We start from the raw sequence: 57671 nt of genomic DNA on the forward strand, positions 1-57671 counted from the left end.
GGGCGTCGACCGAGACGATGCGAGGGCACTCGCCTGGTTCACGCTCGCGCTCGAATCCGGTCTCAAGGGCATGGAGCGGCCGCATTCGCGTCTCCAGCGCCGCATGACGCCGGAGCAGCGACAGCGCGCCCAACGGCTCCTCACCCAGCTACGTGGCGAGCTCGCGGAGCAGGGTTGAACCAGCCCTAGGCGAGTTCTTCCGCCTCGTCCTCGTCGACTTCGCTGGCCCGCACCGGATGCGGTGCGTACTCGGTGCCGTCGTTCCAACCGTCGATGCTCGCGGCCTGCGCCATCCAGGACTTCGCGAGGTCGTCGTCCACCAGGACGCCACTGCCGTCGAACCCCTCGGTCACGGCATCCCAGAGGTCCTGTCCGCCGTTCTCCCACCAGGTGCGCGAGGCGAATTCGAAGTCGATGGCCAGCTTCTTCACGGGGCTCCTCAACCTGCGACGTAGCGGAGCGTGCCGTGGCCGTCTTCGGTGCGATCGGCTTCGCCCGCGATGCGCAGGTGCTCCAGGTGGGCGTAGGTCTCGCTGTCTGCCATCGGTCCCCAGCTCCGCTCCCTGAAGAGTCGGCGAGTGAACGCCTCCACGGTTTCGGGGATCCCGAAGTCCCGCGAAATCGAGCGCACCTTCTCGAGGCGCTCCTCGTGGTGGCGCTTGATCGCTTCGGTCCGGGCCGGAAGATCCTCGAAGGGGTGACCGTGGGCCGGCAGCACCTGCTCGATCCCGTGGATCTCGGCCACCCGGTCCAGGCTGTAGAAGAACGAAGCGAGCGGGTCGGGCGAGCTGCTGATTCCCGAGATGTGGGGCGTGATCGTGGGCAGGACATGGTCGCCCGCCAACAGGACGCCCGACTCGGGGTCGTGGAGACAGATGTGATCGCCGGTGTGGCCCGGCGTGTGGGTGACGAACCATTCGCGGTTGCCGAGCTGGAGGACGTCGCCGTGCTCGACGGGGGCGGTGATGGTCGGTACGAAGGATTTCCCCAACCAGCGGGCGAAGCGCCAGCGGACGCGGAACCAGAACGGCGGCGCAGGGCGTTCACCACCCCAGGGCGTACGGCCGCGTGTCCGCGAGCGTTCGAGGATGGCCTGAGCGTCTTCGATCGCGTTCTGCAGGGTCTCGGGGAGGGTCTCCTCGTCGTCGGGGTCGCCGTGTGCGTGGCGATGGTGAGCGGCGAGGTCGTCCACCGAGACCTCGGGCGCTTCGACGGTGGAGAGCGGGCCGAACTGGAAGCGATGGTGGCCGACGACGCGGGCTCCCGTCTCCTTTGCGAGTCGTGCGGCGCCGCCGAAGTGGTCGGGGTGGGAGTGGGTGACGATCACGGTGTGGACGTGGCGCGTCGCGAACCCGGCTTGTTTCAGCCGTTCGGTCAGCACTTTCGCGGTGCCCGGCCCGGGCAGGCCGGGGTCGACGACCGCGACCCCGTCGGCGTCGGGGATGGCGTAGCAGTTCACGTGGCCCAGACCCGGCAGCCGGATCGGGAGCTCGAGCCGCAGCACGCCGCCCGGCAGCTCGGTGATCGTGTCGCGCGCGGGCTCTTGCTCTTGCCGTTTCGCCATGACGTCCACACTAGACGATCCCCCGGGGTCGCGCCGAGGGCGGTCCGGGAAAGTGGGGCTGGAAAACCGAGTCTCAAGCGGGGCTTGCACCCACCCGATGCACACCAGAGCGCCTTCCTGCGCCGAGGACCCCGGTGTCGTCGCCCATCGAGATTCCCCACAGCCCCTGGACGACGGCGCTCGTACTGGCGATCGCGCCGATCCTCTATCTCGCCTGGCGGACGCTGCGTCGCGGGGAGTTCCCCTCCAGCGCGGTGGCGGTGGCCACACCCGGCCTCGCTCTCGCGTTCTGGCTCGTCGGATGTCACACGATCGGGTACGCGTCGGGCTCGTTCCGCTGGGGTCTCTGGCTCGGAACCACGCTTCCCGCGCTGCTCGGCTGCGCGCTCTACGCCGCGTCCTGGAGGGGCCGACGTCCGGAGCGGATTCTTCCGCGTCTGACCCTCGACGCGGACACGCGCTGGATGCTGCTCGGCGCCGGCGTCACCACCGCTCTGGTCTCGCCCTTCGCGTTCGGATGGATGTTTCACGACGAGGTGTACCTCCAAGGGCATCAGGCGATCGCGGCTCAGATCCAGAACGGGATCTACCCACCGCGCAATCTCTCCTTCGGTGAGGTCGAGCTCCGTTACCACTACGGCTTCAACACCTGGACGGCGGCGATCGGGGCGGTGCTGCGCGTACCGATTCCGCTCGCGATCGATCTCGCGACCCTCGTCAGCTGGTTTCTGTGCTGGTGCCTCGTCTGGCGGCTCGGCCAACGTCTGGCGGGTGTTCGCCTCGGCGCCGTCGCCGCTCCGCTCGTGCTCTTCTCGGGTGGCATCCCGGCGCTCTGCGACACGGCGGTTCCCGATTGCACCTACTGCCCGGGCGTCAGCTGGTGTGGGGTCGACGGTGCGCTGATCAATCCACCGGTGCTGTCCTACTTCTTTCAGCACCCGTGGACGCTGGGACTGCCTCTCGGTCTCACGGCCGTACTGCTCTACGGCTCGCGTCCTCGCGTGACGGCGGCGTACTTCGTGGCGACCGGCGGCCTGCTGCTCGCGTTGGCATGGTCCCAGTTCGTGTTCTTCCTGTGCACGCTGGGTGCCCTGTGGGCCGCAGAGGCGTGGACCCGGGCTCCCGATCGCGGTCGTGCCTGGTGGGGCGCGACGTCGACCGCAGGAATTGTCCTGGCCTTGGCTTCGGTGACGGGCGCCTGGTTCGCCCGCGGCGCCGGGGAGGGGCTCGGCGTCGTCTTCTCGCCGGGCGTCACCGAGACTGCGGGCGGCACGCTGCGCTGGCTCCTGGCCACCCACGGCGTCGTGCTGCTCGGTGGCTGGTCGGGCTTCCGGCACCACCCCGACCGATCGGCGCCCGTGGCCATCTGGGTCCTCGGCAGTCTCGCCGTGGTGATGCTCTTCGCGCACGCGCACACCTGGGACATCGTGAAGTTCTCGCTCGTCGCACAGCTGGGGCTGACACTCGGCCTCGGCGTGACGTTGGTGCACTGGGTGAATACGAGCCGGGAGCGCTGGCGCGTGATGGCGGCGGCGGCCGTGTGTCTCCTGTGTGTGGGGTCGTCCCTCAGCTTCGGCTGGGCCCTGTTCCAGGCGGGCGATACCGAGCTTCGCTTCCCACGACACGCGAAGGTGTTGTCGGAGCACGACGCGGCCGCGGTCAGCTGGTTGCGGCCCCGCGTGGCGCCGGGGGAGCTGGTCGTCCGCACGGCGCTCGATGCGGCGCTGGGCTACGCCCAATGGGGCGGGCTCCCGCAGGTCTGGATGGACGGACAGCTGGCGCGGGTGCGCGCCTTCGGAATCACGACGGATCGCATCGCGCAGCGGCAGCGCCTGCTGGTCTCCTGGCCGGCCCAGATGGCGCCCTATGCGGCGGAATCGGTGCGCTGGTTGGTGCTGGGCCCCAATGACGCGCGTCTTCTCGCCCACACGCGCGCTTGGGAAGCCGAGGGGCGGGCGCGGGAACGCGCCCGGTTCGGAGCGCTTCGGGTCTTCGAAATCGCGCCCGAAGCGTTCAGCGAGCCTGCGCCGCCGCTCCACGTCGCGGCTGGCGTCGCGCCTCCTGCTCGAGGCCGGTGATCACCGAAGCCGCGGCCGGCGGCGAGAGCGAGCGCGCGATCGAAGCGGCGCGTCGCGCAATGGCCGGTGCGGGACGTGCGCTCAGGAGTTGGGCCAGGGCATCGAGGGTCGCCGCGGCGACGTCGCGTCGATCCGTCTTCCACAGGAGTTCGGCGCGCAGCAGCAGGTGTCGCGGCAGGTAGTCGCGCGGCAGCATCTCGTTCACGAGGGTGAGGGCCTCCTCGAGTCGCGCCGGCTCGCCACTCGCGAAGCGCCAGCGCGCTCGCAGTTCGTTGGCTTCGCGGTAGAGGAGGTCGCCCGGACGCCAGGTCGCGAGATCGTCGTCGAGCGCGCGTAGCTCGTTCCAGCTGCCGGGCGGCAGGCGCCGACCCAATGCGACGCTTCGGGCGGCTGCCGGCAGACCGCCGAGGTCGGCCTCCGGATCGACCAGCGCGAGACCGGTCGCCGCGTCCCGGTTCGTCGGGTCGGCGGCGAGCGCCTGCCGAAACAGCGCGGCGGCGCGCTGGGGTTGCCGGTTCTCGAAGAGCAGCCAGCCCAACATCAGCGCCTGCGTTCCGGAATCCGCCACCTCGGCGAGCTGCTTCACGCGTTGGGTGGTTCCCATCCGCCACATGCGTCGGGTCAGGACCGCGAGGTCGAGGTCGTCGAGGTGGTGGACGAGCGAGGGCGGCGAGTCCACCAGTTCGGAGATCCAGGCCCGGGAGCCGTTGCGCACCGGGTGGTTCGACATGGCGAGTCGGTTGTGATCGTCGCTGTTGATCGGAGCGCCCGCCGCGAGTTCGCGCGTCTTGGCTTCGTCCGCGATCAGCGCGGCCAGCACGTCCTCGGTCCGGTGGATGCCCTCCTCGGCAAAGCTCTCGGGCGCGGCTGCGATCGCGCGCGGCACGGACGCCTTCCAGTCGAACGGGGCCTGGGACGAGACCATGACCAGGGCGCCCTGCACCCAGAAGGTCTGGACGTGGGTGAAGACGTCCTGGAGCGCGGCGAGCAGGCTCCCGATCCGCGGGGCGTCCACGAATGCGCTGCCGATCCACTGGACGAAGACGCCGTCCTCGGTGAGGCGCGAGTCCACGAGTTGGAAGAACTCACGCGTGTAGAGGTGAGACGCGCCCGAGGTCCAGGGGTGGCTGGGCTGCGAGACGATCGCGTCGTAGCGGCGGTCGGCCAGGATCAAGGCGCCGCGCGCGTCGCCGACCCGGAGCGAGATGCGCGGTTCGCCGAGCGGGTCGCCCCCCTCACGCCCGGGCAACGAGCGGTTCGCCACGACCACCTCGGGCTCGAGCTCGATGACCTCGACGTTCGACACCTGCGCACTCACCGCGTTGACGGTGATGCCCCCCCCGAGTCCGATGATCAGCATGTCGCTGGCGTTGGGACGCGCGAGGACCGGGAGCATCGAGAGCCAACGCGCGGCCGTCAGATTGCGGGGATAGCCGGTGGGAGCGACCAGCGACTCGGGGAGCCCGTTCGTGGCCAGGCGCCAGCGCTCCCCCGTCTGGACCACGGAGACGGTGGCCGAGCGTCCGACGCCCAGGTAGCTGAACTCGCCGTCGAAGTGGCTCCCGAAGGGCGAATGGCGCAAGAGCGAATCGGGACGCGGTGCGCCGATCAGGGTGAGAGCGACGGCGACGGCGACGGCCGCGCCGGCGAGCAACGGGCGACGGGGGGCGACGAAGAGGGCCGCGAGTCCGGCGAGCACGAGACTGGCGGTCGCGCCCGCCATCAACGTCCCCTCGAGGCCGAGCCAGGGGAGCAGCACGTAGCCCGTGCCGACCGCACCGAAGATCGATCCGACAGTGTTCCACGCGTAGACGCGGGCGCTCGATGCGGTGGCTTCCTCGGCGTTGCGGGCCAGCAGTCGAACGGCGAATGGGAAGGTCGTGCCGATGCACAGGGTGAGGGGCATCAGCGAGAGCAGCGAGACGAGCGCGCCCGGGCCGAGCGAGTTCACGTTGGCACCGAGTGCCGAGGCCAGCTCGGGGAGGCGGTCGGCCGCCAGGAAGCCGAGCCAGGCCAGGCTGGCGGTGAGGAGCTGGGCGAGCACGAAGCCGAGGCCGGCGGCGCGCTGGGTCTTGGCGAAGCGCGACGCGAAGGCGCTGCCGAGCGCGATGCCGGCCAGGAAACTCGCGAGCATCGTCGAGAAGGCGGCGGTGCTGGCGCCCAGGATGTGGCCGAGCATGCGGAACCAGAGCACTTCGTACGCGAAGGACACGGCACCCGAGACGGCGATCAGCGGCAGGATCCAGGGCAGGCCGCCCGTACGCACGGGGGCGGGCGCGTCGTGGGAGGGTGCCGCGCGCGAGAGCAGGGCGGCCGCCGCGAACACGAGCGCGTTGATGCCGGCACCGATCCAGACCGTGTGACGCAGGCCGAAGGCGGGCAGCAGCACGAAGGCCGCGGCCAGGGTGCCTCCGATCGCGCCCAGGGTGTTCGTCGCATAGAGGATGCCGACCCGAGGTCCGATCTGGTCGTCGCGCGTCACGGCATGCCGCGCCAGAAGAGGGAGGGTGGCTCCCATCAGTGCCGTGCACGGCACCAGGACGAGAAAGGTCCCGAAGAGATGGAAGGCGTGGGTGGCCCAGCCGAGCGTCTCGGGGAGGGCTTCCAGGCCGCCCAGCCAGCCGAGGTAGACGCCCCGGATCGCCCGAATCGCGGTCGGGACCGCCAGCGCCCACAGGGCGATCGCGAGCTCGAGTACCCCGTAGACCCAGATGGGCCGCCGAATGCGCGGAGCCCAGCGCGCAGCGAGCGCGGCGCCGAGGGCGAGGCCACCCATGTAGGCCGCGAGCACGGCCACCACGGCCAGCTCCGAGGTGCCGAAGACGAAGGCGAACTCCCGGCTCCAGACCGTCTCGTAGAGCAGCGCCGAGAATCCGGAGAGGAAGAAGCACGTCAGCAGAAGCGCGAACAACATGGGGGGGCGATTCTAACTGATCGGACTGCCTGGATTTTCCGGAATCCACGCGGTCCCGGAGCCACCCGGAATCGGGCCTCGCGAGCGGGTCGGATCCCCTAGGGGCATGGGCGCTGGGCGCGGGCGGACGGGCCTAGCGCGGGCGGTTCGCGGCGCGCAGTGCCTCGACGATCCCGGGGTCGGGAGGCGGACCGAGGAGCCGGGCCAGCCGCAACGCGGGCGTGGCCAACCGGGCGTTGGGGCGGCCGCCCAGCTTGTCGGCCAGGGCGTCCAAGGAGTACCAGCCCAGGCGCTGCCGGCCGAGCTCGTAGCCGAGCCGGGCCCGCATCAGCAGCGAGCGGCTCTCGTAGCGGCGCTGGAGGCGCCGATCCAGCAGCCGAAGCGCTTCCGCGTGGTCGTCCGCGTCCCCGATCTCGATGCGCCACCGGACGCGCAGCTCCGCCGCTTCGGGATACCAGACGTCTCCGGGCTTCCAGAGCGCGAGGCTGGTGTCGAGGTCGCGTACGGCCTCCCAGCTCTCGCGTTCCTGGCGCTTCGCCGAGATCAGGTCGCGCAGTTGCGGCGACAGCCCCTCGACGGTCGGGTCGCGACGCACGAAGGCGAGGGCATCGCGGGCCTCCGCGAGGGTGGCGTCGAACTGGGTGGCCGCCTCGAACTCGCGCATCGCCTCGGCGGGACGGCCGGCTTCGAGCGCGAACCAACCGCGTACCAGCGCCGCCGGACCCGGCGGGAGCGTGGCGGCGAGCCGTTTCAGACGCACGGGGGTCTGCCCGAACAGGCGCCGGGTCAGCGCGACCAGGTCGTAGTCGGTCGCGATGGCCGGGAGCGGATCGAGGGGCTGGAGGAGCGGGCGCAGGCGTTGACGGCCTCCGCCATAGACGAGGGTGCTCGCGGTGGCGAGCAGATTCCAGTCGTCGGTGGTGAGCTGGGCGCCCTCCGCAGCGGCGCGGCTGCCTTCGATGTCGAGCACCCGGGCCGGCAGCAGGTCTTCGATGCGATCGAGGCCTTCGCGTGAATAGTCGTCCGGGTTGGCCGCGATCACCTGGGGCGCGACCTCGGTGATGTCGAAGGGAGCGGGCGACGCCATCAGGACGACCGCGCCACCGGCGGGCATGTACACCTCGACGTGGCCGAACACGGCCACGAGCGACGCGACGAGCGAGCGCAGCTGGTTCGGGTCGACGAAGCTCCCCCCGATCCACTGCACGAACATGCCGTCGTCGGAGAGTCGGGCTCGGACCAGTTCGAAGAAGTCCTTCGTGTACAGATGGGACGCGCCGGACGTCCACGGGTGGCTCGGCTGGGAGACGATCGCGTCGAAGGTCTTGTCCGCGAGGATCAGAGCCCCCCGCGCGTCGGTGAGTCGCAGAGAGACCCGGGGATCCTCGAGCGGGTGGCCGTCGCTGCGCTCGGGTACCGAGCGATTCGCGGCCGCGACTTCGGGCTCGAGTTCGATGACGTCGACCGAACGGACCTGTTGGGGGACCGCGCCGACGGTCACGCCGCCGCCGAGCCCGATGATCAGCATGTCCTCGATGTCCGGCCGCGCGAGGGTCGGCAGCAGCGACAGCCAACGCGCCGCCAGCGCGCCGTTGGGATAGCCGGGCGGGGTGATGATCGACTCGGGCAGGCCGTTCGTGGAGAGACGCCAGCTGACACCCTGGTCGACCAGCGCGACGGTCGCGGAACGGCCGACCGCGAAGTAGTGGAAGTCGCCATCGGCGACGCCACCGCCCATCGGCGAAGAGCGGATCAGCGCTTCGGGGCGCGGCGGCGCGGCGAGGAGCAGGACGAGGAACGCCGCACCGGCGAGGTTGGCGAGGGGCACGCGTCGCGGCGTTTCCCAGAGCGCGGCGATCGCGGCGAGAGCCAGGTTCGTCGCGGCCCCGGCGACCAGCGTGCCTTCGAGACCCAGCCAGGGCAGGAGCCAGTATCCGGTGCCGACCGCGCCGATGATCGACCCCACCGTGTTCCACGCGTAGACCCGCGCACTCGACGCCGACGCATCCTCCGCATCCTTCGCGAGCAGCCGGACGGCGAAGGGGAAGGTGGCACCGACGCAGAGCGTGAGTGGCAGCAACGCCCCCATCGATACGACCGCACCGGCCCCGAGATTGTTGAGGCTCGCGCCGAGACCACGCGCGAGCTCCGGTAGCCACGCTGCGCCGTGGAAACCGAGCCAGGCGAGGGTGGCGGTGGCGAGCTGAGCCACGACGAAACCGTTGCGGGCCGCGGCGTGGGTGCGGGCCCAGCGCGAGGCGACGGCCGACCCGAGCGCGATACCGGCGAGGAAGCTGGCGAGCATGGTCGAGAACGCCGCGGTGCTGCCGCCCACCACGTGTCCCAGCAGGCGGAACCACAGGACTTCGTAGCCGAACGACACGGCGCCCGAGACGAGAATCAGCGGGAGGATCCACGGCAACCCGGTACTGCGTACGGCGACGGGGCCGCCCTCGTTCGGGGCCTGCCGTGCCAGGCCGGCGGCCGCGAGGAAGACCAGACCGTTGATGATGGCGCCGATGTACACCGTGTTGCGGAGGCCGACGGCGGGCAGCAGGACGAAGGCCGCCGTGAGCGTCCCGGCGATCGCGCCGAAGGTGTTGATCGCGTAGAGCAGGCCGATGCGAGGACCCACCTGCTCGTTCTTGGTGACGGCATGGCGCGCCAGGAGCGGCAACGTGGCGCCCATCAGTGCCGTGCACGGAACCAGCACCAGGAACGCACCGAAGAGGTGGAAGGCGTGGGTGGAGAGTCCCAGGGTTTCCGGCAGCACGTCGAGGCCGCCGAGCCATCCCAGATACAGCGTTCGCAGGCCCCTGATGAGCCAGGGAACGGCAAGCGCCCAGAGCGCGATGCCGAGCTCGATCACGCCGTAGGCCAGCACTGGGCGTCGCACGCGGTGGGCCCAGCGGCTGGCGACGGCGGCACCCAGGGCGAGGCCACCCATGTAGGCCGCGAGCACCGCGACCACGGCCAGCTCCGACGTGCCGAACACGAAGGCGAACTCTCGAGACCAGGCGGTCTCGTAGAGCAGGGCGGAGAACCCGGACAGGAAGAAGCAGACGAGGAGGTACGCGAAGATCATCTGGATCGCGGAGTCGCGGGGGCGTGGCGGATTCGCGCCGCTTTACGGGCCCCGGTGCGGGACGCTTCGCGCTCGGTCGCGGGCGAGCAATCTAGCATACGCAGACCCTCGACATGGGACGCGAGAAGGGCGTTTGGCACGGCTTCTGGAGCTGCACGTCTATGTTAGGGTCCCCGGCCCGGGAGACCGCGCGCGCAATGTGGCGAAGCTGGCTGATTCATGGGTTGTTCTTCGTCTCCGGGGCCAGCGGACTGATCTACGAGGTGGTTTGGGTCCGCGAGTTCGGCGTGCTCTTCGGCAGCACGGTGTACTCGGCAGCGTTGGTGACCGCGCTCTACATGTCCGGTCTCGGTGTCGGCGGGTACCTGGCAGGCCGCTGGGCGGATCGCCGCTTCCGCACGGCGCCCACGGCTCCGCTTCGCTCCTACGCGCATTTCGAGTTCGCCATCGCGGGCTGGGCGCTCCTGTTGATTCCTGCGCTGCCCTGGGTGGCCCAGTGGTCCGCCGGCGTCGCGAGCTACGAACCCGACGCCTCGGGTTGGTATGTGTTGGCCAGCTCCGGATCCCTGGCCCGGTACGGCGCGGCCGCGCTGCTGCTGGCGCCGATCAGCCTGCTGCTTGGCGGCACCCTGACCTTGTTGATTCGATTCCTGGTGGGCCAGGACGTTGCGGGGGTCGGGGGGCACGTCGGTCGGCTGTACGCGGTGAACACGGCCGGCGCGGCCTTGGGCTGCCTCTCGACCGACACCTGGCTCGTCCCGGTGCTCGGCTTGTCGTGGACCCAGGGCGTGGCCGTCGGGGGCAACCTGTTCGCGGCGTTCGGGGCATTGTGGTTGGCGCGGTCGCTCGCGGGGACGCCTCTCCCGAGGCCGGCGACCTCGTTGCCGGGAGATCCCCCGCGGCTCGGGGGACTGGCGGGGGTCGTCGCGCTGAGCGGCTTTCTCGCGATGGCGATGCAGATCGTCTGGTTTCGTCACCTGATCTCGATCTACGGCGCGAGTCGCGAGGTCTTCTCGATCCTGTTGACCGCGATCCTGTGCGGAATCTGGGTCGGATCCTGGCTCGGGGGCGAGGCGGCCCGGCGCTGGCGACGCCCCGGGGCGATCTACGCGATCTGCGTCGCGGGCTTCGTCGCCACCACCCTGGTCGCGCTCGGTTGGGCCAGCGTCGGGTCCGGGAGCGATTTCTCAGCAGAGGTCGCCGGTGCGAAGCCTTCGTGGTGGACGGTCTACGGCGTCATGATCACGGACGTCGGCTGGAGCGTCGTCATTCCCGCCGCCTTCTCGGGCGCGGTCTTTCCCGTGGCGAATGCGCTCGCGCAACGCGACGCGGGGCGGGTCGGCGCGCACGCTGGGCTTCTCTATCTGTGCAACACGCTCGGGGGCGTGGCGGGATCCCTGTTGGCGGGTTTCGTCCTGCTGCCCAGCTGGGGGGTGCAGGGCACGACGACCGTGGTCGTGGTGACGGCGCTCGCCGCGCTGGTGCTCCTCGGTGCGACCACCCGGCGCTCCGGTGGGCTGGGTGTGGTGGGTGCGGCCGGCGTTGGCGTCGGCATCGCGCTGGTGGCCTGGTCGACCTTGCCCGCGGACCACCTGCTGCTGCGCTCGCTCCCCGAGCGACTCCGGCAGGACGCCCAGCAGATCCTGGCGGCACGCGAGGGCGTCAACGAGACGATCGCGGTCACCGAGCGCGACGGCTATTGGCTCGAGCTCGTGACGAACGGGTACAACATGTCCGCGACGACGGTCGCGGCCCAGCGCTACATGCGTGCCTTCTCGCACCTGCCCGCGCTCGTCGGTGACGTGCGCACGGCGATGGTGATGTGCTTCGGCGTGGGCAACACGACCCACGCCCTCCTGCTCCACGAGGGCGTGGAGCGCGTCGATGTCGTCGATCTCTCGCGGGACGTGCTGGAACACGCGCGCTACTTCGCCCCGGTCAACGGAGAGCCCCTGGCGGATCCGCGGGTTCGGGTGCACGTCAACGATGCGCGTCATCACCTGCGCATGGCCGCGCCCGACACCTACGATCTCGTGACGGGTGAGCCGCCGCCGCTGCGACACGCCGGCATCGTCAACCTCTACACCCACGAGTTCTTCATCCTCGCGCGGCGCGCGCTGCGCGAGGGCGGGATGCTCAGCTACTGGCTGCCGATCGCCCAGCTCGACGAGGCCGTGGCGGTGGCGATCGCGGCTGCGTTCGTCGACGTGTTTCCCGAGTCGGTGCTCGTCGCAGGTCATGGGCAGCACCTGCTCCTGTTGGGGCGCAAGGACCAGCCGATCGTCCTCGACCCCGAGCGGGTCGCGACGGCGCTCGCCGAGCAACCGCGGGTGCGGGAGGACCTGCGCGCGATCTCCCTCGCGACGCCGGGGGAACTCTTCGGTGCTCTGCTGGCCGACGGGGAGGGGTTGCGCCGGGCCACCGACGGCGCGACGCCCCTGCGCGACGACCACCCGATCCTCGAGTACGGGCATCGCGAGTTCGGGGACGGTGTGGCCCGTGATCCGCTCTTCCCGGTGCCCGAGGTCGCGGCCTGGTGCCCAGGCTGCGCTTCCTTGCCCGAGCGGGATCAGCAGGAGATCCGCGGGCACCGCGAAATCCTGCGGCGCTTCTTCCTGCGCGGCGCCTTCCTGGGGAACCCGCGGCGCTTCGGCAACGATCCCCTCACGCCCGACGCGCTGCGCGCACTCACCCAGAGCTTCTACTTGCAGAACCTGCTGGCGCGGGCCCCGGCAGCCCAGCGGCGTGCGCGTACCGAGTTGCGCCACGGTCGGGCCGACGCCGCGCGCGCCGATCTCGAGGGTTTGTTGGTCTCCCAACCCGGGCGTCACCTCGCGCGGGTCGACCTGGCGGCGAGCTGGCTCGCCTTGGGCGAACCCGAGAAGGCACGCCGCGAGCTCGCGTGGGTGCTCGAGCGCGTGCCGGATCACACCGCCGCGCTGGGGCTCTGGCACCAGGCCGGCTTCGCGCCGATCTCGGCGGGGGCGTCGTCTATACTGCGCCCGTGATGCCCCGGTGGCAGCAGTTCTTCTTCGGCCTCGGCCTGGCGGTGTGGATCGGGGTCTGGGGGCTCGGCCTGACCACCGCCTGGCAGAGCGACCAGCGGCTGCCCGCGCTCTGGGTGGACGAGGGGCGCGACGTGGCCGCCGCCAGCGAACGCGGCGATTGGGGCGAAGCTTCCGAGCGTTCGCGGATCCGCTGGGTCCTGCATGGGCGCGCCGATGCGCTCCTGCAGGAGTCGAACGATCTCGCCGTGCGCGCGCGCGACCCCGAGCTGGGCGTCGCGGCACTGCGCCACGTACTCGCGCTCCGGCCCTACGCACACGGGGCGCGTCTCCAGCTCGCCGGGGCGCTGTCTCAACAGGGTCGACGCGAAGAGGCGATCGCCGAGCTGCGCTGGATCCTCGCGGTCGACCCCAACCACCCGGGCGCGCGCCGCATGCTGGCGGGCTTTCGGAGAGGCCGCGGATGAGCGCGCTCTCGACCCAGGAGCGCTGGCTCGGGCGCTCCTTCGTGCACCCCGCGTACGACCTGCTGCTGATCGGTGGCGGCGCCAGCCTGATCGCCCTGATCGCGCTGTGGGCGTCAGGGGTCGGCGTCGGAGCCGACAGCGGTGACGCCGAGACGCTCTCGCGGCTGGCAGTGGTGCTCTTCCTCGCGAACAGCGCCCACTTCGCCTCCTCGACGGTGCGGCTGTACACGAAGGAAGCGAGCTTCTCCCGCCATCCGCTGCTCACGATGGGGTTGCCCGCGGTCTTCGTCGGCATCCTGCTCCTTTGTCTGTGGCAGCCCGAATTGGTGGGCCGCCACTGGCAGGCGCTCTACCTGACCTGGTCGCCGTATCACTACGCAGCCCAGGCCTTCGGGATCGCTTCGCTCTACTGCACACGCGCTGGCCAACCGCTGGCATCGAACGAGCGACGCTGGCTGCGCATCGTCTGCCTGCTGCCGTTCTTCTACGCGTTCCTGGGAAGCCCCGTCACCGGTCTGGGGTGGTTGCTGTCGCCGGCGTGGATCACCTCGGTGCCCGGGCTTCCCCAGACGCTGGGCTGGCTGCAGTGGGTGCTCGCCGGTGCAAGCGTGGGGGGCCCAGCGGTGCTCTACCTATGGCTGCAGCGGCGCGCGGTGGGACCGATGCCGCTCGTGAGTCTGCTGGCGGTCCTGAGCAACGGGCTGTGGTTCGTCGTGTTCACCTACCTGGAAGCGTTCGTGTGGGCAACCGTGTTTCACGGGCTCCAGTACCTGGCCCTCGTGCTGGTCTTCCACGTCCGCGAGCGTTGCCCGGGGCCGGCGCCGCTGCGGGCGGTGGCTGGCCAGGCCCTGGGCTTCTATGCGGCGTGCGTGGTCCTGGCGTACCTGCTCTTCCAGGTCACTCCCTACGCCGGCTGGGCGCTCGGATTCGGCTGGGCCGAGAGTGCGATCCTGGTGGTGGCGACGATCAACATCCACCACTTCGTCGTGGACGCGTTCATCTGGCGCTTCCGTCCCTCGGACAGCAATCGGCGGACCCTCGATCCGGCACCGGCGTGAGCGCGCTCCGCGAGGCGTGCGCGCGCGTCTTCGCGCTCGATCTGCGCTCGCTCGGCGTGTTCCGGATCTTGCTCGGGGTGCTCGTCCTCGGCGACGCCTGGAGCCGCGGTCGCTTCGCCGCCGCGTTCTACAGCGACGCAGGCTTTCTGCCGCGCGCCCTGGCGCGGGAAGTGGCGCCCGAGTGGGTCGTGCCGATCCACTTCTGGTCCGGCGCGCCTTCCGTCGAGACGGCGCTGCTGGCCGTGAGCGGCGTGCTGGCGACCCTGCTGATTCTCGGGATTGCGCCGCGCTGGATGTGCCTCTCGCTGTGGGTGCTCGGGCGATCGCTCGTGCAGCGGAACCCGATGGCTTCCTACGGTGCCGACTCCCTGTTGCTCTGGCTCTTGTTCTGGGGGGCGTGGTTGCCACTCGGCGAGCGCTTCGCGTGGCGGCGGGGAGGCAGGGCGTCCGACGCATCGCCCACCGTGTGGTCGGCGGCCAGCGTCGGACTCTCGCTGCAGGTCCTTTGGCTCTACGTCTTCGCGGGCGTCGAGAAGACCGGTCCGATGTGGTTCGACGGGACGGCGCTCAACAACGCGCTCGGGCTCTCGTATTGGCAGCTGCCCGTCGGGCAGTTCCTCCGCAGTTTCCCGGCCCTGTGCGCTGCGTTGACACCGGCCGTGCTCGTCTTCGAAGTGGCGGGGCCGCTGCTGCTCTATTCGCCCTGCAAGACGGTTCCGATCCGGACCGTCGGGATTCTGGCGTTCCTCGGGTTCCAGCTGGGGCTGGGGCTCTCCCTCGATCTGGGTTGGTTCCCGCTGGTCTCGAGTCTGGCGCTGGTGCCCTTGATCCCGGGCGCACTCTGGGACCGCTGGGGAGCGGCCGAGCCGCGCTGGAGTGCCGCCCCTCGCTGGACGTCGGGAGTCGGCGCCAGTCTCGCCGTCGCAGGGCTACTCGTGGCGAGCGTGGGGGTCGGTGTCGGGTTTCGTCTCGACGTCGACCTCTGGCCGGCCTCCCTGAACCGCGCCCTCGAGACCGCGGGGCTTCAGCAGCGCTGGGAGATGTTCAAGAACGTCCCGCCCTTCGATACGCGTCTGGTGCCCCACGGCGTGTTGGAGGACGGGCGTCGCGTCGATCTCTCGCGCTTCGCCGATCCTGGCTGGGCGCCGGTACGTGAGGCGCTCGGGACCACGCGCGGTCGGCGCTACCAGGTATGGCTCGCGACCCATCCGGCGCCGCGGCACCACCAGCGGATGGCGCGCTGGCTGTGCCAGCAGTGGCGGGACGCGGAGGTTTCCGAAGGGGCGCTGCGCGAGGTTCGGCTGTTCCGCGTCCGGCGCGTGTTCACCCCTGACGGGGGCTACGGCGAGCCCGAGCCCGTGCTTCGCCAACGGGTGGCGTGCAACTGACCCCGGCTTGCGTCCGCGAGCGGCGCTAGAAGCGGTACTGGAGACCGCCCGATACGTCGACGAAGGGGAAGCTCTCGCCGAGCAGGCGTCGCTCCGAGTAGATCGTGCTCGCTTCGACGTTCAGCACCACGTTGCGGCTGAGGTAGACCTCGAAGCCACCGCCGACCCGCAGGTTCAGCTCCCAGTGATCGTCGCGGAAACCGACGCGAGTGGTGGGCGTACAGGCGTTCCCCGCTGCGTCGAAGTTGACCTGGCGCACCGAGGTCTTGTAACGACCGGCGCCCACGCCGCCGAGCAGGTAGGGGTGCACCGCATCGAAGGGCGCGAAGACCTTCACGTTGCCGGTGATGATCTGCGCGTTCGACTTCGAGCAGCGCTCGTTCCGCGTCTCCGAGTCCCACTCGCGGACCCACTGGTACTGGCCCTCGATCGCGATGTTCTTGTGCACCCGCACGCCAGCCCGTCCGCTGATCGCGAGGCTGGGCTGCTCTTCGACCCGGCTCTCGAAGGGCGGCGGCGTAAAGAACGTCTCGCCTTCGAAGTTGGGAAGCGCGGCCCCGAACAGCACGCCGATGTACGGACCGGTGCGGTGCGACTCGATCTCGTCGTCGGCCTGCGCCGTCGACGCGAAGAGGGCGGCCAGCAGGAGCGCCCCGGTCGTTGCAAGGATTCGCATGAGGTGCATCAGAACAGTCCCTTCCACACCACGCGGAAGCCTCCGCCTCCGCGGAACACGACCGGCCCGATCTCGGCCCTGGAAATGATCCCGATGGCGCCGCCGCCGGGATCGACGGGCGGGCAGAGGTCCGGCGGCGTGATCGTCAGCCCTTCCGGGTTCTCTTGAACGCAGCTTCCGGGGCCGCGAGTGCTGGTGCCCGCGTAGTCGATGCTGCGGTTGTGCATGATCCAGTAGATGCCGGACTGGGCAAAGAACTCGAAGACCATGTTCCCGACCTTCGCGACCTCGACGTCGATCTCGACGCGCGGCCCGAAGCCCTGGGCCCAGACCTCGCCGCTCTTCGCGCGAACCTCATTGGTCTGGCTGAAAGTGAACTGGTAGCGCTCGACGCCCAGTCGGGCTGGGTCGTTGCCGCCGTTGATCGCGTTGCCGGCCTGGTTCTGGCCGGCGGTCGTGACATTGAGCACGTTGGTCTCGCCCTTGTAGGACTGGGCGAACCAGTTCATCGAGGGGCGGAGGTGGAAGTTGTAGTTGCCGACGGGCAGGGTCAGATCGATGCCGAGGCCGGCGAAGACCGATCCGTTCACGATGACGTCCTGGCGTGCCCGGACTTCGCAGGTACCCGCGGTAAAACTCGGGAAGTTGAAGGGATTGGCCTGGGTGGGCAGCGTGGCGCAGCTGCGGTCGAAGGCCGCGTTCTCGGCGGCCGGGTTCACCGGGTTCCGGTTCAGGGTGTTCAGCGAGTTGGTCGCCAGGTGTTCGTTCGTGAAGGGAACCGACCCGCCGCCGTGGATGAAGAAACGCGGCTTCCAGGCGCTGTCGCCCATGGTGGGCGCGAACAGCATGGCCTGGGCTTCCGAGAAGGCGAAGCGAATGCTGTTGGGGCGGTTCTCACCGGTCTCGGCGAAACCCGGGAACACATCGCCGCGCACTTCCTGCGAGTGGACGCCGAACCCGATGGACAGGGCAGGCTCCCAGCCGCGCGGGGCGATGTTGACCGCTTCTTCTTCCTCGGCGAGGGCAGGCAACGCGAGGAGGCAGCCGACGGCGCACAGGCCGAGGGCCCGGCGCGCGAGGTGGCTGCGGTGATTTCGGGCAGGACCCATCATGAGGCGACCTCCGCGAGGGCGGCTTCGAGCTTCGTTCGGTCTGCGTCGCTCAGCTCGGTTTCGGTGAGCCAGCTCGCGGCCGACTCGGGCTCCGACGTGGCCCAGCGCTTCAGCACCGTGGTGAGTGCTTCGTCGCGGAGCGCCTCGTCTTCCAATTGCTGCGCCCAGCCGAGTGCCTGGGGCGGATCCACGTCTTGCAGACCGACGATGATCTCGGGAATGGCTTCCTGGATACGGGGTTGGGCCTTCTGGCCGTCCAGGAAGCGCTCGGCTCGATCGGGGTGGGTGCCGGCGAAGCGTTTGATCAGCCGCGCGACGGCGAAGCGACCGCGTTGACCCGGCTTCGTCACGCGCATCACCCAGGCGATGGCGCTCTCGGGGTCGACTTCGGTCCACTGCTCGCCGACGGCCGTCGGCACGATCATCCAATAGTCTTCGTCGGGGCGCGCCTCGAACCAGGCCGAGGCCTGTTCGGGGTCCGCCGTGGCGGTCCAGCGCGCCGTCAGGCCGGCGAAGTCGCGCTTCTGTTGCTTGTCGAGGGCGGGCAAGATCGTCTCGAACCAGGACAGGGCCTGGGGGACACCCCCTTCGATGAGCTGCGCACGGAGCAGGCTCTCGACCACGCGGTTGCGGCCATTCCCCTCCGGAAGTTCGAGGAGGTAGGCATTCGCCCCGGCCAGATCTCCCGCGCGGGTGCGCCCTTCGACGTAGAACGCGCGGGCCGGGTCGGCCACGCGTCCCTGGGTGAGCTCCCCGAGCAGGGACACCACCTCGTCGTGACGTGCCGCGAGACCCATCGCGTACGCGATCTGGCGCATGCCCCAGGAGCGGCGCTCGAGCTTCTCCCAGGTCTTCACGTAGGCGCTGGCTGCGCCGGGATCGAAGCGCGACCAGCCGGCGATGAACGGGGCGAGGTCGCACTCGATCGTGAACTCGTGCTCGCGCTCGTAGCCCGCGCGGATGGCCGGCAGCGTCTCCGGCGAGAGCTCCTCCAGCGCACCGAGGAGGAGCGCCTCGCGCTCCAGATAGTCGGCCGTGCGCAACGCGGTTGCGACCTGATCTTCGAGAGCGAGGGCTTTCGCGTCGCCCCCCGAGGCCGGATCGTGCCACGCGGCCGCGAGGCCGAACATGATGCCGGCCAGGACGGCGACGAGTGTGACCGCCGCGCTGCCGCGCTGCCGCCGCGCCTGCTGGGTTCCGACGCTTCGCATCAGAACGCCCTCCGGCCGCGTCCCTGGGGCGTCCAGAGCGTAACGATCTTCTTCGCCAGCTCGGGCTTCAGGTCGGCGTCACGCACCCAGGTCATGGCCGCGAGCTGATCGCGCGCCAGCCAGAGCTTCATGATCCGGAGCACCGCGAAGTCGCGTTCGTCGGTCTCGGGGAGCGCCATCACCCATTCGAGCGCCGCGTGGGGGTCGTTGCGCGACCAGCCGAGGGTGAGCGACTGGAGCGAGCCCTCGTGATAGGGCTTCCCCTCGTTCGCCTGATACCAGTCGATCGCCTTCTTCGGGTCGGCGTTCGAGAGCTGGCGGAGCGTGTTGTCGTAGACGGCCGCCTTGAAGTTGTTCGGTGCGTCATCCGGAACGTCCGCGGCCCACTCCATCAGATGGTCTGCACTGTGGTCGTAGAGCAGCGGCCCGGCGATGTACATGAGATACATGCGATTGCGAACCTGACCCGTGTCTTCCGGGAGTCGCGCGAGATAGGTGGTGACGCCGTCGATGTCGTCGGAGCGGGCCCAGCCTCGGATGGCTCCCGTCATGGCCGACTCGCGTGCCTCGAGGTTCGGGATCGATTCGGCCGAGGTCACCGCCTCGAGTCCCCCGCCGCCGATCGCCCAGCCGTAGGACGCCGCGTGCAATCCCACCCCGCGCTTGCGGGCGCCGGTCCAGGACAAGGACTGCTCGAAGGCGCCGCGCGGATCGAAGGAGGCGCGGGCGTGCATGAACTGCCCGACCTCGCAGCTGTGGGACGGGATCACCAGCTCGTCGACGGCTCGCGCGGCCTCTTCGACGTTGCTCTCGTCGAGCTGCGCGCCGACCGCGCGCATGGCGAGTGCGCGATCGAGGACGTCGGGCTCGAGCAGGGCCGCCCGCGTGGCGGCGTAGAGGTTGGTCGACACCTCGCTGCTGGACGCGCGCTCCGGGACGCCGGGCGGGCCCATCCAGTGGCCGATGCCGAACCCGGCGACGCCTCCGACGAGGATCGCGAGGAGGAGCTGGAACAATCGGGATCCGCTCATGATTACCAGCGCACCGTGGCGCTCACGCTGTAGGTGCGCGGCGGGCCAATGGCGTAGAGGACGGCCTGGCGGAAGCGCGTCAGCGAGATGGCGTCGGCCCGGAACACCGTGTCCTGGAGGTTGCGGACCGAAGCCGCGATCTCGATCGCTTCACTCGGGGAACGCCAGGCGAGTCGGATGTTGAAGAGCCAGAGCGCCTCCTGGCCGAGGAACTCCTGATTGTCGACGCTGAAGAACACCTCGTCCTTGAAGCTCCAGTCGAAGCGGGGCTGCAGGAAGCCCAGGCCTTCGAGGTCGAGGTCCCAGGCGACGAAGCCGACGAAGGAGAACTCGGGCGAGTTGATCAGGGTGTTGCCCGAGAAGTCGTCGGTGATGATCGGCTGCCCGGCCACCGCCGCGTTGACGCGCGTCTGCTGGAAGTCCTTGTAGGTCCCGACCGTCCACGAGAAGCTCGTGAAGATGGTCAGGCCCTCGGCCTGGAGCGGGGCCCAGCCGGCGAAGGGCTGCAGGGTCGTTTCGAGCTCGACGCCGTAGATCTCGGCGTCGTTCGCGTTGATCAGGGTCGGGACCGGAATGCCGGACTCGGCGTTTCGCAGCTGGAAGATCTGGATGTCGTCGTAGTCGTAGTAGAAGCCGGCGCCGTTGAACTGCAGGCGACGGTCGAACCACTGGGTCTTGAAACCGCCCTCGAGGACGTTCACGGTCTCGGGGTTCACAGGTTCGAGCGGATCGTTGCCACTCTCGAGGGTGGAGTTGTCGAGAACGAGGCCGTTGATGTGGGGGCCCTTCCAGCCGCGGCTCCACTTGCCGTAGATCGTGACGTCTTCGTAGGGCTTGTACTCGAGCAGGAACTCACCGGCCCAGTCCTGCTCGGTGATGTTCGTCGCGCCGCCGTCGCTCGAGATGCCGCCGAAGTTCACCCGGTCGAAGCGCGACGCGGTGATCGTGAAGTCGCGATCGTCCCAGTTCCAACGGAAGCCACCCGAGAGCGTGAACTCCTCGGAGACGGCCCACTCGGCCCAGCCGAAGAGGGACCAGTAGAGGGTCTCCTGGGTGTAGCGCTGTCGGGTGACGGCGGCGGGCGTGCCGAGCAGGAAGCGGTTGTCGACCGCGAGTCGCTCCCAGAGCAGGGAGCCGCCCGTCTTCGCCTTGAAGCTGCGGCCGGCGTCGTAGGTGAGGACCAGGTCCTCGTAGAACTGGTAGGCCTGGTTCTTGTTGGTGGTCTCGAGGCCGATGTTCGGGCTGCCGTCGAGGTCGAGCTCACTCTTGCGCTTGTTCCAGTCGAGGCTGGAAACGGTGCGCAGGGTCCAGTCGCCCATGTAGATGTCGCCGCCGAGGGTGGCACCGGTACGATCGACGCGGTCGACGCCGACGTTGTTGTAGTCGCCGGCGAAGGGATCACCGAGTTCGGGCGAGTCGATGTTCTGGAAGCCGATTCCCGGGCCCAGACCCTGGCCGGGACTGTTCAAGCAGGGACCGTTGCCCGCGCCGCAGACCGTGTTGTCCCAGTCGCGGTAGCCCGAGCTGTCAGTGCGGCCGAAGAGCGGTGTGCCCGTGGCGTCGCGCACGGCCAGGTGCTGGAGCTGGGGCGCCTGGGCCCGGTTCTGGCTGTAGGAGATCTTGAAGGTCCAGTCGTGGCTGCGGGTGGGCTGGAAGCGCAAGAGCGTTCGCGCCGCCCAGTTGCTCACGTTGTTCACCCGGTCGGGGACGTAGCCGGGAACGCCGCGGAGCCACCCAAGGCCGCCCTGTTCCAGCGGCGACGCGGTACCGATGTCGAAGGCGCTGGTGCCGCCGTTGAAGCACGACTGGAAGACCAGGGTGCGGAACGAGGTCGGGTCGGCATCGCGCTGCGAGTAGAAACCGTCACCGCAGCGGTTGTCGGTGATGCCGTCGCGCCGGTTCCAGACGCCGGATGTTCGCATCGAGAGCTTGTCGCCCCAGAGCGGAAGCTCGAGCGCACCTTCGGCCTCGCGCTGATTGAAGCGGCCGTAGGTGGTGCGCGCGTACCCGTTGAAGGTTCCGATCGGTCGACGCGACACGATCCGGATCGCGCCGGCGGATGCGTTGCGTCCGTAGAGCACGCCCTGCGGTCCGCGCAGCACGTTGACGTCTTCGACGTCGAAGAGCTGGGACAGCTGGCCGACGGGCGAGTTCATGTAGACGTCGTCGTTGAAGACCGCGACGGAGCTGGAGGAGTTCGCGTTGAAGTCGCGGAGACCGACGCCGCGAATGAACAGGGTCGGGTTCGTGTTGGAGTAGGGCGAGCGGATCTCGAGGTTCGGCGTGAACTGGGCGACGTCCGCGATCGTCTGGGCGCCCAGCGCCTCGAGGTATTCCTGGTCGAAGGAGGTCGCCGAGACCGCGGTGTCCTGCAGCGCTTGGGACTGACCCGAGGAGGTGACGATGAACTCTTCGATACCGGGGGTCTGCTCTTCCGGCGGCTCGGATTCCTCGGCTTCTTCCTGCGCGAATGCCGGGCCCGCAAGGAGCAGGGCAAGGCACGCGGTGATCCACAGGGGCAGGGCTCGGAGCGGATGGTCCATGGAGAAGCCTCCGGACGTCCGGGCGCGCGGGCGGCCAAACCGCAGCGCGCCGTGGCGGGCAGGTCGGGTGCTCATTCGATCTCGTATCCAAGGGCTCGGAGTTGTTTCAGGCTGAGATCGTCGATCTCGACCGTCGGAGCGTCGCCGGCCGACCACGCGACGCCGCGCGCCACTTCGTCGGCGGCCATCTGCTTCAGCCGCTCGACCTCCGGGTGGTCGATGGGCAGCGGCCGCTTCTCCCCAGGATCCGTGGCGAGGTCGTAGAGCTCGCTCTTCTCGGGATCGTTCACGTGGTAGACCATGCGGAGGTTGCCTTCGCGGAACGCCAGGATCGGGTCCGGCTCTTCGCTCATGCGGCCCCAGGTGCGGTCCAGAAAGTCCACACCGATGTCCGGGTGGTCTCCCGGGGCGTCGTTCGTCATTTCGGCGACGTACGAGCGCCCGTCCACCGGGGACAGCGGGGGCAGGTTGAGGAGGTCGAGGAGCGTCGGCCAAACATCCACGTTGTGGCTCGCTTCCTCGACCACAATGCCTGGTTCGAGGCGAAAGGGGAAGCTCAAGATGAACGGCGTGTAGGTGACTTCCGGGTGGAGATCCCGGGCGTGACCCTCGCGGCCGTGCTCCCCGAAGGCCTCCCCGTGGTCCGACGCGATCACGATCAGCGTCTTCTCGCGAAGGCCGAGCTTCTCGAGCCCGCCGATCAGCGCCTGGACCTGCTTGTCGGTCCACAGGATGGAATTGTCGTAGAAGTCCGAGTAGCTCGTGCCGAAGACCGAGAGTTCCTCGACGGTCACGTACTGGTGCACGTCCATCAGATGGACGTAGAGGAAGAACTTGCGGTCGGTGTTCGAGCGCAAGAACTCGAGCCCCGAGAAGACGAGGTCGATGTCTGTGCCGTCGATCCGGCCGGCGCGGGCTTCGCGTCGGAGCGACTTCGGCGCCTGCTGGCGGTAGGGGTTCACGTACATGTCGAACCCCTGGCCGAACTGGAAGTTGGGAGCGAGCCAACCGTTTCGCCAGATACCGGCCGTCGTGTAGCCGGCGGCCTTGAAGATCTCGGCGGGCGTGGTGGCTTCTTCGGCCAGCGCGTCCGCGAAGCGCTCGACGCCCGTGCGCAGCGGGTTCAGGCCCGTCCACAGCGACGCCATCGAGCACTTCGTCCACGACGACTGGGCGCGGTGCAGCGCGAAGCGCGCCCCGGTGTCGGCCAGGTAGTCCATGTAGGGACTGGTGTCGCGCTCGTACCCGTACGAACCCAGGCGATCGGATCGCAGGGTGTCGATCAGGATGAACAGGACGTTCAGGTCATCCCGTTCTGCGAGCTTCTTGACGTCTTCGACCGTTCCCAGCGGGCGAGGATCCTGTTGGATCTCGAGCTGGTTCCAGACGTAGAGGAGCGCCAAGACGAGCACCGCCACGAGGGCGAACGCTCTCGACTTCAGAAGGTTCACGCGCTTGTCGAACTCCCCAGAACGGACCGCAACGGCGGATCCTGCACGAAGGGAGCCAGAGGGTCAAGTACGCGTGATCGATCGCGCGATGCGCCCGACCCGAGAACGGGGCGCCGGCCGGGGGCCGGGCGCCCGGATCAACCCTCCGGCGCGGGGCGCAATGCGTCGAGTGCGGCGCGCGTCTGCTCGGCTTCCGGGAACTCGCCCATCGCCAGTGCGGTCTCGAAGCTGCGGATCGCGGCGTCCTGGTCGCCCGCGTCGGCGAGCGCCGAACCGATGCGGTAGAGCCCGCCGGGACGCCCGCCGCTCAGCGACGCGGCGCGTCGTAGCGACTGGACGGCCGCCTGGGTCTCTTCGCGCGCCAGCTGGACGCGGCCCAGGGTCTCGAACGCGTCGGGACCCGGATCGGCGAAGAAGATCGAGGCCTGTTGGGCGTCGCGCAGGGTCTCGTCGCCGTGATCGCCGCCCTCGAGGCGGAGCGCGGCGAGCTGCTGGGCGGCGCGCCCCTCCCACGGCTGGTCTATCAGGAGCTCGCGCAGCCGCGTGGTGGCCCGATCGTGGTTCCCAGCGCCGATCCACATCTCGGCGAGCGCGTAGATCGGTGTCGGGTCGCGCGGATCCGCATCGAAGGCCGCTTCGTAGCCGGTGCTCGCCGCTTCGAGCTTCCCGTCTTCGCGGTCGAGCTGCGCCCGCGCCATCAACGCCTGCTTGTGTTCGGCGTCGATCGCCAGGGCGCGCTCCAACGCCCCGCGTCCATCGGCGGGCCGCTCGAGCAGAACGAGTGCCACCCCGTGAAGCGCCTGCACGTCGGCGACGTCCGGATGCGCCTCGACCACCTTCTCGACCCGCGGCAGTCCCTCCTCGGCTCGCCCGAGTCGCGCCATGCGCTCGAACCAGGCGGCGAGGGCTTCGATGTTCGCGACGTCGTCGAGCTCGATCGTGACGTCCTTCTCGAGGAACTCGAGGGCGCGCTCCGGGCCGTTCAGGGCGTCGAGGTCGCGCGCCTGGTCGGCCACGGCCTCGCCGACCCGGTTGTGGTTGACCGCCAGGCCCGAGCGGGCGGCGCCGAGCACCTCGTTGTTCCCCACCCGCGCCGCCAGCCGTGCCTGCACGCGCAGCGCCTGGATGTCATCGGGGTGACCGAGCATGTGGTAGTTCAGCGGATCGAGCGCGAGCTTCGGCTCCCCCCGCGCGGTGTGGACCCGCGCGAGGACGAAACCCGCGTCGGTCGCCGACGAATCGGCGCGCAGGGAATTCCGGAGGTGTTCGATGGCGCGGCCGTCTTCCCCGAGGCGGAGCGCGGCGATCCCCGCCAGGTAGCGGGCGCCCGCGTTCGATGGGAAGGCGCGGAAGGCCTCTTCCCAGACGTCGAGGGCCTCGGCGAGCTGACCCTGTTCGTAGAGCAGGCGCGCTTCGAGCAGACCGTCGAGGGACTTCTCGGTGAGCTTCGACTGCATCTCGCGGGCGCGTTCGTAGTCGCCGTTGATGGCCATGACGATCGCGCTCTCGAACAGGTGCTGTTCCGGGATGCGCGCGTAGTCGAAGTTGGCGCTGTCGACCGGATGGCGGGCGAACGCACCGAGTAGCTGGTCCGAGGCTCGCTTCGCGCCCGGCAGGTCGTCCTCGTCGATCAGGAAGTTGCGGAGCAGGAGCCAGCTCTTCGGGGTTTGCAGGCGATCCGCCGCGTCCTCGAGCATCTTCCGCGCTTCATCCCGCTCGCCCATGTCGGCGAGCCGCACCGAGATGGCGCGGAACAACTCCATGTCGTTCGGTCGTTCCTCGGCTTTCGTGCGCAGGATCTCGAGGGCGCGCTCGGGCTTGCGAACCGCGTCGAAGAACTCGACCGCCGTCAGGAAGACCGCCTGGCTCTCGGGGTGATCGGCCAGACACGCTTCGATCTTCGCTTCCGCCGCTTCCTCTTCGCCGCGGCTGCGCTCGAGCCCGGCCTCTCGCGTGCACAGGAGCGCGAAGGCGTGGTCGCCGATGTCGTCGCGCGCTTCGACTGCCGTCCGGAGCGCTTTCAGCTCCGACGCGGCGTCGTCGAATCGCTCGAGGTCGACGAGCGCGCTGAACTTCTGCTCGCGCAGATTCAGTTCGTCGGGGAAGGCCGCGATCAGCAGGTCGAGATCCTCGATGGCCTCCGGGTTGTCGCGGTTCTGCTGGCGTGCGCGCAGACGGAGCCGGACCGCCTCCTTGTTGTCCGGTTCGATGGCGAGGATGCGCTCGGCAGCGCGGACGGCGTCGTGGTTGTTGTTCGTGTTCACCAACGAATGGGCCAGCGCCATGTTGGCCGGCACGGCGTAGTCCGGGTGGGAGGCCGCGCGGCGTAGAGGCCAGGCCGCCAGGCTGGGCTGTTGATTGGTGATCAGCGCCCGGCCGTACATCAGGTTGATCTGCGGATCGTCCGGATTCTTCTCCACGGCCTCCCGCAGGATCTCGAGCGCCGGATCGAGCTCGCCGGCCTTGATCAGCTCGCGCGCCTGCTCCGCGGGGTCGGTTCCGCAGGCGATCGCCCCCAGCAGCGGGATCAGGGCGCAGATCAGTGCGAAGAGGCGGCTCCCCCGGGGATTCCGATGCCCCTCGGGGACCGCGGTTCGTGACGTCTCGGACATTTTTTTCTCGACCTCGGAGAGCCCGCCGGCATAAAATCAGTGCCGACTGACAACTGGGGATGGCGCGCCCGCAGGCTAGTACCGCATTTGGTTGCGGATCCTACTGGGCTGGAACGTGCCGACCCGCCCGTTGCGAAGGTCGCGGCGAGCGGAAAACGGTCTCGATGCATAACACCATCGGACCATCTTGGGTTCATCGTAATCATGAGGAAATCGATGAAGACGAATCACTTAGTAGCACTGTGCGCGCTCGCGCTCGCCGCGATCGCCATGCCGGCCACGGCCGCGATCGTCGAGTTCGACTCGACCACGACGGCGGGTCTCGGCGACGGCGGTAACCCGGCGACGCTCGACGTCTCGCCGAACGGTCTGCCGATCTGCAACATGGGGCTTCAGCCCCACCTGAACGCTTCGCTCCCGGGCCACGGCTTCGCCGATCTCGGCACGGTCGCGCCGCGTTCGCTGATGGCGGTTCGCCCGTTCAAGTACGGCACGGCCGGCGCCACGACCGGTAACGCCACGATCATGGCGCGCCCCGGTAACGCGGGCGTCAACGGTCTCCCGCAGTACGTGTCGAGCACCTGCAACATCCCGTTCCCGACCGCGTTCCTGCCGGCGATTCTCGCCGGTCGTACGCAGTTCTCGCGCCTGACGGCTCCGGCCGACAACGCGATTACGACGACCACGACGGCGATGGGCAAGATGAACTTCATGGTCACGACCATGGGTCTCGAGCCGCATCACCTCCGCGCGGGCGGCGGTCCCGGCAACTTCACGTTCATGGTCCCCACGGTCTTCTCGCCGATGCAGACGATCATGGGCACGGCCGGCGCCAACACCTTCGGTGGTGGCTGGCGTGGGTCGGGCGGTGGTCGCGTGAACCTGGCCGTGAACGCGGCGCCTGGCGTCGTGATCTCCGGCTACTGGCTCACCGGTCCCCGGAAGCTCGGTCACAACGACCCGGTGAACACCCAGCTCGTGACCCAGTCCGGTCTCTTCACGAACCTGGCGACGATGGGCGTGGCTCCGGTCACCCTGCGCGTCTGGAACGCCCGCTTCACGACGGGCATGGTGAAGGCCGAGGACAACGGCGGTCAGTTCATCACGATCCGCACCCAGACGGGCGCCGACAACCGGTCGGGCGCGTCCTCGAGCATGGGTACCCTCCTGCTCGTGACGCCCTGGACGGCGAGCCTGATCCCGTTCCTGGGCGGCGCTGCGAACCTGTACTTCGGTGGTACGGGTACGACGCGCTTCGAGTTCCTGCCTGAGCCCGGCCCCACGGCCCTGCTCGCGGCGGGCGTCCTCGGCGTGTTCGCGCTCCACCTGGTGGCGCGACGCCGCAAGTAAGGAGCGGAAACGCTTCCTCACTTGAGGATCGATCTTGAGGCCCGGGTGGCATCGCCACCCGGGCCTCTCTTCGTTCGAGGGCAGGGGCGGCTCCACCCGCACGCGAGTGGCGCTTTCCAAACGCCTGCCGTCGTCCGCATGCTAGGCTGCGGCCCTGGAGGTCTTGGATGCATCGATTTCGCCGTTGCCAAGCCGTGCTCGTCGCACTCTTCCTGCTGGTGGCCACCGCCACTCCGAGTACGGCGCGCGCCGCCGAGGCCGGGCCCGTAATCTACGACCTCGTGCTGATCCGCCCTGTCACGGCGGCCCATACATTATTGGGCCTGGTCATGTTCGTTCCCGCCGGGTTGCTGTCGCTGCCGAGCGGTGGGGTCAAGGACGCCTGGGCCACGTTCGTCTATGCGCCGTCGATCGACGCCTTCCAGCGCCCGCTCGGAGAGTTCTAGGCGGAAGCAGGGAGCCTTCGGCCCGCCGCGGCGGGCGCTCCTTCCCGGTGCAATGGCGCTCTGGGTGTGGGTCACGGGCTGTGCACTCGCGGGCCCGCTGGGTCCGCCGCTCGCCTATCCGCCGGGCGCCCTGCGGGTGGCCCTCGCGGAGCGGACCAGTCCGGAAGACGCCGCGGAGATCGGTGTGGCCTTCGAGGTGCCCGGCGACGCCGTCGCGCGTGCGCGCTGGGAAGTCGCGCGCGCAGCCCCCGGTACCGAGCGGATCCGGGCGCTGGTCGGGTTGCTCACGAAGCCCGAGCCCGAAGGCTTCGGCCTGCGGTACCGCTGGTCCTCGACCACCAGCGCGTCGGAGGCCCTGGCCCGGGGCGAGGGAAACTGTCTGTCGCTGGCGTCGGTCCTCGTGGGCCTGGCGCGCGGTCTGGAATGGAAGGCCTTCTACGGCGAGGCGGGCGACCCGCGGCCGGAGGAGACGCTGTCCGAGTCGCTCGTCGTGCAAGCGGATCACATGGTCGTCGTCGTCGAGGCCGAAGGCGCCCGCATGATCGTCGATTTTCTCGGGCCGATCGAAGGTCGTCCGGTCCAGATCATCGACGACCTCGCTGCCACGGCGCATTTCGTCAACAACCGCGCGCTCGAGCAGGTGCTCGCTGCCCAGGCTTCGGGACAGGATGTTCCCTGGGACGAAGTGCTCGCTCGGTTCTCGCTGGCCACGCGGATCGATCCGCGATCGGCGCGGGCCTGGAACAACGTGGGCCTGGCGTTGGCGCGGCTCGGTCGCGAGCCCGAAGCGCGGAAGGCCTACCTCCGCGCCCGTTTGCTGGACGAACGGCTGGGGTCGCCGTTGCGCAACCTGGCGGTCCTCGAGACCCGCAGCGCGGCGGGCGCCCAGCCGAGCGTGGTGCCGCTCCCGCGCTAATCAGGCGCGCACCCGCGCCCCGGTCGGGTCGAACCAGGGGCGCAGGGATGCCTCGGCCGAGATCCGCCGGCCCGCCACTTCGAGCTCGTAGGTGCCCGCCCGGATCCAGTCCGGCCGTACCGGGGCGTCGGGCTCCGGTGCGCGCACGTAGCCGAGCCCGAGTGCCGCGCCCAATTGGTGTCCGAAGGCGCCCGAGGTGATGTGACCCACGCATTCCCCGTCGCGCCAGACCGGTTCGTCGTGGAAGAGCAGGGCGCCGGATTCGTTCAAGCGAAATCCGACGAGTCGCTTTCGAACCCCGCGTTCGCGCTGGGCAAAGAGGGCGTCCCGACCGATGAAGTCGCGACCGCTCTCCCAGTCGACCGCGAAGCCCAGCCCCGCTTCCAGCGGTGTGTCCTCAGGCGTGACGTCGTGGCCCCAGTGGCGATAGGCCTTCTCCATCCGAAGCGCGTCGAGGGCCTGGTAGCCCGCCAGTTGGAGGCCGTGCTCCGCGCCCGCGGCGGTCAGCGTGTCGAGGACGCCCACCGCGAACTCGCTGGGGATGTAGAGCTCGAATCCCAGCTCGCCGACGTAGGTGATGCGGTGCGCGCGCACCCGCGCGTAGCCCAGGGCGATCTCTTGGCTCGTGGCGAAGGGAAACGCGTCGTTGGAGAGATCGGCGTCGGTGAGGCTCTGGAGCAGGTCCCGCGCTCGCGGTCCCATGACGCCGAGCACCGCCCAGGCCGAGGTGATGTCCGACAGCGAGACGCGCTCACCCGGCGCGATCCGGCTGCGCAGCCAGGCTTCGTCGCGCACGCGCTGGGCGGCCCCGGTCACGATCCAGAACCGCTGCTCGTCCAGGCGCGTCACGGTGAGGTCCGACTCCATGCCCCCGCGCTCGTTGAGCCAGGCCGTGTACACGACGCGTCCGGGCTCGATGCAGAGGTCGGCTGCACACACGCGGTCGAGCACCGTCTCGGCGTCGGGGCCGTCGAGCAGCAGCTTTCCGAAGGAGGTCTGGTCGAAGACACCGACGGCGGTGCGCACCGCCTGGTGTTCGATCGCGACGTGGTCGAACCAGGGCGGCCGCCGGTAGCTGTAGTCGAGCCTCGGAGGGGCACTGGGGCTCCCAAATCCGCTCGGACTCCCATAGAAGTATGGGCGTTCCCAGCCGGCCAGCTCGGAGAAACAGGCGCCTGCCCGCGCGAGCCGATCGTGAAGGGGCGACCGCCGGGCTCCCCGCGCCGTCGCGTACTGGCGATGGGGCCAGTGCATGGCGTAGAGCAGGCCCAGGGACTCCACCGTCCGGTCTTCGAGGTAGTCGGGGTTGGCGTGGAAGGGCTCGAACCGGCGCAGGTCGACATCCTGGAGGTCCATGCCCGGGTGGCCGTCGACGATCCAGTCGGCGAGGGCGCGTCCCGCTCCCCCGGCGGAAGCGATTCCCACGGAGTTGAAGCCCGCCGCGACGTAGTAGCCGCCGAGTTCGGGCGCTTCGCCCAGCAGGTAGCGATCGTCCGGGGTGAAGCTCTCGGGGCCATTGAAGAACTGGCGGATACCGACGGTCTCCAGAGCGGGCACCCGTCGGGCGGCTTCGGCGATCCAGGGCTCGAGGTGCGGCCAGTTCTCGGGTAGGGAATCGAAGGCGAAGCCTTCGGGAATGCCAGACTGCCCCCACGGTCGCGCTTCGGGCTCGAAGAACCCGACCAGCAGCTTCCCGCCGGCCTCGACCTTGAAGTAGGCGCAGCCGTCCGGGTCCCGAAGCGTCGGGAGCGCGTCGGCCACACCGGGGACGGGTTCCGTGATGAGGTAGAAGTGCTCGGCAGCATGGAGCGGGACCGACACGCCGACGCCGCGGGCCAGCTCGCGCGCCCACATCCCGCCGCAGTTCACCACGACATCGGTCTCGATCTCGCCCCGGGCGGTGACCACGGCGCAAACCCGACCGCCACGCGTGCGGACCGCGGTGACCGGGCTGTTCTCGACGAGTCGGGCGCCGCGCTGCCGGGCCCCCGCGGCCAGCGCGAGGGTGACGTCGACGGGGCTCACCTGACCGTCCCCCGGAATCTCCACGGCACCCGCGAGATCGTCGGTGTGCGCGATCGGCCAACGCCGCGCGACCTCATCGATGCTCACCTCACGGGCGTCGATCTCGAAGGCGCGCGCCATGGACGCCCCACGCAACAGCTCTTCGAGGCGCTCCGGCGTTCGCGCGACCGACAGCGACCCGGTCCGCGCGTAACCCGTCGCCTGGCCGGTCTCAGCTTCGAGGCGCGCGTAGAGCTCGGCCGAGTAGCGCGCGAGACGCGAGAGGTTGTGGGAGGCGCGCAGCAGGCCGACCAGCCCGGCGGCGTGCCAGGTGGTGCCGCAGGTCAGCCGCTGGCGTTCGAGCAGGACCACGTCGGTCCAGCCGCGCTGCGCCAGATGATAGGCGACACTACAGCCCGCCACGCCGCCGCCGATGATGACGGCCGAAGCGCGGCGCGGCAGATCAGTCATCGGCTCCGCGGTTGCGGAAGGGGCGGATCTCCCCGGACGCGAGCCGCGCTTCGTAGCTCTCGAGCTCCGCGCGCAGGACCGGCGCGAGCAGGTAGAGGCCGAGCAGGTTGGCGAGGGCCATCGCGAAGATCATCGCATCCGAGAAGTCGAGGATGGCGGTGAGGCTCGTGGTGCAACCGACGACCACGCTCGCGCAGAAGATCGCGTTGTAGATGGCCTTGGTCCGCGGCGCCGGGCCGAAGAGGTAGATCCATCCCTCGAGTCCGTAGTAGGACCACGCAATCATGGTCGAATACGCGAACAGCATCACGACACCGGCGAGGGGCAGCGGGAACCAGGGCAGCACCGTCGCGAAGGCCTGGGAGGTCAGCTCGACGCCGCTCATCTCGCCGGTGGCAGTGGCGGGGTCGTAGACGGTCAGCGTGATCACGAGTGCGGTGATCGAGCAGACGATCACGGTGTCGATGAAGGGTTCGAGGAGCGCGACGTATCCCTCGGTCACGGGTTCGCGGGTGCGCACGGCGGAGTGGGCCACGGCCGCCGAGCCGATGCCGGCTTCGTTCGAGAACGCGGCCCGGCGGAAGCCCAGGATCAGCACGCCGAGCATGCCACCGGTCGCGCCCTCGGGAGAGAAGGCGCCTTTCACGATCCAGACGAGGGCCTGGGGGATCTCGGTCACGTTGGCGAGGATCACGAACAGTCCCGCGCCCACGTACACGAGAGCCATCATGGGCACGAGCTTCTCGGCGACCCGGGCGATGCTCCGAATGCCGCCGACGATCACGACCGCCACCAGGACGGCGAGGCCGATCCCGAAGAGCCAGCCCCGATCGGCGAAGAGGGAGACATGGCCACCCACGGCGTTCTGGAACTGCACGTAGGCCTGGTTCGCCTGGAACATGCTCCCGATGCCCAGGGTGCCGATCAAGATGCAGGCCGCGTAGTAGATCGCGAGGCCGCGCCCCAAGCGCGGCCAGCCGCGTTCCGTCAGGCCGCGGTCGAGGAAGAACATCGGGCCGCCCGAGATCGTGCCGTCCGGGTTCTCCTGGCGGTACTTCACACCGAGGGTGCACTCGGCGAACTTCGACGCCATGCCGAGGATGCCCGCGACCACCATCCAGAACGCGGCGCCGGGGCCACCCACCGAGATCGCCACCGCGACGTGGGCGATGTTGCCGACGCCGACCGTGCCCGAGATCGCGGTGGCCAGTGCCTGGAAGTGGCTGACTTCGCCCGGATCGTCCGGGTCCGTGTAGTCGCCGCGCACCAGACGCAAGGCATGGGTGAACCCGCGCAGATTGATGAAGCGCAGGTAGACGGTGAAGAAGACGGCCCCTGCGACCAGCCACAGGACGATCAGGGGGAGATCCGCTTCGCCCACCCGAACGCTGAAGAAGATCACGTCGGAGAAGGCCTTGGCGACCGGGGCGAAGTACTGATCGATGGCTTCGTCGATGGCCAAGAGCGGACTCGCTTCCCGGGGAGAACGGTGGCGCGGGAGCGCGGTCTCCCGACAGGGAACGCTGCGAGTGTGAGCCAGTCACGACGCCGGTGCCAGGCTGTGACACACGCGGCGTGACTCACACAGCGGTCGCGACCCGGGTGCTCGTTGACCCAGCTCGCGGGCGTCGCGTGATAGACTGCGCCTCGCGAGCGGGGTCACGACGCCACAGTGTCGACTCCGCGGCGCACGCCGGGTTCGGACGAAGCCGCCAGGGCGAAGAGGGGAGGGACCGATGGGAGCGGAAGCACTGCACCGTCCCATCACCCACACCGAACTCGTCTTGAACGCGCTCTCGAGATGGCGCGACCGAGAGGCCTTCCGCCAGGACGGCGAGAGCGTGCGCTACGCCGAAGCGGCGGATCAGGTGCGTCGCTTCGCGGCGGTGTTCCGCGACTGCGGACTCGGACGCGGCGAGGGGATCGGCGTGCTGTCGCCGAATCGCGCCGAAGTCTGGATGAGTCAGTTCGGCGCGAACCTCGCGGGGGGGCGCTATACCGCGCTTCACCCGATGGGCAGCTTCGAAGACCACGCCTACGCGTGCAACGAAGCCGAGCTTCGCATCCTCTGCGTCGATCCGGCGTACGCCGAGCGCGCCGGGGAATTGCTGGCGCGGTGCGCGCCGGTCGAGACGGTCCTCACCTACGGGCCCTCCGACGTGGGCACGGATCTCCTGACCGCGGCTTCGAAGATCGGCGCGGGTCCGCTCGAGCCCGGGCCCAACACCCCGGATGACATTGCCTGGCTCCTCTATACCGGCGGGACGACCGGGGTTCCGAAGGCGGCGCAGCTTCCCGAGCGCGCCGTGGCCCAGATGGCCCTCGCCGTCTCCGCGGGGTGGGATCTGCCGCGGAGTCGGCGGTATCTGGCGTGTGCACCGATCACACACGCCGCGGGGATGCTCATCACCCCGACGCTCATGAGTGGTGGCACCGTGGTGTTGCAGCGCGGCTTCGATCCCGAAGCGTGGATGGAGGCAGTGCGACGCGAACGCATCACCCTCTCGCTGCTCGTGCCGACGATGATCTACGTGCTCCTCGACCACCCGGGACTGGATGCGGCCGACTTCTCGAGCCTCGAAACGATCATGTACGGGGCCTCGCCGATGTCGCCAGCGCGCCTCGTCGAGGGCATCGAGCGTCTGGGGCCGGTCTTCGCCCAGCTCTACGGTCAGACCGAGTGTGGGGGCATCGCCACCAGTCTCTGGCGCGACCACCACGACACGAAGGATCTGGCGCGGCTGGCCTCGTGCGGAATCCCCATGCCGAACGTGCGCGTGGCCGTGCTCGACGAAGCGGGCCAGGCGGTCCCCGACGGCGAGGCCGGCGAGATCTGCGTCCAGGGGCCCTGCGTCATGACAGGCTATTACCGTCAGCCCGAGCTCACCGCCGACACGATCGTCGACGGTTGGCTGCACACCGGGGACATGGCCGTGCAGGATGACGCCGGGTTCCTGACGATCGTCGACCGCAAGAAGGACATGATCGTGTCCGGCGGCTTCAACGTATTTCCGCGGGAGATCGAGGACGTGCTCACCAGCCACGAGAGCGTCTCGTCGGTGGCGGTGATCGGGGTACCCGACGACAAGTGGGGCGAGGCCGTCAAGGCGGTGGTGGTGCCCCGGCCGGGGGCCGAGATCGACGCCGACGTGCTGATCACGCTCGTGAAGGAGAAGAAAGGGCCCGTCTACGCGCCGAAGACCATCGACGTCGTGGATCAGCTGCCCTTGACCGCGGTCGGCAAGGCCGACAAGAAGGTCCTGCGTGCCCAGTACTGGGGCGATGCCCGCCGGGGTGTGCACTAGGAACCGATGCGGTGAGCGCTCCTGAATCTCCGCAGGCGGAGGCATCGCCTTCTCCGCCGATCCGGCCGGCGTACGCGAATTACGTCCTCGGCATCCTGTTCGTGGCGTACGTGTTCAACTTCGTCGACCGGCAGATCATCTCGATCGTGCTGGAGCCGATCAAGGAAGAGCTCGGCGTCAGCGACACCGCGATGGGGTTCTTGACGGGCCCGACCTTCGCGATCTTCTACGCGACGCTGGGGATCCCGATCGCGCGCTGGGCCGATCATTCGGTCCGCCGCAACATCATCGCGATCGGGATCGCCGTCTGGAGCGCGTTCACGGCGCTCTCCGGACTCGTGCAGAACTTCCTGCAGATGTCCCTCGCGCGGATCGGCGTCGGCGTTGGCGAGGCGGCGCTTTCCCCGCCCGCCCATTCCCTGCTCGCCGACTACTTTCCCCAGGAGCGGCGCGCGACCGCCCTCGGCATCTATTCGATGGGCATCCACATCGGGATCCTGTTCGGCGTCATCGCCGGAGGCTGGCTCGAGGAGTTCTGGGGCTGGCGGAACGCCTTCATCCTGGTGGGATTGCCCGGGCTCCTGGTCGCCTTGCTCGTGCGCTTCACGGTGCGCGAGCCCCCGCGCGGCGCCCAGGAAGTCGCGCCCCAGCCGACCGAAGCACCTCCGTCGGTCGGCGAGGTGGTCCGGTTCCTGTTCTCGAAGCGGTCGTTTCGGCATCTCTCCCTCGGCACCGGTCTCACCGCCTTCGCGGGCTATTCCTTCGTGAGCTGGGCGCCGACCTTCTTTCGCCGGGTCCACTACTGGGACGGCGAACTCAGCACCAAGTACGGCATCGCGCTGGGCGTCTCGGGTGCGATCGGCTCGGTGCTCGCCGGCTATCTCGCCGATCGCCTCGGTCAGCGAGACCTGCGCTGGTGGATGTGGGTGCCGGCCTTCGCGTGTGCGGGGCCACTCCCGTTCACGCTCTTTTTCTTCTTCCATGGCGACATCGACGTCGCCCTGGCGGTCTCGTCGCTCGGCCTCTTGATTGCGGCCATGTATCAGGGGCCGGTCTTCTCCACCGTGCAGACACTCGCGCCCGTGCAGATGCGGGCGGTGGCGTCGGGCGTGCTCCTGTTCGTGATCAACATCATCGGGCTGGGGCTCGGGCCCCAGGCCGTCGGCGTCCTGAACGATTTCGTGTTTACCGACGTCGGTCCCACGGCCATCCGCTATTCGATGGCCTGGGTGGCGGCGGTGATGGGGATCTGGTCGTGCGTCCACTTCATCATCGCCGCGCGCTTCTTGCGCGATGATCTCGCGAGCGCCCGCTCCTGAGCGACTCGTCCGGCCAGGGCCGCTGGCAGGCCATCGTCGTCGGGACGGCACTCGTCGCGGCCGTACTCTTCGTCTACGGCCCGACTCGCGAGCATGCCTACCTCACCTTCGATGACCCGATCTTCGTCAGTGAGAATCCGGCGCTGGAGCGTCCCTACGCGTTCGAGGGGCTCGGGTGGTCCCTCACGAGCTTCCGCGGTGGGAATTGGATGCCCGTCACCTGGGCCACCTATTTCTTCGACGCCGCAACGAACGACCGGTCCAGCGCGGGCGTGCACACGACCCAGGTCTTCTTGCACGCACTCGCTTCTCTTTTCTGTTTCCTGGCGCTGCGGCGCGGGACCGGTTCGACGTTCACGAGTGCCTGGGTGGCGGGGGTATTCGCGCTGCATCCGCTGCAGGTGGAGAGCGTGGCCTGGGCCTCGGAACGCAAGGGCGTCGTGGCCGGCACCTTCTGGATGCTGAGCTTCTGGCTCCACGCCGGACCCCCGTCGCGCGTGCGTCGCTTCGGTGTTCCGCTGGCGGTCTGCGCTGCGCTCGGTGCGAAGCCGATCTCGGTGACCCTGCCGCTGGTACTCCTGCTCTGGGATGCGTGGCCGCTCGGGCGCATGCAGGACCCTGCGGGACGCTTCGCGGGCGCGGCTGTGTGGCGGTGCGTGCGTGAGAAGCTGCCCCTCCTCGCCGCGGTCGTGGGCCTCGCCGTCCTGACGGTCATGGCCCAGCGAGACGTGGGCGCGACGGCGAGCCTGGACGAGCTGAGTCTCGGTTCCCGGTTGGCCAACGCGCCGCTCGCATACGTCGGCTACCTCGGTGCGTTCTTCTGGCCTCGGGACCTCGCGGTGTTCTACCCGCATCCCGTGGTCCTCTCGGCCTGGGCGGTGGGTGGCGCGCTGGCGCTGCTCCTGGCCGTGACCGGCTTCGTCGTCTGGCAGTGGCGGCGAGCCTGGTGGGCGATGGGGTGGTGCTGGTTCCTCGGGGCGCTCGTGCCGATGCTCGGAATCGTGCAGGTGGGCGGCCAGGCGCGCGCGGATCGCTACGCGTACGTCACGATCGTCGGGCTCGCGATCGCGCTGGGTTTCGGCGTGCGCGATCGGGTGCGCGGCCCGACGCTCCGGGCGGCCGCGGCCACGCTGGCCGTCCTCACCCTGGTCGCGAGCGCGGTGGAGACGCGCCGGCAGCTCGCGTACTGGGTCGACGGGGTGACGCTCTTCTCGCGGGCCCTCGAGGTCGTCGGGCCCGACGCCCTGATCCATCAGCACCTCGGCGCGTCGCTCTTGCAACGGGGGGCGGTGCCCGCCGGGCGCGCCCATCTCGAGAAGGCCCACGAGCTGCGACCGCAAGTGAACGTCGCCAACAACCTGGCGTGGAGCTACGCCACCGACCCGGTCGACGCCCGGGTGCGGCCCGGCCGTGCGCTCCTGTTGGCGCGTTTCGCCGTGCAGCGGCAGCCCGAGGACCCGACCGTGTGGGACACCTTCGCCGCGGCCCAGGCCGCGGGCGGGTTCTTTCCGCGCGCGATCGACAGCCAGCGTCGCGCACTGTCCCTGCTTCCGGCGCACGCGTCCGAGGCGCTGCGTGCGGGTCTCGCGGGGCGCCTCGCGCTCTACGAGCGCGGCGAGCGTTTCCGGGCGCCCCCGGCCCCGGACGCGTCGGGTGCCAGGAACCCATAGAGCCCCCGCGCGAGTTCGCGCAGCACCGGGGCCCGGTCGGGGCCGCGCAGCAGGAGCGGGTTGTTCAGGCCCTGCGCGAGGACGAGGAAGCCCCGCGCCAGGGTGTTCGGGTCCCCGCGGCGCACGAGCCCGGTGCGCTGGCCCCGTTCCACGAACTGGCGGATGCGCTCCAGGGTGCGTCGCTCCTGGTCTCGATACACGCGGCGCAGCGCGCGGTCGCCGGGGAGCTCGGCGAGCGCGCAGCGGAAGAGCAGGGCGTGTTCCGAGAAGAAGCGCACGCCCGCGGCCACGAAACCGCGGCTGAATCCCTCGAGACCCTCGTCCACCAGCGCTTCGAGCTGGACCTGCTCGGCCACGAAGGCGTCGAGGTCTTCCATCAGGTCATCGAACGCCGCCGCGAGCGCGTCGCGCTTCGACGGGAAGTACTGGTAGAAGGTGGCCACCGAGGTGCCGGCGCGCAGGGCCACCCGTTCGGCGCCGAAACTGCCATCGCGGGCGATCTCGGCACGGGTGGCGTCGATCAGCTTGCGCTGGGTGCGTCGGGTCGTGGGAGAGACAGGGTGCTTCGCGGCCACGGGTCCCCGGTCTTGCGCGGGTGGCGCAGGAGAACTCGATTCCGAAAAATTCGAAAAAATTATAGCTGAACTCTGATTTTTCTGGAATCCTGTGCTGGCTCGCAGGCGCCCCGAGCGCCCCCCAGGACCCGGAGTCGCGATGGACCCCTCGGCGTACCGCACCCTTCACTTCGATCGTCCCGGCGACGTACTGCGCGTGACGATCGATCACCCGGATTCGAAGCTGAACGCAGTGGACGCCTTGCTCCACGACGAGTTCACCCGGCTGTTCCGCGAGCTCAAGCGCGAGGACCAGGCGCGGGCCATCCTGCTCACCGGGCGGGGCCCGGCTTTCAGCGCCGGTGGCGACTTCGCCTGGTTCCCGACCCTCGATGACCTCGAGAAGCTCGAGCATCTGCGTCGCGACGCGAAGCAGATGATCTGGGATCTGCTGGACGTCGAGCTTCCGATCGTGGCAGCGGTGAACGGCCCTGCGGTCGGGCTGGGGGCGTCGCTAGCACTGCTCTGCGACGTCATCTTCGCGTCCGAAGCGGCGAGCTTCGTCGATCCGCACGTCCGCGTGGGCATCGTCGCGGGCGACGGAGGTGCCGCCATCTGGCCGCTGCTGGTCGGACCCGCGCGCGCGAAGCAGTACCTGCTCACCGGCGACCCGGTACCGGCGCCTCTCGCTGCCGAGATGGGTCTGGTGAACGAGGTGGTCCCGGCGGATGCGCTGGAGGAGCACGCGCTCGCCTTCGCCACGCGTCTCGCCGCGGGCGCGCCCCTGGCCGTCCGGTACACGAAGCAAGCGGTGAACAAGCTGGTGAAGGACGCGCTGAACACGTCGTTCGACACCTCGACCGCCCTCGAGATCGTCACGTTCCAGAGTGAAGACCACCAGGAGGCACTGGCGGCAATGCAAGAGAAGCGCGCGCCGCGCTTCCGCGGCCGCTAGGGAGGAAGGCGAAGATGAGCGACGTCGGGCTCTACGAAGCGATGCGGACGCTGCGCGCTGTGCGTCGCCTCCGGCCGGATCCCGTCCCCGATGAGGTGCTCGAGCGCGTTCTCGAGGCGGCGAGCTGGGCGCCCACGGGTGGCAACGTCCAGCCGTGGCGGGTCCTGGTCGTGAAGGATCCGGCGAAGAAGCAGGCCCTGCAGAAGCTCTATGCGGCGCGCTGGGCGAGGTACTCGGATCAACACATGGCCCAGCTCGAGGGCGCGCCCGAGGCCGTCCGCGCGAGGACCGAGCGGATGTTCGATGCCGGCAACTACCTCGCCGATCACTTCGGGGAGACGCCGGTCGTCCTGATCTTCTGCTTCAACCCGAAGAACATGGCGATCACGGATCTCGAGCAGGATCGCGTGTCGGTGGTCGGAGGCGCTTCCATCTATCCGGCCGTCGAGAACGCGCTGCTCGCTTGCCGTGCCGAAGGCCTCGGCTGTGTGCTGACCACGCTCCTGTGCGAGACCGAACCCGAGGTGCGTGCGCTGTTGGGCATCCCCGAACCCTGGGCCACCGCAGCGGCCGTCCCGATCGGAACCCCGGTCCTGCGCGGACACGGTCCGATCTCGCGGAAACCCGTCTCGAAGCTCGCCTACGTCGACAGCTGGGGCGAGGCCTGGGGCTGAGCGTGTACTTCGCCGACGAACCCGAACACATCAGCGTCCTGCGCGACGTCGTCCGCCGCTTCGTGGCGACCGAGATGCCGCCCGATCAGGTGCGCCAGTGGGACCGCGATCACCGTTTCCCTCCCGAGCTGTTCCAGAAGCTGGCGGAGCTCGGCGTGTGCGGTGTGACCATCGACGAGGAGTACGGCGGTCAGGGGCGTGACCTGGTGGCGGCGATCGCGGTGATCGAGGAGCTGTCTCGCGGCGGTGCCTTCGCAGCCGGGCCCTTCATTCATGCGGCCTTCTACGGTGGCATGAACATCTCCGAGAACGGCTCCGAGGAGCAGAAGCGCACGCTGCTGCCGAAGCTCGCTGCCGGCGAGATCCTGTTCGCCTATGGCCTGTCCGAGCCCGACGTGGGTGGCGACCTGGCGAGCGTCACGACGACGGCGCGTCGCAGCGAAGATGGAAAGCACCTGATCCTCGACGGCTTCAAGCGCTGGTGTACGGGCGCCGACTGGGCCGACTACATCTACTGCCTGGTGCGCAGCTACGCCGAGGCACCGCGCTACCAGAACCTGTCGTTCGTGCTGGTGCCGAGGGACACGCCGGGTATGCGCGTCCATCCGATCGAGCACGCGAATCTCCGCTACACGCTCTCGAGCGACGTGATCTTCGAGGGCGCGAAGATCCCGGCGGAGAACATCGTGGGCGGCGAGGCGGGCTGGAACCGGGGTTGGCGGATGCTCGCAGGGAAGGCCCTCGACGTCGAGAAGCTAGAGATCACGGCCGTCGCCTTCGGGATCGCACAGGCCGCCGTCGAGGAGGCCTGGGAGTACGCCCAGCAGCGCAAGCAGTTCGGGGTGCCGATCAGCGCGCACCAGGCGGTGCGACACGACCTGGTCGAGGCGCGCACCAAGCTCGAGGCCTGCCGGGCCATGCTGTACCGGGGCGCGTGGCTCGCCCAGGAGGGCCGACCCTGTTCGGTCGAGACCTCGATGGCGAAGCTCTTCGTCGCCGACACCGGCGTCGAGATCGCGCTGCTCTGTCAGCGGGTGATGGGCGCCTACGGACTCGCCGAGGGACACGACATGGAACGGCACGTACGCGATCTGCTCGGCATGCCGATCGTCGGAGGTTCGTCGAACATGCAGAAGAACAACATCGCCAATGGCCTGGGATTGAAGGGAGCGAAGTCGTGACCGCCAGCGTCGACACCCTGGCGGCCGCCCGGTCACTCGATCCGGAGGTCCGCGCGCGCGCCGACGAGATCGAAAGCGCACGCCGCCTGCCTGCGGATCTCTCGAAGCGCTTCGCTGAGGCGGGCTTCTATCGGATGTGGGCGCCCGAGGTGTACGGCGGACTCGAGCTGCCGCCCGCGGACGCGGCGCGTACGATCGAAGCGTTGGCCCAGGCCGATGGGTCGAGCGCCTGGTGTGTGTTCATCGCGGTGACCTCGTCGACCGTGTTGGCGGCGCTGCCGCCGGAGTCGGCGCGCGAGATCTTTGCCGATCCCCATACGCTGCTCGGCGGTGTGTTCGCGCCGCGCGGCAAAGCGGTGGTCGAGGCCGGCGGCTTTCGGGTCGATGGCCGCTGGGCATGGGGCTCGGGCACCCAGAACGCCGATTGGGTCATGGGGGGATGCCAGATCATCCGGGACGGCGAGGTGGAGAAGCTCCCGAATGGCGCGCCGCGCTCGCGGTTGATGCTCGTGCCGGCCGACGAGATCGAGTTCCTCGACACCTGGCACGTGTCCGGACTGTGCGGAACGGGCAGCACCGATTTCGCGATTCAGGATCGCTTCGTCCCGGACGGGCGCGCTGCGGGAGTGGGGGTGGACGGCCCGCTCGAGCGGCCGCTCTACGCCTTTCCCGCGTTCGGATTGCTCGCGATGGGCATCGCCGCGGTGTCGATGGGCCTGGCCCGCGCGTCGATCGAGGCGCTGGTGGAACTCGCAGGCGGAAAGCAGCCGGAGGGAAGCGCCCGGACCCTGGCCGAGCGTCCCGCTTCCCAGGCCGAGGTGGCGCAGGCCGAAGCCGGCCTGCGGGCGGCGCGCGCGTTCTACTACGAGGCGATCGAAGCGGCCTGGGACCGAGCTTCGACCGAGGGGCGGATTGGGGTCGACGAGAAGCGCGACGTCCGCCTCGCCACGACCCACGCCACCCGCGCTAGCGCGGAGGCCGTGGATCGCATGTATCACCTCGCCGGCGGCAGCTCGGTCTACCGGACGTCTCCTTTGCAGCGCATCTTCCGGGACGTGCACGTCGCAACCCAACACATGATGGTGAGCCCGGCGACGCTCGAGCTGACCGGTCGACTCCTGCTCGGGTTGCCGACCAACACCGCGCAGCTCTAGTAGAGGGGAGAGGGCTCTCGATGCAGGATCTCTCGGTTGGCGTCCTCGCGGACGAGCACATGCTCGGCGGTCCGCTCGATGCGCGTCGTGCGCTCTTCTCGCGCGCCCGGGAGTCGGGCGTCGATCACGTCTTCGTCGCCGACCACATCAGCTTCCACACCGGGTTCGGGATGGACGGGCTGATCCAGGCGGCGACCGCAGCGGCGCTGGATCCCGTGTTGCGGGTGCACATCGGCGTGTACCTCCTCGCGCTGCGGCACCCGGTACCGGTCGCGCGCCAACTCGCGAGCCTGGCCGAGGCGGCGCCGGGTCGGATCGTCCTGGGCGTCGGCGTCGGCGGCGAGGACCGCCACGAGATCGAGATCTGCGGCGTCGATCCGCGCACGCGAGGCCGACGCACCGATGCCTGTCTCACCGCGATCCGGGGTCTCTTGTCGGGGGAACCGACGAGTCACGACGATGCGTTCTTCTCCTTCGACGCGGCGCTGATTCGCCCTGCGCCCGACCCGGCAATCCCGATCGTCGTGGGGGGGCGGTCGGACGCGGCGATTCGCCGGGCGGGGACCCTCGGTGACGGATGGCTCGGCGTCTGGTGTTCACCCCGCCGCTTCGCGGCCGTGCTCGCGGAGGTGGCCGAACACGGGAAGGAGCGCGAGGTGACCTGGCGCCACGGTCTTCAGGTCTGGGTGGGCCTGGACGACGACCGCGACCGGGCCCGGGAGCGCCTCAAGCACCGCATGGAGAACATGTACCGAATTCCCTTCGAGCGTTTCGAAAAGTACTCGCCCTACGGAACGCCGGAAGCGGTTGCCGAGTTCCTCGCGCCCTACCGCGAGGTGGGCTGCGTCGACTTCAACGTGATGGCGGTCTCCGAATCGACCGAGGCTTCGATCGACGGCATCGCGCGCGTCCGCGAACAGCTCGCGGGATAGCCGCGCGGCCTGGTCGCCGCCCCTGGGACGTCGCAGAATACGCGGCGGAGGACGGGCGCATGCGACGCGAGCGGCAGGCGAAGGACAGGGAGCGACGGCGGGGCGGGCGGTTCGCGCGCGTCACCGCGACGATCGGGCTCTGCCTCGCGGCGGCCGCCTGTGCGCCTAGCGTGCCGGTCCCCAGCGGTCCCCCGGCCGAACTCGTGTTGCGCGGCGGTCGGGTCGTGGACCCCGAGACCGGGCTCGACGGGCTGCGCGACGTCGCGATCGAAGGGGGGCGCATCGTGGCGATCTCCCAGATGCCGTTGGCGGGCGATCGCGTGGTCGACGTCCGAGGGCTCGTCGTCGCACCCGGCTTCATCGATCTCCACCGCCACGACATGACGCCTCTCGGTCAGCGCTTCCAGGTGCGAGACGGCGTCACCACCGGGCTCGAGCTCGAGGCGGGCAGCTATCCCGTCGCGTCGCTCGGCACCCACGCACCGCTCGACTTCGCGAAGCGGCCGCTCGGCAACTTCGGGGCGTCGACCGGCCACGCGTGGCTGCGCGGCCAGCTGCTGCTCGGCGAGGACGCCGCCTCGAACATCGGTGACGTGTACGCCCATGTGCTGCGCGAAGGCGGCGGAGGTGGCCTCGACGGCCCGGCCTTCAAGGAGCTGCTGCCCGACGAACAGCTGCCCGCGCTGCGCGACGGCTTGCGTCGCGGCCTCGAGGAAGGGGGCCTCGGGATCGGTCTCTTGCTCGACTACATGAGCAGCGCGGTGAGCGACGCCGAGCTGCGCGTCGTGTTCGAGGTGGCGGCCGAGCGCGGGGCGCCGGTGTTCGTCCACGTGCGACGCGGCGTGGCGGGAGACCCGACGGGTCTGGACGAGGTGCTGGACCTCGCCCGCGAGACTGGCGCGCCGGTCCATGTGTGTCATGTGCAGTCGAGTGCGATGGGGGCGATCGACACCTTCCTCGATCGAATTCGCGCGGCTCGTCGCGATGGCGTGCGCGTCACCACCGAATCGTTCCCGTACAACGCCGGGTCGACGGCGATCACCGCCGCCGTCTTCGATCGAGATTGGCAGCGGATCTTCGGGATCAGCTACGGCGACGTGCAGTGGGCAGAGACCGGCGAGTGGTTGACCGAGGAAACCTGGCACGACTATCGGCGGCGGTTTCCCGGAGGCGCGGTGATCCACCACTACAACCGCGAGGAGTGGACGCGGGTCGCGACCCTGGCGCCCGACGTGATCGTCGCCAGTGACGGGTTGCCCGTGTTGTCCTTCGACGTGGCGGTTCCGCCGTTCGGGATCGGGACGTTCGGCAAGGTGCTCCGGAAGTACGTGCGTGAGGAAGAGTCGCTCTCGCTGATGGACGCCCTCGCGAAGATGACGCTCGGCCCGGCACGGGTGCTCGAGGATTGGGCGCCAGTGTTCCGGCGGAAGGGCAGGGTGCAGGTCGGTGCCGACGCGGACCTCACCGTCTTCGATCCCGACACCGTGCAGGATCACGCCACCTTCGAAGAGCCCTTCCGCGCGTCGACCGGCTTCGAGCACGTGCTGGTGCGTGGCGTCTTCGTCGTCGAGCACGGGGAAGTCGTCGACGGCGTCGCTCCGGGGAAGCGCCTACTAGCGCGCACGTCTCGCTAGCCGAGCGAGAGCGAGATTCCGAGGGCGGCCACGGCTCCGATGCCGACGGCGGCGCCAAACCCGACCATGAGCGGGCGCGCACCGAGCGCGCGCAGGCTCCGCAGGTGGGTACCCAGTCCGATCGCGGCCATTGCCAGAGCGAGGCAGATGGCCGAGAGGTCGGCGGAGAGGTCGAGGGCGGCATTCCAGCTCTGCGCGGTGAGCCAACCCCCGAAAGGCGCGTCGCCCAGATCGCCGAGGGTGCGGACGGCGGCCAGCCCGAGGAAGGCGAGGACGAAGAGCGGGACGGCCTGGTGCCAACGGACGCCCTTGCCGGCACCCGGGGCGGTGCCCCGTCGATGGTGCCAGGTCGCGGCCAGCGGGATCACGAGCAGCAGGAAGGCGTTGCGCAGCAGCTTCGTGACCAGGGCGGCGTCGAGGATCTCGGGTGAGGCCTGCTGGGTCGCAGCCAACGAAGCCGCTCCTGCCACCTGAGCCGTGTCGTGAATCGCCGCGCCGAGGAAGGTGCCGATGGCCCAGGGATCCCCCGCGAACAGCGCGGGGGCGAGGAACGGGTAGGCGACGAGGGCGAGCAGACCGAACAGGGTCACGCATCCCACCGCGTAGGTGACCTCGTCGTCCTTCGCGCCGAGCACGGGGCCCGCGGCAGCGACGGCGCTGTTACCACAGATGGCCGTTCCGACAGCGATCAGCGTGCCCAGTCGGGGCGACAAGCCGGCGGCCCGCGCGAGTGCGTGCACGCCGACGCCGGCCGCGAAGAGACAGGCGACGACGATCGGAAGAGCCTGGGCACCGAGGGCGCCGACCGCGGTGAGCGACAGGCGCAGTCCGAGCAGGGCAACCCCGAAACGGAGGATCTGCTGGGTGCAGAAGCGCAGGCCCGGCGCGTAGGCGCCCGGCAGGCCGAAGCAGTTGCGCAACGCCAGGCCGAACAGAATGGCCGCGAGAGAGGCCGGTAGGGGGCTCCGCTCGAAGCCGGCGGCCTGGGCGGCGAAGTGGGTGGCGGCGAGCGCGGCCGCGGCGAGCGCGGCGGCAATCGCCAGGCCCGGAAGCTGGTGGGCGAGGTCCTCGAGGGCGGTGTGGCCGCGGCGTCGCCAGCCATCCCCATCCGCGATGTCCGGCTGGGGCGGGGCGGGGGCCTCGGGTACGCCTTCCATGGCGCCCGCGAACCGGAAACGCTCGGGATTCTCGTACAGCGAGCCGAGGTCGCGCGTGCTCACCAATGCCCTCCTCGAGGGCGCCGCAGGCCCTCGTCCCGAACTTCGGCAGAGCTTAGGCTTCACTTGCGAGCAAAGGATCCCAAAACTGCCCCGATCGGCATCTGTCATGGGAGATTCTGCTAAGATAGGCACCTCGAGAAGCGTTCTTGCCCAGCCCGCGCCGAGGATCCGCGGTCGCGCCGGAGGAGCTCGATGCCGAAGCTCGATTCGATCGATCTGTCGATCCTGCGGGAGCTCCAGCGCGACGCGTCGCGGTCCATCGAGCAGATCGCGGCCGAGGTCGGACTGACCCAGAACCCGTGCTGGCGGCGGATCAAGCGACTCGAGGCCGAGGGCGTGATCGAGCGCCGCGTCGCACTCGTCGACCCCGCCGCCCTCGGGCTCGGACTGACCGTCTTCGTCTCGGTCCGCACCAACCAGCACACCGATGCCTGGCTCGCCCGCTTCGCGAAGGGGGTTCGCGCCATTCCTGAAGTGGTCGAGCTGTATCGGATGAGCGGGGAGATCGACTACCTGATGAAGATCGTCGCCCGCGACGTGGCCGACTACGACCGCATCTACAAGCGCCTGATCCGGGTGGCCGACCTCTACGACGTCAGCTCGAGCTTCGCGATGGAGCGCATCAAATCGACCACCGAACTGCCGCTGGGCCCGGAACTCGGCGCCTGACGCCCGATTCCTCGCTTTCCAGCGTGTAGAATCGTCGGTCGGGCTGCTTCGCGCGCCCACTTCTCGGAGGGCTCTGGTGCTCGAGAGCATGGCCGACATCCTGAGGCAGCACGCCGACGCGCGACCGGATCACTGCGCCCTGATCTCCGGTGACCGTCGCTGGACCTACGCCGAGCTGCGCGACGAAGCGGCCCAGGTGTCCCAGGCCCTCGCGAGCGAAGGGCTGGGCGCGCAGGACCGCGTGGCCGTGCTCGACAAGAATGCGGGCGAGTACTTCGCGGTGCTCTTCGGCGCGGGCATGGGCAACGCGGTCACGCTCGCGGTGAACTGGCGGCTGGCGCCTCCCGAGATGGAGTACATCCTCAACCACTCGCAGGCCCGCGTGCTCTTCATCGGAGCCGAGTTCCTGGATCACCTCGCCCAGATGAAGCTCGAAACGGTCGAACGGGTGGTGGTGTTCGGCGCGCCTCGCGACGGTCAAGTCTGCTACGAGGACTGGATCGCGGCCCACCCCGCGACGGATCCCCGGGTGTCCTGTGATCCGAGCGACACCTGCTACCAGCTCTATACCTCCGGGACGACCGGGCTCCCGAAAGGCGTCGAGCTGACCCATCGCAACTTCCTGACCACCATGGATACCGGGGCGAAGGTCTGGAGCCTCGACGCCGAGAGCCGGGTCCTGGTGGCCATGCCCTTGTTCCACATCGCCGGCAGTGGTTGGGGAATCGCGGGATTCTGGGGTGGCGGCACCCTGGTCGTGCTGCGCGAAGTCGACCCCAGCGCAATCCTCGCGCTGATCGCCGAGCATCGGATCACCAACGCCCTGTTGGTTCCCGCCGTGCTGCAGATGCTCACGGTCGCGCCCGGTGCCGACGCGGTCGATTTCTCGAGCTTCCGCAGCGTCGTCTACGGAGCCTCTCCCATCAGCGAGCAGGTGCTGACGAGCGCGATGCAGCTCTTCGGCTGTGGCTTCGTCCAGGCCTATGGGCTCACCGAGACCACCGGCGGGATCGTCGCGCTCGTCGAGCAGGACCACGATCCGGGCGGGCCGCGCGCCTCCCTGCTGCGTTCGGCAGGACAGCCCTGGGGTGACGTCGAGCTGCGCATCGTGGGCTCCGATGGCAACGACGTCGAGGACGGCGAGGTCGGCGAGATCTGGTCGCGCTCCGCCCAGAACATGAAGGGCTACTGGCGCAACCCCGACGCGACGGCCGAGACCTTCCCGGAAGGACGCGACGCTTCTGGCCTCGGTTGGCTTCGCACGGGCGACGCGGGCTATCTGCGAGACGGCTATCTCTTCATCCACGACCGGGTGAAGGACATGATCGTGTCGGGCGCGGAGAACGTGTATCCGGCGGAGATCGAGAACGTCTTGATGGGGCACCCGGACGTCGCCGACGTCGCGGTGATCGGCGTGCCCTCCGAGCGCTGGGGCGAGACGGTCAAGGCCATCGTGGTCGATACGCCCGAGACCGCGGCCAGCGAGGAAGCGCTGATCAGCTACTGCCGCGAGCGGTTGGCCCACTACAAGTGCCCGACGTCGATCGATCGGCTCGCGGCGCTACCGCGAAACCCGTCGGGCAAGATCCTGAAGACCGAGCTGCGCGAGCCCTACTGGGCGGGCCAGAAGCGCAGGGTGAATTGAGTTACCAGGCGGCGCGGCATCGCTCGGGGGCTACGGCTGCGCACGCGACCCGCGTGGCGGGCCCGAACGGCGCATTCGCGTGGATCGGCTCCCGACGGGTCGCGATCCTGCTCGTCTTGTTGCTCGCGACGGGTGGTTGCACCTCGATGTGGGAATCGGTGCGCGAGAGCCAACGCCGATCGTCGATTCGGCTCGCGCGCGACCTGGTCGAGCGGGGCAGTTGCACGCGGGCGCTCGATACGATCGGCCGCGCCCAGAGTGCGGCCGATCTCGGGCGCTTCGAGGCCGAGTCGGTATGGCTGCGCGCCCGCTGCCTCGACCGACTCGGTCGCCATCAGCAGGCACTCGCGCATTGGCGGTTGCTGGTCGACGGGTATCCCGACAGCACCTATGCCGGGCGCATTCCCGCGGAGCGCAAGGCACAACTCGGGGAGCGCGCACCGACCCGCGCACCCTCGTCGCCGCCGGCCTTCGAGTCGCCCAAGCCGCGCTACGAGCGCGGCGCGGAGCAAGCCAAGCTCGTCGGCAGCGTCTGGTTGGAGTTCGAGCTGGACGCCGCCGGCGGCGTGTCGCAGATCCGGGTGATCGAGACGCCACACCCGCTGCTCGCGAGCTTCGCGATCGAGTCGCTCGCCCTGGGAGCTTGGGTGGAGACGGACCGGACCGTCATCGCCGGTCGCTACGGGGCGAAGTACCTGTTCGAAACCTACTGGGCGACGCGGGACGCGCAGCGCGCACCGCCGCGCGCCGCGTCTCCCGAGCCGCCGAACGGTTCGGAGACCGCGACGAAGTCGGAGCCGAAGTCGGAGAGCGGGTCCGAGTCGGCGGCACCGGAGGCGCCGGCCCCGGCAGTGCCTCCGGAAGAAACACCAGCGCCGAATCGGGTCGTCACCGGCAAGCCGGAGCCGCGCGAACCGCCCGGAGACGACGGCGCGACCGCGGAATCCGACGACGATGAGTGGGAGATCGAGTGGTTTCCGCGCCGCGAATAGGGCGCTACTCAAAGGGGCCGGCGTCGGCGCTCTCCCCGCGGGGCGCGACGTCAAGATGTTTCAACACGGAAGCATTCCGGTGATTTAGGCTACGGCGACGAAGTCAAGGCGGGGTGCCTTTTGACTTGGGAGGAAAGTGTTTCATGTCATGGTCAAGGAACGTGCTCGCCATCACAGCGAGTGCGCTGGGAGCCGTCGTGCTCACCCTGGGTTTGCCCGACGGAGCCCTCGGCCAAGCGGCCGACGCCGCATCGGATGACAAAGAGAAGCTCGCCGAAATCGTCGACGAGCGTTCCGACGCCAACGATGCATCCGCCGCCGTTCAGAAGACCATCGATGAGCTGAGCGATGCCACCGGTGGACTGCTCGAGCAGTACCGAACGACGCTCAAGCAGATCGATGCGATCCGGGTCTACAACGATCAGATGCGCTCGCTGATCTCGTCCCAGGAGGCCGAGCTCGCGTCGCTGACCGACCAGGTCGATCGCGTCGAGATCGTCGGCCGCAGCGTGACGCCGCTGATGCTCCGCATGATCGAAGCCATCGATCAGTTCGTGGCGCTCGACATTCCCTTCCTGATCGATGAGCGCACCAAGCGCGTCAACGATCTGAAGGCGGTGATGGGACGCGCCGACGTGACGACTGCCGAGAAGTTCCGCCAGATCATGGAGGCCTACCAGATCGAGAACGAGTACGGCCGCACGATCGAGGCGTACCGCTCGACGCTGAAGCAGGGTGGGAAGGAGATCACGGTCGACTTCCTCCGCTTCGGTCGCATCGCGCTGGTCTATCAGAGCCTCGACGAGACTCAGACCGGTGTGTGGAACAAGGAAACCAAGAGCTGGGACGCGCTCGATTCCAGCTACCGATCGGCCGTGCGGCAGGGCCTGCGCATCGCGCGCAAGCAGGCTGCGCCGGACCTGATCCGACTGCCGCTGCCCGCGGCCACCTCCGGAGGGTCGGTCTGATGCGCTGCTCGATTTGCAAGATTTGGATCGGCGCGGTTGCGATGACCGCGCTCGTGATGCCGCTGTCGGCGTTCGCGCAGGCGAAGGTCGACGCACCCGAGGCCGGTTCGCTCGAGGAGCTCCTCGAGCTCGTCCGTCAGGGGTTCCAGGTCGAGAAGGCCGAGAACCGCCAGCGGCTGACCGAGTTTCAGCGGGAGCGCGAGCGACAGGCCGAGCTGCTCGCGCAGGCGCAGGGCAACCTGCGCAGCCTCGAGAACCTCTCGCAGCAGCTCGAAGAGACCTACAACACCAACGAAGGCAAGCTCGGCGACTACGAGAATCGCCTGACCGAGGCGCTCGGTCAGATGGGCGAGCTCTTCGGCGTCGTGCGCCAGGTGTCGACGGACCTTTCGGGTTACGTGTTCGCATCGCTCACCAGCTCCGAGCTGGGCGGGCGCCGCGAGCTGCTCGATCGTCTGGGACGCAGCAAGGAGCTGCCTTCGACCGAAGACCTCGAGAGCCTCTGGTACGAGCTCCAGCGGGAGATGACCGCCCAGGGGAAGGTGTCGCGTTACACCACGCCGATCCTCACCACGGACGGACAGGTCGAGGAGCGCGAGGTCATCCGCACCGGGCCCTTCGGCGCGATGTCGGGTGGCAAGTACCTCCTCTGGGAAGCCGAGGAGCAGAAGCTGCGGGAGCTGACGCGTCAGCCGCCGTCGCGCTACGTCGACACGGTCGAGCCGTTCGCGGCGACCACGACGGGCTTTGCACCCCTCGCGGTGGATCCCTCGAGCGGTTCGCTGCTCAACGCCCTTACCGATACGCCCGGCTTCACCGAGCGGATCAACCAGGGTGGCGTGGTCGGCTACGTGATCCTGTCGCTCGGCTTCTTCGCCCTCGTGCTGGGCCTGATCCGCTGGGCAGTGATCTCGAACACGAGCCGCAAGGTCGAGGCGCAGCGCAAGGCGAGTGGTGCCCGCGAAGACAACCCGCTCGGGCGCATTCTCAGCGTTCACGAAGAGAACCGGGAGGTGGACGCCGAGACCCTCGAGCTGAAGCTCGACGAAGCGGTGTTGCGCGAGTCGTCGAACCTCGAGCGCTTCCTCTGGCTCGTGAAGACGGTGAGCGTCGTGGCCCCGCTGCTGGGTCTCCTCGGGACGGTCACCGGTATGATCCAGACCTTCCAGGCGATCACCCTGTTCGGCGCCGGCGACCCGAAGATGATGGCCGGCGGTATTTCCGAGGCGCTGGTCACCACGATGCTGGGTCTGGTCACGGCCATTCCGCTGGTGTTGCTGCACGCGACGCTTTCGAACAGCACGCGCCGGATCATCGACATCCTCGATGAGCAGAGCGCGGGCCTGATCGCGACGAGGGCCGAGCACGGGAATGTTTGAATTCGAGGCCTACGGCGCCGTACGCGACTTCATCGAGCTGGGCGGCAACGTCCTGCTCGTGATCGCGTTCGTCACGGCGGTGATGTGGACCCTCATCATCGAGCGCTTCTGGTACTTCCGAACCGGGCACAAGGAAGAGACCCATCGCGTGCAGCGCGCTTGGGACTCGCGGGACGATCACTCGTCCTGGAATGCCCACCAGATCCGTCGGATGCTGATCTCGGAAGTCCAGCAGAAGCTCGAGCGGGGTCTGAACCTAATCAAGACGATCGTGGCGGTCTGTCCGATGTTCGGACTGCTCGGCACGGTGACGGGCATGATCGAGGTCTTCGACGTCATGGCCATTGCCGGCAGCGGAAACGCGCGCGGCATGGCCGGTGGCGTGTCGAAGGCCACGCTGCCCACGATGGCCGGGATGGTGGCCGCCCTGTCGGGGATGCTCTTCAGCATCCAGCTCGACCGCTTTGCGCGGGACGAGAGCCAGCGGGTGTCCGACCAGCTCGAGATCGTTCACGAGTAGACTGGCATGAGACGCCGCAGAGCTAGAGGCGAAGACGAAGAAGAGGTGAACCTGACGCCCATGTTGGACGTCGTGTTCATCATGTTGATCTTCTTCATCGTGACCGCGTCCTTCGTGAAGGAGGCGGGCATCGACGTCAGTCGCCCGCCCGCCTCGAAGTCGACGAAGCCCGCCAAGGGCAACATCGTCGTCATGATCACGGGGAACAATCAAGTCTGGATGGATGGCCGCCCGGTCGACCCCCGCGCGCTCCGGCCGAACATCGAGAGGCTCCATGCGGAGAACCCGCAGGGCTCGGTGATTGTCCAAGCAGATCAGGAGTCCGAGAACGGTCTCCTGGTGCAGGTCATGGATGCGGCCCGCCAAGCCGGCGTCGAGAGCGTGTCGCTGGCAGCCGAGGTCGTGAATTGACCGCCGCTCGCTTCCCTGTCGCCATTGGCCTCGCGATGGTCATCACCTTCTTCCTCTTCTGGGGGATGCAGGCGCTCGTGACCGTCACCGGAGAGCTGGGTGATGCGAGTGGCGGCAGCTCGATCGAGTTCGTTCGCGTCAAGCGGGACACCACTCCCGAGGCGAAGAAGCGCGAACCCCCGAAGCGGGAGAAACCCGAGCAGCCGCCGCCGCCGCCGCAGATGAACCTCGCCCAGAACATGAACCCCAGTGAGGGCGTGGGTGAAATCGTCCCCGTGGTCGACACCAGCGTCGAGCTGGCGAGCGCGACCAGCCTGGGAGCCGGTGGTGCCGACCAGGACGCGGTGCCGTTGGTCCGGGTCGAGCCGCAGTATCCGCCGCGCGCGGAGCAGCGGGGCATCACCGGTTGGGTCGAGGTCGGCTACACGATCGCGGCCAGCGGGTCGGTGAAGGAAGCCTGGGTCATCCGCTCTTCTCCGCCGAGCATCTTCGACCGCGCGGCCGTGACCGCCGTCAAGAAATGGCGCTTCAACCCCCGCATCGAAGACGGAAAGCCGGTCGAGCGGCCGGGCATGGCGACGCGGGTGGTCTTCGAGTTGGGGAAGAAACGATGAGATCGTCGTACAGCGCTCACCGGATTCTCGTACTCGCTGGTCTTCTGGCCTGTGGGTTGCTGTTCGCCGCTGCAGCCCACGCCCAGTACGACGACCCCGACGCGCGGCGGCCCGCTCCCGAACCGGTGGCGGAGCTCTCCGCCGAGGATCGCGCGAAGATGGAGCGCCTCCGCGCGCGCGACGCCGAGCGGAAGAAGCTCCGCAAGAAGTTCATTCTGCGGTCGCGCGCTACGCGTCTCCTGACCGCGGCCGGCGAGGAGCTCGAGGCCGAGGATGGCGAGGCTGCGCTCGCGCACCTCGCGAAGCTCAACCCGAAGCGCCTCAACCCCTTCGAGCGCGCCCGGGTGTACCTGATGCGCGGCTACGCCTCCTACGCCGCCGGCAGTCCGGCCGGAGCGGTCGAGAACTTCCGATTGGCGGTGCAGCAGGAGATCCTGCAGTCGAAAGAGGAAGCGGGCCTGCGCTTCAACACGGCTCAGCTGCTCGCGGGTCAACAGAAGTGGCCCGAGGTCACCGAGGCGATCATCGAGTGGTTCGACTACACCCTCGAGCCGACACCCATCGCCTACTACCTGCTCGCGGTCTCCTACTACCAGCAGGAGAAGCCGAAGGACGCGTTGGCCGCGGCGGAGACCGCCGTCGACATGTCCGACGAGCCCAAGGAAGGCTGGTTGACGCTGCTGGCGGCCCTCTACATCCAGAACGAGGACTACGGCAGCGCGATCCCGGTGTTCGAAGAGCTGGTGCTCCGCTATCCGAAGAAGCAGTACTGGGTGCAGCTGTCCCTGCTCTGGGGTGCGCGCGACAACTACCGGCATGCGCTCGCGGTGCAGCAGCTCGCCTACAAGCAGGGCTTCCTGGACGACGACAAGGAGCTGGTCCGGTTGGCACGCTCCTACCTGTTCCACGAGTTGCCGTACCCCGCCGCGAAGGTGCTTCAGCAGGGGCTGGAAGAGGGCCGGGTCGACGAGAACGTCGACAATCTCGAGCTGCTCTCCAACAGCTGGATCGCCGCCCGCGAGTACGAGAAGTCGCTGGCGCCCCTGGCGCAGGCGGCGGAAATGGCGCCGGACGGTAACCTGTACGTGCGGCTGGGCCAGGTGTACATGCAGCGCGAGAATTGGGGTCAAGCCGCGAAGCTGCTGAAGAAGGCCATCTCGCGCGGGGGGCTCGACAATGTCGGCAACGCCCAGTTGCTTCTCGGGATCGCCTACTACAACGACAAGAAGGTCTCGCAGGCGGTGGCTTCGTTCGGGCGTGCTTCGCGCTACGAGAAGTCGAAGCGAGCGGCCGAAGGCTGGATCACCCACATCGAGCGCGAAGCCGCGGCAAGCGGCGGGGGCGAGCAGGCCGCCGCGAGTGGTGGTGGCGATACGGCAGCGGCGACCGGCGGCTGACCCTCGGCTCTGGCTCGCTGCGGCGGCCCTCGCCGCTGGCGTGGGCTGTGCGCAGCCCGGCGTGCACTACCTCCCCGAGGCGCTCACGCCCGACGGGCTGCAGCAGGTGCGGTCGTATCGCGTGTGGGGCGCCTACGCGAAGCCCACCCTCGACCTCGGCCAGTACCAGAAGGTCCGTTTCGAGTTCGGGGCGATCGGCTACCGGGGCACACCTCGACTCGAGGCCGGTGCGCGGCCCGTGCGCGGAGCGGCTCCGCAGACCGGACGTCTCACCGAGAACGACGAGATTCGGCTGCGGCGCTACTTCCAGGAAACCTTCGAGCGCGAGTTCCGCAAGACGGGCGACTGGCAGCTCGCCGACGCCCCGGGGCCCGACACCTTGACGGTTCGCGCCCACGCCCTCGACATGGTGGCGCCGGTCGTCGCCACGCCGCGTGGTTCGGAGACGCGTTTCAGTCGTCGCGCCCCGGCCTTTACGATCGTGTTGGACGTACGCGATTCGGTCAGCAACGAGCCGCTGGCACGCGTCGTCGACCGACGTCAGGCGGTGGTCCGCTTCGGCGCTCCCATTCAGAACCAGGGCAACGTCCTCGACGGCGCCGGGGCGCGTCGCGCGATGCGACACTGGGCCCTGCAGCTGCGACGACACCTCGAGCGCCTGCGCACCTGAACCGCAGACGGTCCGCGCTTTCTTCGCGCGGGAACGGGACCGCGCCGCGGGTCGGCTACCAGAGACCGAGCGGGGCCTTGGCGCCTGCGCGCCGCCGCGAGCGCCGGCGTTCGCGGTCCGAGCGTCGGTTGCGGCGCATCCGGCCCTGAAGGGCGAGGCGCTTGCGCTCGGTCTCTTCGGGCGCGCGTTTCCCCGAGGCCTGGAACTCGCAAAACTTGTCGTAGGCCTCGATCTCGTGGCGCAGCTCCTGCACCACGAGTTCCACCATGATCGCGTCGTCGAGGTAGCCGATGCCGGGAATGCGATCGGGGATCAGGTCGTCCGGGTCGACGAAGTAGGCGAGGACGTTCAGGACGCGCGCGCGGTCGGGGCCGGTGAGGCGCCAGCGCTCGTCCTCTAGCATGCGAACCAGCTTCTCGAGTTGCTTGAAGCGGTCTTGAACGAACTCGGGGGCCTCTGCTTCTGCCACCTCCTCCATCAGCTCGTTGGATGCCTGGAGGATCAGCGCCTCGTCTCCGCCCCGCTTGCCTTTCTTCACCGTCTGAAGGCACTTGCGGAAGTAACGGAGATCCTTGTCGGAGAGGTCGAGTACGATTCGCATGCCGGCATCCTAGTCCCTCTGGGACCTCGAGGGCAGCCCTTTTCGCCGCTGTGCCGGGGCCCTTTCGGCCCGGGCTGCAGCCTCAAGAAGAGGCGCCGTTCGCTCGATGGGTCCCTCGATGGATTCACCGACCGGGTCCCTGCTGACCCTGGCGATCGCTGGGGGGCTCGCCGCGATGGGCGTGCGAGTGCTCGCCGCGGCCTGGGCGCGCGAACGCGCGCCGGAGGTCGGCATCGGGGTCTTCTTCATCGCGCTGGGTGCCGAGATCGCGTCGTACCCGCTCTCCCTCGGGCAGCGCGGGCTCTTCAACGGGCTGGCGGTGAGTACGTCGTGTGCCGCCCTGTTGATGTTCACCTATCGCGTGTTCCGACCGGGGCAGATCCTTGCGCTCGCGTTCGCCTGGGGCTGCGGACTGGTCGTGGCGAGTCTCTTCATCGTTCCGCACCTCGTGGGCTGGCAGTCGTTGACTCTGCGCTTGGCGTGGGCCTTGGCCCGCAGCGTGGCGCTCGTTTGGGCCACGTTCGAGTGCGCCCGCTACTACCTCCAGATGCGACGTCGTCTCCAACTCGGGTTGGCCGATCCGGTGACCGCGAACCGCTTCCTGCTCTGGTCGCTGTGGATCGGAGCGGCCGCCATGCTGCCCTTGTCCGGCGTGGTCATCCGCCTACTTGCGCTGCAGGGGCAGGCGACCGACGTCACGGTGACGACCCAGCCGGAAGGCGGGGTGCTCTTGTTCGCGGCGTGGATCTTCGGCTGGTTGCTGGTGGCCCTCGTCGCCCTGTGGCTCAGCTTCTTCCCGCCCGAGCGCTATCTCGGCTGGGTCCGTCGCACGGCGGTTTCGGGCGATCTGGCCCTCGGTACGGCAGCGCCCCGGAGCTGAGCGCTCAGGCGGCGCGGAAGCGCCCGTGGAGCCCGAGCGGCAGCGCGTAGGGCAGTCGCCATACGCCGACCGGTCCGTCCGCGACCCGCTGGGCATCGAAGACCTGGAACTGGGTCCGCCCGGAACCGAAGTCGAGGGAGGTTCCGACGAGCCAGCCCGCGCCGGCGGAAGCGTCGCTCGCCGGTACGAAGACGTGCTCTTCGGGGAGCCACTGTTCGGGGAACGGAAACTCCTGGCGCTTGCCGCTCTCGGCGTCGATTCGCACCAGGCCATCCAGCAGCGGGTGGGCTCCAGCGTTGGCGGGGCGGATCCGCGCGAGATGCGACACCGATCCGTAGCGTCGCCCGACCTGGCGTGGGTCGATGCTCGGGAACTCGGCGTTCCCGCCGAGCGTCTCGATCTGGACGGCTCCGCCGTCGGTCGGCAGACGCCAGCGCTGCAGCTCCGCCAGCGGAGAGCGCGACGACCACTCGCCCCACATGATCTTGCGCTGTTCCTCGAAGACGAGATCTGCGTTGGGGTAGAAGCAGCCATCGAGCCAGATCTCGTCCCCGCTCTCGAAGGCGTTGGCGAAGTGGAAGACGAAGGCCGCGGGCGCTTCGAGCCAACGCTGTCGCGTGGGGTCGGCCTTCTCGACCAGGAGGATGCGCGTGGATCGAGAGCCGTCCCATCGATGTCGCCCGAGGAAGGTGTGGGCATCGGCCGACGCGCGGTAGAAGAGCGGAGGCAGCACGAACACGAGGTAGCGCTCGGTGACGGTGAAATCGTGGATCATCACCGGTTCCTCGATCGGGATCGGCGTAACCGATCGCAGGTCCCCGCCGGCCGACAGGTGATAGACGAGCAGCCGGTCGACCCACGGCGCGCTCCCGAAGTTCCAGATCGTGCCGTCGGGCTCGATGCGCGGATGGGCCGAGAAGGGGAGTCCCTGCATCGCAGGATCGG

46 protein-coding genes (2 of these 46 only partly in view) are annotated in these 57671 nt (G+C 69.1%); 29 read left to right on the forward strand and 17 right to left on the reverse strand.

Going from position 1 to position 57671, the window contains the following annotated elements; translation table 11 throughout:
• Window positions 1-178, forward strand: the end of a protein-coding gene (locus AAF430_16280; GenBank protein MEM7411789.1) for an SEL1-like repeat protein. 1460 nt of this gene lie to the left of the window's left edge; 178 of the gene's 1638 nt are visible here — the last part of the coding sequence; the start codon falls outside the window, past its left edge; its stop codon occupies window positions 176-178.
• A gap of 7 nt (window positions 179-185) precedes the next feature.
• Here the strand turns inward: AAF430_16280 and AAF430_16285 are convergent, their stop codons facing one another.
• A complete protein-coding gene (locus tag AAF430_16285; GenBank protein MEM7411790.1) occupies window positions 186-431 on the reverse strand; it encodes a hypothetical protein in 246 nt (81 codons plus the stop codon).
• An 8-nt stretch (window positions 432-439) separates the two neighbouring features.
• A complete protein-coding gene (locus AAF430_16290) occupies window positions 440-1564 on the reverse strand; it encodes an MBL fold metallo-hydrolase (GenBank protein ID MEM7411791.1) in 1125 nt (374 codons plus the stop codon).
• Window positions 1565-1698: 134 nt separating this feature from the next.
• On the opposite strand from AAF430_16290, the gene AAF430_16295 reads away from it, so the two are divergent.
• Entirely contained in the window at window positions 1699-3642 is a 1944-nt protein-coding gene (locus AAF430_16295; GenBank protein ID MEM7411792.1) for a hypothetical protein, read from the forward strand.
• Here AAF430_16295 and AAF430_16300 read toward each other — a convergent pair.
• Entirely contained in the window at window positions 3578-6556 is a 2979-nt protein-coding gene (locus AAF430_16300; GenBank protein ID MEM7411793.1) for a fused MFS/spermidine synthase, read from the reverse strand. The two genes, AAF430_16295 and AAF430_16300, sit on opposite strands and share 65 nt — an antisense overlap.
• 133 nt (window positions 6557-6689) lie before the next feature.
• Window positions 6690-9641, reverse strand: a complete 2952-nt coding sequence (locus AAF430_16305; GenBank protein MEM7411794.1) for a fused MFS/spermidine synthase — start codon at window positions 9639-9641, stop codon at window positions 6690-6692.
• 197 nt (window positions 9642-9838) lie between these two features.
• Here AAF430_16305 and AAF430_16310 point away from each other — a divergent pair, with 197 nt between their 5' ends.
• Genes AAF430_16310 through AAF430_16325 form a run of 4 tightly spaced genes read left to right on the forward strand, consistent with a single transcriptional unit; the run spans window position 9839 to window position 15559 of the window.
• A complete protein-coding gene (locus AAF430_16310) occupies window positions 9839-12649 on the forward strand; it encodes a fused MFS/spermidine synthase (GenBank protein ID MEM7411795.1) in 2811 nt (936 codons plus the stop codon).
• The gene (locus AAF430_16315) at window positions 12649-13113 is read left to right on the forward strand and encodes a tetratricopeptide repeat protein (protein MEM7411796.1); all 465 of its coding nucleotides are present in this window, start codon (window positions 12649-12651) and stop codon (window positions 13111-13113) included. The genes AAF430_16310 and AAF430_16315 overlap by 1 nt, the downstream gene beginning before the upstream one ends.
• Window positions 13110-14171: a hypothetical protein gene (locus AAF430_16320; GenBank protein ID MEM7411797.1), complete on the forward strand. Its 1062-nt coding sequence runs from the start codon at window positions 13110-13112 to the stop codon at window positions 14169-14171. The genes AAF430_16315 and AAF430_16320 overlap by 4 nt, the downstream gene beginning before the upstream one ends.
• Complete coding sequence (locus AAF430_16325) at window positions 14168-15559, forward strand: HTTM domain-containing protein (protein ID MEM7411798.1); 1392 nt, start codon at window positions 14168-14170, stop codon at window positions 15557-15559. Before AAF430_16320 ends, AAF430_16325 begins: the two co-directional genes overlap by 4 nt.
• A 25-nt stretch (window positions 15560-15584) precedes the next feature.
• Here AAF430_16325 and AAF430_16330 read toward each other — a convergent pair whose 3' ends face one another.
• From AAF430_16330 to AAF430_16360, 7 genes are all read right to left on the reverse strand, one after another.
• The gene (locus AAF430_16330; protein ID MEM7411799.1) at window positions 15585-16235 is read right to left on the reverse strand and encodes an outer membrane beta-barrel protein; all 651 of its coding nucleotides are present in this window, start codon (window positions 16233-16235) and stop codon (window positions 15585-15587) included.
• Between the two features lie 8 nt (window positions 16236-16243).
• Window positions 16244-17347 (reverse strand): hypothetical protein, encoded by a 1104-nt coding sequence (locus AAF430_16335; protein ID MEM7411800.1) that lies wholly within the window; start codon window positions 17345-17347, stop codon window positions 16244-16246.
• Complete coding sequence (locus AAF430_16340; protein MEM7411801.1) at window positions 17344-18558, reverse strand: hypothetical protein; 1215 nt, start codon at window positions 18556-18558, stop codon at window positions 17344-17346. The genes AAF430_16335 and AAF430_16340 overlap by 4 nt, the downstream gene beginning before the upstream one ends.
• Window positions 18558-19589 carry a hypothetical protein gene (locus tag AAF430_16345; GenBank protein MEM7411802.1) on the reverse strand — a complete coding sequence of 344 codons (1032 nt, stop codon included), beginning with the start codon at window positions 19587-19589 and terminating at the stop codon, window positions 18558-18560. Before AAF430_16345 ends, AAF430_16340 begins: the two co-directional genes overlap by 1 nt.
• Before the next feature lie 2 nt (window positions 19590-19591).
• Window positions 19592-22132 carry a TonB-dependent receptor gene (locus AAF430_16350; protein MEM7411803.1) on the reverse strand — a complete coding sequence of 847 codons (2541 nt, stop codon included), beginning with the start codon at window positions 22130-22132 and terminating at the stop codon, window positions 19592-19594.
• A 71-nt stretch (window positions 22133-22203) separates the two neighbouring features.
• The gene (locus tag AAF430_16355) at window positions 22204-23583 is read right to left on the reverse strand and encodes a sulfatase (GenBank protein ID MEM7411804.1); all 1380 of its coding nucleotides are present in this window, start codon (window positions 23581-23583) and stop codon (window positions 22204-22206) included.
• A gap of 137 nt (window positions 23584-23720) precedes the next feature.
• The gene (locus AAF430_16360) at window positions 23721-26195 is read right to left on the reverse strand and encodes a tetratricopeptide repeat protein (protein MEM7411805.1); all 2475 of its coding nucleotides are present in this window, start codon (window positions 26193-26195) and stop codon (window positions 23721-23723) included.
• Between the two features lie 216 nt (window positions 26196-26411).
• Between AAF430_16360 and AAF430_16365 the strand changes: the two genes are divergently transcribed.
• The 3 genes from AAF430_16365 to AAF430_16375 all read left to right on the forward strand — a co-directional run bounded on the left by AAF430_16365 (window position 26412) and on the right by AAF430_16375 (window position 28907).
• On the forward strand, window positions 26412-27545 hold the full coding sequence (locus tag AAF430_16365; GenBank protein ID MEM7411806.1) for a hypothetical protein: 1134 nt from the start codon (window positions 26412-26414) through the stop codon (window positions 27543-27545).
• A 167-nt stretch (window positions 27546-27712) separates the two neighbouring features.
• Window positions 27713-27991, forward strand: coding sequence for a hypothetical protein (locus AAF430_16370; protein ID MEM7411807.1), 279 nt, complete (start codon window positions 27713-27715; stop codon window positions 27989-27991).
• A 52-nt stretch (window positions 27992-28043) separates the two neighbouring features.
• Window positions 28044-28907, forward strand: coding sequence for a hypothetical protein (locus tag AAF430_16375; GenBank protein ID MEM7411808.1), 864 nt, complete (start codon window positions 28044-28046; stop codon window positions 28905-28907).
• Here AAF430_16375 and AAF430_16380 read toward each other — a convergent pair whose 3' ends face one another.
• Together AAF430_16380 and AAF430_16385 are read right to left on the reverse strand one after the other, a co-directional pair.
• Window positions 28908-31382: an FAD-dependent oxidoreductase gene (locus AAF430_16380; protein ID MEM7411809.1), complete on the reverse strand. Its 2475-nt coding sequence runs from the start codon at window positions 31380-31382 to the stop codon at window positions 28908-28910.
• The gene (locus AAF430_16385) at window positions 31375-32844 is read right to left on the reverse strand and encodes an alanine/glycine:cation symporter family protein (protein ID MEM7411810.1); all 1470 of its coding nucleotides are present in this window, start codon (window positions 32842-32844) and stop codon (window positions 31375-31377) included. The genes AAF430_16380 and AAF430_16385 overlap by 8 nt, the downstream gene beginning before the upstream one ends.
• Before the next feature lie 274 nt (window positions 32845-33118).
• On the opposite strand from AAF430_16385, the gene AAF430_16390 reads away from it, so the two are divergent.
• The 3 genes from AAF430_16390 to AAF430_16400 all read left to right on the forward strand — a co-directional run bounded on the left by AAF430_16390 (window position 33119) and on the right by AAF430_16400 (window position 37676).
• Complete coding sequence (locus AAF430_16390; GenBank protein MEM7411811.1) at window positions 33119-34687, forward strand: AMP-binding protein; 1569 nt, start codon at window positions 33119-33121, stop codon at window positions 34685-34687.
• 11 nt (window positions 34688-34698) lie between these two features.
• On the forward strand, window positions 34699-36006 hold the full coding sequence (locus tag AAF430_16395) for an MFS transporter (GenBank protein ID MEM7411812.1): 1308 nt from the start codon (window positions 34699-34701) through the stop codon (window positions 36004-36006).
• A gap of 209 nt (window positions 36007-36215) precedes the next feature.
• Entirely contained in the window at window positions 36216-37676 is a 1461-nt protein-coding gene (locus tag AAF430_16400) for a hypothetical protein (protein ID MEM7411813.1), read from the forward strand.
• On the opposite strand, the gene AAF430_16405 is transcribed toward AAF430_16400, so the two are convergent.
• Complete coding sequence (locus tag AAF430_16405; GenBank protein ID MEM7411814.1) at window positions 37610-38251, reverse strand: TetR/AcrR family transcriptional regulator; 642 nt, start codon at window positions 38249-38251, stop codon at window positions 37610-37612. The two genes, AAF430_16400 and AAF430_16405, sit on opposite strands and share 67 nt — an antisense overlap.
• Before the next feature lie 139 nt (window positions 38252-38390).
• Here AAF430_16405 and AAF430_16410 point away from each other — a divergent pair, with 139 nt between their 5' ends.
• Genes AAF430_16410 through AAF430_16435 form a run of 6 tightly spaced genes read left to right on the forward strand, consistent with a single transcriptional unit; the run spans window position 38391 to window position 44760 of the window.
• Window positions 38391-39185, forward strand: a complete 795-nt coding sequence (locus AAF430_16410; GenBank protein ID MEM7411815.1) for an enoyl-CoA hydratase-related protein — start codon at window positions 38391-38393, stop codon at window positions 39183-39185.
• Between the two features lie 14 nt (window positions 39186-39199).
• Window positions 39200-39859 carry a nitroreductase family protein gene (locus AAF430_16415; GenBank protein MEM7411816.1) on the forward strand — a complete coding sequence of 220 codons (660 nt, stop codon included), beginning with the start codon at window positions 39200-39202 and terminating at the stop codon, window positions 39857-39859.
• A gap of 2 nt (window positions 39860-39861) precedes the next feature.
• A complete protein-coding gene (locus tag AAF430_16420) occupies window positions 39862-41040 on the forward strand; it encodes an acyl-CoA dehydrogenase family protein (GenBank protein ID MEM7411817.1) in 1179 nt (392 codons plus the stop codon).
• Window positions 41037-42194 carry an acyl-CoA dehydrogenase family protein gene (locus tag AAF430_16425; GenBank protein MEM7411818.1) on the forward strand — a complete coding sequence of 386 codons (1158 nt, stop codon included), beginning with the start codon at window positions 41037-41039 and terminating at the stop codon, window positions 42192-42194. The genes AAF430_16420 and AAF430_16425 overlap by 4 nt, the downstream gene beginning before the upstream one ends.
• Window positions 42195-42214: 20 nt before the next feature.
• Window positions 42215-43126: an LLM class flavin-dependent oxidoreductase gene (locus tag AAF430_16430; protein ID MEM7411819.1), complete on the forward strand. Its 912-nt coding sequence runs from the start codon at window positions 42215-42217 to the stop codon at window positions 43124-43126.
• 59 nt (window positions 43127-43185) lie between these two features.
• Window positions 43186-44760: an amidohydrolase family protein gene (locus tag AAF430_16435; GenBank protein ID MEM7411820.1), complete on the forward strand. Its 1575-nt coding sequence runs from the start codon at window positions 43186-43188 to the stop codon at window positions 44758-44760.
• Here AAF430_16435 and AAF430_16440 read toward each other — a convergent pair.
• Entirely contained in the window at window positions 44757-45980 is a 1224-nt protein-coding gene (locus AAF430_16440; protein ID MEM7411821.1) for a putative sulfate exporter family transporter, read from the reverse strand. The genes AAF430_16435 and AAF430_16440 overlap by 4 nt on opposite strands.
• 192 nt (window positions 45981-46172) lie before the next feature.
• On the opposite strand from AAF430_16440, the gene AAF430_16445 reads away from it, so the two are divergent.
• From AAF430_16445 to AAF430_16490, 10 genes are all read left to right on the forward strand, one after another.
• Window positions 46173-46649, forward strand: a complete 477-nt coding sequence (locus AAF430_16445) for an Lrp/AsnC family transcriptional regulator (protein MEM7411822.1) — start codon at window positions 46173-46175, stop codon at window positions 46647-46649.
• A 76-nt stretch (window positions 46650-46725) separates the two neighbouring features.
• Window positions 46726-48294, forward strand: a complete 1569-nt coding sequence (locus AAF430_16450) for a long-chain-fatty-acid--CoA ligase (protein ID MEM7411823.1) — start codon at window positions 46726-46728, stop codon at window positions 48292-48294.
• A gap of 53 nt (window positions 48295-48347) precedes the next feature.
• Window positions 48348-49286: a hypothetical protein gene (locus AAF430_16455; protein MEM7411824.1), complete on the forward strand. Its 939-nt coding sequence runs from the start codon at window positions 48348-48350 to the stop codon at window positions 49284-49286.
• A 143-nt stretch (window positions 49287-49429) separates the two neighbouring features.
• On the forward strand, window positions 49430-50254 hold the full coding sequence (locus tag AAF430_16460; GenBank protein MEM7411825.1) for a DUF3450 domain-containing protein: 825 nt from the start codon (window positions 49430-49432) through the stop codon (window positions 50252-50254).
• A 41-nt stretch (window positions 50255-50295) separates the two neighbouring features.
• Window positions 50296-51633: a MotA/TolQ/ExbB proton channel family protein gene (locus AAF430_16465; GenBank protein MEM7411826.1), complete on the forward strand. Its 1338-nt coding sequence runs from the start codon at window positions 50296-50298 to the stop codon at window positions 51631-51633.
• On the forward strand, window positions 51626-52153 hold the full coding sequence (locus AAF430_16470; protein MEM7411827.1) for a MotA/TolQ/ExbB proton channel family protein: 528 nt from the start codon (window positions 51626-51628) through the stop codon (window positions 52151-52153). Before AAF430_16465 ends, AAF430_16470 begins: the two co-directional genes overlap by 8 nt.
• A gap of 6 nt (window positions 52154-52159) precedes the next feature.
• Complete coding sequence (locus tag AAF430_16475; GenBank protein ID MEM7411828.1) at window positions 52160-52564, forward strand: biopolymer transporter ExbD; 405 nt, start codon at window positions 52160-52162, stop codon at window positions 52562-52564.
• Complete coding sequence (locus AAF430_16480; protein ID MEM7411829.1) at window positions 52561-53178, forward strand: energy transducer TonB; 618 nt, start codon at window positions 52561-52563, stop codon at window positions 53176-53178. The genes AAF430_16475 and AAF430_16480 overlap by 4 nt, the downstream gene beginning before the upstream one ends.
• Entirely contained in the window at window positions 53175-54575 is a 1401-nt protein-coding gene (locus AAF430_16485; protein ID MEM7411830.1) for a tetratricopeptide repeat protein, read from the forward strand. Before AAF430_16480 ends, AAF430_16485 begins: the two co-directional genes overlap by 4 nt.
• Window positions 54544-55245 (forward strand): DUF3313 family protein, encoded by a 702-nt coding sequence (locus AAF430_16490; GenBank protein MEM7411831.1) that lies wholly within the window; start codon window positions 54544-54546, stop codon window positions 55243-55245. The genes AAF430_16485 and AAF430_16490 overlap by 32 nt, the downstream gene beginning before the upstream one ends.
• A gap of 55 nt (window positions 55246-55300) precedes the next feature.
• Here AAF430_16490 and AAF430_16495 read toward each other — a convergent pair whose 3' ends face one another.
• On the reverse strand, window positions 55301-55846 hold the full coding sequence (locus AAF430_16495; protein ID MEM7411832.1) for a YkvA family protein: 546 nt from the start codon (window positions 55844-55846) through the stop codon (window positions 55301-55303).
• A 118-nt stretch (window positions 55847-55964) separates the two neighbouring features.
• Here AAF430_16495 and AAF430_16500 point away from each other — a divergent pair, with 118 nt between their 5' ends.
• Window positions 55965-56726: a hypothetical protein gene (locus AAF430_16500; protein MEM7411833.1), complete on the forward strand. Its 762-nt coding sequence runs from the start codon at window positions 55965-55967 to the stop codon at window positions 56724-56726.
• Window positions 56727-56730: 4 nt separating this feature from the next.
• Here AAF430_16500 and AAF430_16505 read toward each other — a convergent pair whose 3' ends face one another.
• On the reverse strand, window positions 56731-57671 hold the 3' portion of the coding sequence (locus tag AAF430_16505; protein ID MEM7411834.1) for a carotenoid oxygenase family protein. The gene runs 574 nt beyond the window's last position; only the last 941 of its 1515 coding nucleotides appear in the window; its start codon lies off the right edge, out of view — the gene reads right to left on this strand; the stop codon is at window positions 56731-56733.

The organism is Myxococcota bacterium, from assembly GCA_039030075.1.
GTDB lineage: Bacteria > Myxococcota_A > UBA9160 > UBA9160 > SMWR01 > JAHEJV01.

Excerpts from the sequence above, each read along its gene's own strand:
- AAF430_16290 (MEM7411791.1), bottom strand. The coding sequence starts at position 1,564 with ATGGCGAAACGGCAAGAGCAAGAGCCCGCGCGCGACACGATCACCGAG.
- AAF430_16300 (MEM7411793.1), bottom strand. The coding sequence starts at position 6,556 with ATGTTGTTCGCGCTTCTGCTGACGTGCTTCTTCCTCTCCGGATTCTCG.
- AAF430_16305 (MEM7411794.1), bottom strand. The coding sequence starts at position 9,641 with ATGATCTTCGCGTACCTCCTCGTCTGCTTCTTCCTGTCCGGGTTCTCC.
- AAF430_16310 (MEM7411795.1), top strand. The coding sequence starts at position 9,839 with ATGTGGCGAAGCTGGCTGATTCATGGGTTGTTCTTCGTCTCCGGGGCC.
- AAF430_16315 (MEM7411796.1), top strand. The coding sequence starts at position 12,649 with ATGCCCCGGTGGCAGCAGTTCTTCTTCGGCCTCGGCCTGGCGGTGTGG.
- AAF430_16320 (MEM7411797.1), top strand. The coding sequence starts at position 13,110 with ATGAGCGCGCTCTCGACCCAGGAGCGCTGGCTCGGGCGCTCCTTCGTG.
- AAF430_16330 (MEM7411799.1), bottom strand. The coding sequence starts at position 16,235 with ATGCGAATCCTTGCAACGACCGGGGCGCTCCTGCTGGCCGCCCTCTTC.
- AAF430_16335 (MEM7411800.1), bottom strand. The coding sequence starts at position 17,347 with ATGATGGGTCCTGCCCGAAATCACCGCAGCCACCTCGCGCGCCGGGCC.
- AAF430_16340 (MEM7411801.1), bottom strand. The coding sequence starts at position 18,558 with ATGCGAAGCGTCGGAACCCAGCAGGCGCGGCGGCAGCGCGGCAGCGCG.
- AAF430_16345 (MEM7411802.1), bottom strand. The coding sequence starts at position 19,589 with ATGAGCGGATCCCGATTGTTCCAGCTCCTCCTCGCGATCCTCGTCGGA.
- AAF430_16350 (MEM7411803.1), bottom strand. The coding sequence starts at position 22,132 with ATGGACCATCCGCTCCGAGCCCTGCCCCTGTGGATCACCGCGTGCCTT.
- AAF430_16360 (MEM7411805.1), bottom strand. The coding sequence starts at position 26,195 with ATGTCCGAGACGTCACGAACCGCGGTCCCCGAGGGGCATCGGAATCCC.
- AAF430_16365 (MEM7411806.1), top strand. The coding sequence starts at position 26,412 with ATGAAGACGAATCACTTAGTAGCACTGTGCGCGCTCGCGCTCGCCGCG.
- AAF430_16370 (MEM7411807.1), top strand. The coding sequence starts at position 27,713 with ATGCATCGATTTCGCCGTTGCCAAGCCGTGCTCGTCGCACTCTTCCTG.
- AAF430_16375 (MEM7411808.1), top strand. The coding sequence starts at position 28,044 with ATGGCGCTCTGGGTGTGGGTCACGGGCTGTGCACTCGCGGGCCCGCTG.
- AAF430_16380 (MEM7411809.1), bottom strand. The coding sequence starts at position 31,382 with ATGACTGATCTGCCGCGCCGCGCTTCGGCCGTCATCATCGGCGGCGGC.
- AAF430_16390 (MEM7411811.1), top strand. The coding sequence starts at position 33,119 with ATGGGAGCGGAAGCACTGCACCGTCCCATCACCCACACCGAACTCGTC.
- AAF430_16400 (MEM7411813.1), top strand. The coding sequence starts at position 36,216 with ATGCCCGTCACCTGGGCCACCTATTTCTTCGACGCCGCAACGAACGAC.
- AAF430_16410 (MEM7411815.1), top strand. The coding sequence starts at position 38,391 with ATGGACCCCTCGGCGTACCGCACCCTTCACTTCGATCGTCCCGGCGAC.
- AAF430_16415 (MEM7411816.1), top strand. The coding sequence starts at position 39,200 with ATGAGCGACGTCGGGCTCTACGAAGCGATGCGGACGCTGCGCGCTGTG.
- AAF430_16430 (MEM7411819.1), top strand. The coding sequence starts at position 42,215 with ATGCAGGATCTCTCGGTTGGCGTCCTCGCGGACGAGCACATGCTCGGC.
- AAF430_16435 (MEM7411820.1), top strand. The coding sequence starts at position 43,186 with ATGCGACGCGAGCGGCAGGCGAAGGACAGGGAGCGACGGCGGGGCGGG.
- AAF430_16445 (MEM7411822.1), top strand. The coding sequence starts at position 46,173 with ATGCCGAAGCTCGATTCGATCGATCTGTCGATCCTGCGGGAGCTCCAG.
- AAF430_16460 (MEM7411825.1), top strand. The coding sequence starts at position 49,430 with ATGTCATGGTCAAGGAACGTGCTCGCCATCACAGCGAGTGCGCTGGGA.
- AAF430_16465 (MEM7411826.1), top strand. The coding sequence starts at position 50,296 with ATGACCGCGCTCGTGATGCCGCTGTCGGCGTTCGCGCAGGCGAAGGTC.
- AAF430_16470 (MEM7411827.1), top strand. The coding sequence starts at position 51,626 with ATGTTTGAATTCGAGGCCTACGGCGCCGTACGCGACTTCATCGAGCTG.
- AAF430_16475 (MEM7411828.1), top strand. The coding sequence starts at position 52,160 with ATGAGACGCCGCAGAGCTAGAGGCGAAGACGAAGAAGAGGTGAACCTG.
- AAF430_16485 (MEM7411830.1), top strand. The coding sequence starts at position 53,175 with ATGAGATCGTCGTACAGCGCTCACCGGATTCTCGTACTCGCTGGTCTT.
- AAF430_16495 (MEM7411832.1), bottom strand. The coding sequence starts at position 55,846 with ATGCGAATCGTACTCGACCTCTCCGACAAGGATCTCCGTTACTTCCGC.
- AAF430_16500 (MEM7411833.1), top strand. The coding sequence starts at position 55,965 with ATGGATTCACCGACCGGGTCCCTGCTGACCCTGGCGATCGCTGGGGGG.